The 56,374-nt window shown below is 72.5% G+C and carries 52 protein-coding genes and 2 pseudogenes (1 of these 54 cut by a window edge); 20 read left to right on the forward strand and 34 right to left on the reverse strand.

Translation table 11 applies throughout. The features are described 5' to 3' along the window. Positions 1 to 247: 247 nt before the first annotated feature. Positions 248 to 1,687, reverse strand: coding sequence for an NADP-dependent phosphogluconate dehydrogenase (gene gndA, locus AB0D59_RS00005; protein ID WP_362558753.1), 1,440 nt, complete (start codon positions 1,685 to 1,687; stop codon positions 248 to 250). A gap of 63 nt (positions 1,688 to 1,750) precedes the next feature. Further along, on the reverse strand, positions 1,751 to 2,716 hold the full coding sequence (locus AB0D59_RS00010; protein ID WP_362558756.1) for a zinc-binding alcohol dehydrogenase family protein: 966 nt from the start codon (positions 2,714 to 2,716) through the stop codon (positions 1,751 to 1,753). Between the two features lie 101 nt (positions 2,717 to 2,817). Here AB0D59_RS00010 and AB0D59_RS00015 point away from each other — a divergent pair, with 101 nt between their 5' ends. Together AB0D59_RS00015 and AB0D59_RS00020 are read left to right on the forward strand one after the other, a co-directional pair. After that, a complete protein-coding gene (locus AB0D59_RS00015) occupies positions 2,818 to 3,285 on the forward strand; it encodes a MarR family transcriptional regulator (RefSeq protein ID WP_362558759.1) in 468 nt (155 codons plus the stop codon). Between the two features lie 210 nt (positions 3,286 to 3,495). Beyond that, the gene (locus AB0D59_RS00020; RefSeq protein WP_362559801.1) at positions 3,496 to 4,413 is read left to right on the forward strand and encodes a glycosyl hydrolase; all 918 of its coding nucleotides are present in this window, start codon (positions 3,496 to 3,498) and stop codon (positions 4,411 to 4,413) included. 106 nt (positions 4,414 to 4,519) lie between these two features. On the opposite strand, the gene AB0D59_RS00025 is transcribed toward AB0D59_RS00020, so the two are convergent. The 8 genes from AB0D59_RS00025 to AB0D59_RS00060 all read right to left on the reverse strand — a co-directional run bounded on the left by AB0D59_RS00025 (position 4,520) and on the right by AB0D59_RS00060 (position 12,991). Continuing rightward, the gene (locus AB0D59_RS00025; RefSeq protein WP_362558761.1) at positions 4,520 to 5,911 is read right to left on the reverse strand and encodes a zinc ribbon domain-containing protein; all 1,392 of its coding nucleotides are present in this window, start codon (positions 5,909 to 5,911) and stop codon (positions 4,520 to 4,522) included. Further along, entirely contained in the window at positions 5,908 to 6,477 is a 570-nt protein-coding gene (locus tag AB0D59_RS00030; protein ID WP_362558764.1) for a phage tail protein, read from the reverse strand. Before AB0D59_RS00030 ends, AB0D59_RS00025 begins: the two co-directional genes overlap by 4 nt. A gap of 28 nt (positions 6,478 to 6,505) precedes the next feature. Continuing rightward, positions 6,506 to 8,467: a putative baseplate assembly protein gene (locus AB0D59_RS00035; protein WP_362558766.1), complete on the reverse strand. Its 1,962-nt coding sequence runs from the start codon at positions 8,465 to 8,467 to the stop codon at positions 6,506 to 6,508. 5 nt (positions 8,468 to 8,472) lie between these two features. Beyond that, on the reverse strand, positions 8,473 to 8,916 hold the full coding sequence (locus AB0D59_RS00040; RefSeq protein ID WP_351696176.1) for a GPW/gp25 family protein: 444 nt from the start codon (positions 8,914 to 8,916) through the stop codon (positions 8,473 to 8,475). Positions 8,917 to 8,956: 40 nt separating this feature from the next. Next, a complete protein-coding gene (locus AB0D59_RS00045; protein ID WP_362558768.1) occupies positions 8,957 to 10,867 on the reverse strand; it encodes a VgrG-related protein in 1,911 nt (636 codons plus the stop codon). Next, positions 10,867 to 11,589, reverse strand: a complete 723-nt coding sequence (locus AB0D59_RS00050) for a LysM peptidoglycan-binding domain-containing protein (protein WP_351696172.1) — start codon at positions 11,587 to 11,589, stop codon at positions 10,867 to 10,869. Before AB0D59_RS00050 ends, AB0D59_RS00045 begins: the two co-directional genes overlap by 1 nt. Before the next feature lie 70 nt (positions 11,590 to 11,659). Next, positions 11,660 to 12,082 carry a phage tail protein gene (locus AB0D59_RS00055; protein ID WP_093500599.1) on the reverse strand — a complete coding sequence of 141 codons (423 nt, stop codon included), beginning with the start codon at positions 12,080 to 12,082 and terminating at the stop codon, positions 11,660 to 11,662. 39 nt (positions 12,083 to 12,121) lie between these two features. Further along, the gene (locus tag AB0D59_RS00060) at positions 12,122 to 12,991 is read right to left on the reverse strand and encodes a hypothetical protein (RefSeq protein ID WP_362558770.1); all 870 of its coding nucleotides are present in this window, start codon (positions 12,989 to 12,991) and stop codon (positions 12,122 to 12,124) included. 1,255 nt (positions 12,992 to 14,246) lie between these two features. Between AB0D59_RS00060 and AB0D59_RS00065 the strand changes: the two genes are divergently transcribed. Further along, positions 14,247 to 15,617, forward strand: a complete 1,371-nt coding sequence (locus tag AB0D59_RS00065) for a hypothetical protein (RefSeq protein WP_362558772.1) — start codon at positions 14,247 to 14,249, stop codon at positions 15,615 to 15,617. A gap of 134 nt (positions 15,618 to 15,751) precedes the next feature. On the opposite strand, the gene AB0D59_RS00070 is transcribed toward AB0D59_RS00065, so the two are convergent. The 4 genes from AB0D59_RS00070 to AB0D59_RS00085 form a co-directional block, all read right to left on the reverse strand. Next, entirely contained in the window at positions 15,752 to 15,919 is a 168-nt protein-coding gene (locus AB0D59_RS00070; protein WP_351316879.1) for a DUF6760 family protein, read from the reverse strand. Then, positions 15,916 to 16,386, reverse strand: coding sequence for a hypothetical protein (locus AB0D59_RS00075; RefSeq protein WP_362558775.1), 471 nt, complete (start codon positions 16,384 to 16,386; stop codon positions 15,916 to 15,918). Before AB0D59_RS00075 ends, AB0D59_RS00070 begins: the two co-directional genes overlap by 4 nt. Then, entirely contained in the window at positions 16,386 to 16,829 is a 444-nt protein-coding gene (locus AB0D59_RS00080; RefSeq protein WP_189262970.1) for a phage tail protein, read from the reverse strand. Before AB0D59_RS00080 ends, AB0D59_RS00075 begins: the two co-directional genes overlap by 1 nt. A gap of 61 nt (positions 16,830 to 16,890) precedes the next feature. Continuing rightward, positions 16,891 to 18,474 (reverse strand): phage tail sheath subtilisin-like domain-containing protein, encoded by a 1,584-nt coding sequence (locus tag AB0D59_RS00085; protein ID WP_362558778.1) that lies wholly within the window; start codon positions 18,472 to 18,474, stop codon positions 16,891 to 16,893. A gap of 235 nt (positions 18,475 to 18,709) precedes the next feature. Between AB0D59_RS00085 and AB0D59_RS00090 the strand changes: the two genes are divergently transcribed. From AB0D59_RS00090 to AB0D59_RS00100, 3 genes are all read left to right on the forward strand, one after another. Beyond that, positions 18,710 to 20,863, forward strand: a complete 2,154-nt coding sequence (locus AB0D59_RS00090; RefSeq protein WP_362558781.1) for a DUF4157 domain-containing protein — start codon at positions 18,710 to 18,712, stop codon at positions 20,861 to 20,863. Between the two features lie 95 nt (positions 20,864 to 20,958). Beyond that, on the forward strand, positions 20,959 to 22,407 hold the full coding sequence (locus tag AB0D59_RS00095; protein ID WP_362558783.1) for a hydrolase: 1,449 nt from the start codon (positions 20,959 to 20,961) through the stop codon (positions 22,405 to 22,407). Further along, positions 22,404 to 23,846, forward strand: coding sequence for an RICIN domain-containing protein (locus AB0D59_RS00100; RefSeq protein WP_362558786.1), 1,443 nt, complete (start codon positions 22,404 to 22,406; stop codon positions 23,844 to 23,846). Before AB0D59_RS00095 ends, AB0D59_RS00100 begins: the two co-directional genes overlap by 4 nt. 67 nt (positions 23,847 to 23,913) lie before the next feature. On the opposite strand, the gene AB0D59_RS00105 is transcribed toward AB0D59_RS00100, so the two are convergent. The 3 genes from AB0D59_RS00105 to AB0D59_RS00115 form a co-directional block, all read right to left on the reverse strand. After that, positions 23,914 to 25,878: an ATP-binding protein gene (locus AB0D59_RS00105; RefSeq protein WP_362558789.1), complete on the reverse strand. Its 1,965-nt coding sequence runs from the start codon at positions 25,876 to 25,878 to the stop codon at positions 23,914 to 23,916. After that, positions 25,875 to 26,534 carry a DUF4255 domain-containing protein gene (locus AB0D59_RS00110; RefSeq protein ID WP_362558792.1) on the reverse strand — a complete coding sequence of 220 codons (660 nt, stop codon included), beginning with the start codon at positions 26,532 to 26,534 and terminating at the stop codon, positions 25,875 to 25,877. The genes AB0D59_RS00105 and AB0D59_RS00110 overlap by 4 nt, the downstream gene beginning before the upstream one ends. 125 nt (positions 26,535 to 26,659) lie before the next feature. After that, a complete protein-coding gene (locus AB0D59_RS00115; protein ID WP_362558795.1) occupies positions 26,660 to 27,310 on the reverse strand; it encodes a response regulator transcription factor in 651 nt (216 codons plus the stop codon). Between the two features lie 450 nt (positions 27,311 to 27,760). On the opposite strand from AB0D59_RS00115, the gene AB0D59_RS00120 reads away from it, so the two are divergent. Then, entirely contained in the window at positions 27,761 to 30,493 is a 2,733-nt protein-coding gene (locus tag AB0D59_RS00120) for a LuxR C-terminal-related transcriptional regulator (protein WP_362558798.1), read from the forward strand. Positions 30,494 to 30,518: 25 nt separating this feature from the next. On the opposite strand, the gene AB0D59_RS00125 is transcribed toward AB0D59_RS00120, so the two are convergent. Continuing rightward, on the reverse strand, positions 30,519 to 31,790 hold the full coding sequence (locus tag AB0D59_RS00125; protein WP_362558800.1) for an amidohydrolase: 1,272 nt from the start codon (positions 31,788 to 31,790) through the stop codon (positions 30,519 to 30,521). 169 nt (positions 31,791 to 31,959) lie between these two features. On the opposite strand from AB0D59_RS00125, the gene AB0D59_RS00130 reads away from it, so the two are divergent. Then, positions 31,960 to 32,184, forward strand: coding sequence for an antitoxin (locus tag AB0D59_RS00130; protein ID WP_362558803.1), 225 nt, complete (start codon positions 31,960 to 31,962; stop codon positions 32,182 to 32,184). A 118-nt stretch (positions 32,185 to 32,302) separates the two neighbouring features. Here the strand turns inward: AB0D59_RS00130 and AB0D59_RS00135 are convergent, their stop codons facing one another. The 5 genes and pseudogenes from AB0D59_RS00135 to AB0D59_RS00155 form a co-directional block, all read right to left on the reverse strand. After that, a complete protein-coding gene (locus AB0D59_RS00135; RefSeq protein ID WP_362558806.1) occupies positions 32,303 to 33,241 on the reverse strand; it encodes an MIP/aquaporin family protein in 939 nt (312 codons plus the stop codon). A 135-nt stretch (positions 33,242 to 33,376) separates the two neighbouring features. Beyond that, complete coding sequence (locus AB0D59_RS00140; RefSeq protein WP_362558809.1) at positions 33,377 to 34,042, reverse strand: SDR family NAD(P)-dependent oxidoreductase; 666 nt, start codon at positions 34,040 to 34,042, stop codon at positions 33,377 to 33,379. A gap of 230 nt (positions 34,043 to 34,272) precedes the next feature. Continuing rightward, positions 34,273 to 34,944, reverse strand: a complete 672-nt coding sequence (locus AB0D59_RS00145; RefSeq protein WP_362558812.1) for a DUF4328 domain-containing protein — start codon at positions 34,942 to 34,944, stop codon at positions 34,273 to 34,275. 260 nt (positions 34,945 to 35,204) lie between these two features. Then, positions 35,205 to 35,785: pseudogene (locus AB0D59_RS00150) on the reverse strand (MMPL family transporter); the annotation flags it as partial. A gap of 157 nt (positions 35,786 to 35,942) precedes the next feature. Beyond that, entirely contained in the window at positions 35,943 to 36,215 is a 273-nt protein-coding gene (locus AB0D59_RS00155; RefSeq protein WP_362559804.1) for a hypothetical protein, read from the reverse strand. A 214-nt stretch (positions 36,216 to 36,429) separates the two neighbouring features. Between AB0D59_RS00155 and AB0D59_RS00160 the strand changes: the two genes are divergently transcribed. From AB0D59_RS00160 to AB0D59_RS00175, 4 genes are all read left to right on the forward strand, one after another. Next, positions 36,430 to 36,972, forward strand: coding sequence for a UTRA domain-containing protein (locus AB0D59_RS00160; protein WP_362558815.1), 543 nt, complete (start codon positions 36,430 to 36,432; stop codon positions 36,970 to 36,972). Next, positions 36,969 to 37,748, forward strand: coding sequence for a GntR family transcriptional regulator (locus AB0D59_RS00165; protein WP_362558818.1), 780 nt, complete (start codon positions 36,969 to 36,971; stop codon positions 37,746 to 37,748). The genes AB0D59_RS00160 and AB0D59_RS00165 overlap by 4 nt, the downstream gene beginning before the upstream one ends. Positions 37,749 to 37,828: 80 nt before the next feature. After that, positions 37,829 to 38,101 carry a hypothetical protein gene (locus AB0D59_RS00170; protein ID WP_362558821.1) on the forward strand — a complete coding sequence of 91 codons (273 nt, stop codon included), beginning with the start codon at positions 37,829 to 37,831 and terminating at the stop codon, positions 38,099 to 38,101. Positions 38,102 to 38,271: 170 nt separating this feature from the next. Then, positions 38,272 to 39,675, forward strand: a complete 1,404-nt coding sequence (locus AB0D59_RS00175; RefSeq protein ID WP_362558824.1) for a hypothetical protein — start codon at positions 38,272 to 38,274, stop codon at positions 39,673 to 39,675. Between the two features lie 43 nt (positions 39,676 to 39,718). Here the strand turns inward: AB0D59_RS00175 and AB0D59_RS00180 are convergent, their stop codons facing one another. Further along, positions 39,719 to 40,030: a DUF6234 family protein gene (locus tag AB0D59_RS00180; RefSeq protein ID WP_362558827.1), complete on the reverse strand. Its 312-nt coding sequence runs from the start codon at positions 40,028 to 40,030 to the stop codon at positions 39,719 to 39,721. A gap of 307 nt (positions 40,031 to 40,337) precedes the next feature. Here AB0D59_RS00180 and AB0D59_RS00185 point away from each other — a divergent pair, with 307 nt between their 5' ends. Together AB0D59_RS00185 and AB0D59_RS00190 are read left to right on the forward strand one after the other, a co-directional pair. Next, positions 40,338 to 40,955: a TOPRIM nucleotidyl transferase/hydrolase domain-containing protein gene (locus AB0D59_RS00185; RefSeq protein WP_362558830.1), complete on the forward strand. Its 618-nt coding sequence runs from the start codon at positions 40,338 to 40,340 to the stop codon at positions 40,953 to 40,955. A gap of 130 nt (positions 40,956 to 41,085) precedes the next feature. After that, the gene (locus tag AB0D59_RS00190) at positions 41,086 to 41,808 is read left to right on the forward strand and encodes a VOC family protein (protein ID WP_362558833.1); all 723 of its coding nucleotides are present in this window, start codon (positions 41,086 to 41,088) and stop codon (positions 41,806 to 41,808) included. A 184-nt stretch (positions 41,809 to 41,992) separates the two neighbouring features. Here AB0D59_RS00190 and AB0D59_RS00195 read toward each other — a convergent pair whose 3' ends face one another. Continuing rightward, entirely contained in the window at positions 41,993 to 42,667 is a 675-nt protein-coding gene (locus AB0D59_RS00195) for a hypothetical protein (protein WP_362558836.1), read from the reverse strand. Between the two features lie 67 nt (positions 42,668 to 42,734). On the opposite strand from AB0D59_RS00195, the pseudogene AB0D59_RS00200 reads away from it, so the two are divergent. Continuing rightward, positions 42,735 to 42,947, forward strand: a pseudogene (locus tag AB0D59_RS00200) (SUMF1/EgtB/PvdO family nonheme iron enzyme); the annotation flags it as partial. 10 nt (positions 42,948 to 42,957) lie between these two features. Here the strand turns inward: AB0D59_RS00200 and AB0D59_RS00205 are convergent. From AB0D59_RS00205 to AB0D59_RS00215, 3 genes are all read right to left on the reverse strand, one after another. Beyond that, complete coding sequence (locus tag AB0D59_RS00205) at positions 42,958 to 43,377, reverse strand: hypothetical protein (RefSeq protein WP_362558839.1); 420 nt, start codon at positions 43,375 to 43,377, stop codon at positions 42,958 to 42,960. 132 nt (positions 43,378 to 43,509) lie between these two features. After that, positions 43,510 to 44,241 carry a DUF4232 domain-containing protein gene (locus tag AB0D59_RS00210; RefSeq protein WP_362558842.1) on the reverse strand — a complete coding sequence of 244 codons (732 nt, stop codon included), beginning with the start codon at positions 44,239 to 44,241 and terminating at the stop codon, positions 43,510 to 43,512. A 138-nt stretch (positions 44,242 to 44,379) separates the two neighbouring features. Beyond that, positions 44,380 to 45,132, reverse strand: a complete 753-nt coding sequence (locus tag AB0D59_RS00215) for a DUF6445 family protein (protein ID WP_362558845.1) — start codon at positions 45,130 to 45,132, stop codon at positions 44,380 to 44,382. A 250-nt stretch (positions 45,133 to 45,382) separates the two neighbouring features. On the opposite strand from AB0D59_RS00215, the gene AB0D59_RS00220 reads away from it, so the two are divergent. Continuing rightward, positions 45,383 to 46,171: a DUF4142 domain-containing protein gene (locus tag AB0D59_RS00220; protein ID WP_362558848.1), complete on the forward strand. Its 789-nt coding sequence runs from the start codon at positions 45,383 to 45,385 to the stop codon at positions 46,169 to 46,171. Between the two features lie 6 nt (positions 46,172 to 46,177). Here AB0D59_RS00220 and AB0D59_RS00225 read toward each other — a convergent pair whose 3' ends face one another. Continuing rightward, complete coding sequence (locus tag AB0D59_RS00225; RefSeq protein WP_362558851.1) at positions 46,178 to 47,824, reverse strand: glycoside hydrolase family 13 protein; 1,647 nt, start codon at positions 47,822 to 47,824, stop codon at positions 46,178 to 46,180. A 287-nt stretch (positions 47,825 to 48,111) separates the two neighbouring features. On the opposite strand from AB0D59_RS00225, the gene AB0D59_RS00230 reads away from it, so the two are divergent. Further along, a complete protein-coding gene (locus AB0D59_RS00230; protein ID WP_362558852.1) occupies positions 48,112 to 49,050 on the forward strand; it encodes an LAETG motif-containing sortase-dependent surface protein in 939 nt (312 codons plus the stop codon). Between the two features lie 205 nt (positions 49,051 to 49,255). On the opposite strand, the gene AB0D59_RS00235 is transcribed toward AB0D59_RS00230, so the two are convergent. Continuing rightward, complete coding sequence (locus AB0D59_RS00235) at positions 49,256 to 50,221, reverse strand: nucleoside hydrolase (RefSeq protein WP_362558855.1); 966 nt, start codon at positions 50,219 to 50,221, stop codon at positions 49,256 to 49,258. A 174-nt stretch (positions 50,222 to 50,395) separates the two neighbouring features. Then, on the reverse strand, positions 50,396 to 51,283 hold the full coding sequence (locus AB0D59_RS00240; protein WP_362558858.1) for an SDR family oxidoreductase: 888 nt from the start codon (positions 51,281 to 51,283) through the stop codon (positions 50,396 to 50,398). 95 nt (positions 51,284 to 51,378) lie between these two features. Between AB0D59_RS00240 and AB0D59_RS00245 the strand changes: the two genes are divergently transcribed. Beyond that, positions 51,379 to 51,951, forward strand: a complete 573-nt coding sequence (locus AB0D59_RS00245; protein ID WP_362558861.1) for a helix-turn-helix domain-containing protein — start codon at positions 51,379 to 51,381, stop codon at positions 51,949 to 51,951. A gap of 62 nt (positions 51,952 to 52,013) precedes the next feature. Here AB0D59_RS00245 and thrS read toward each other — a convergent pair whose 3' ends face one another. Beyond that, positions 52,014 to 53,231, reverse strand: coding sequence for a threonine--tRNA ligase (thrS, locus tag AB0D59_RS00250; protein WP_362558864.1), 1,218 nt, complete (start codon positions 53,229 to 53,231; stop codon positions 52,014 to 52,016). Between the two features lie 290 nt (positions 53,232 to 53,521). On the opposite strand from thrS, the gene AB0D59_RS00255 reads away from it, so the two are divergent. Further along, positions 53,522 to 54,166, forward strand: coding sequence for a protein kinase (locus AB0D59_RS00255; protein WP_362558866.1), 645 nt, complete (start codon positions 53,522 to 53,524; stop codon positions 54,164 to 54,166). A 53-nt stretch (positions 54,167 to 54,219) separates the two neighbouring features. Further along, positions 54,220 to 55,005 (forward strand): hypothetical protein, encoded by a 786-nt coding sequence (locus tag AB0D59_RS00260; protein WP_362558869.1) that lies wholly within the window; start codon positions 54,220 to 54,222, stop codon positions 55,003 to 55,005. A gap of 16 nt (positions 55,006 to 55,021) precedes the next feature. On the opposite strand, the gene AB0D59_RS00265 is transcribed toward AB0D59_RS00260, so the two are convergent. Both AB0D59_RS00265 and AB0D59_RS00270 read right to left on the reverse strand, forming a co-directional pair. Beyond that, the gene (locus tag AB0D59_RS00265) at positions 55,022 to 55,816 is read right to left on the reverse strand and encodes an SDR family oxidoreductase (RefSeq protein ID WP_362558872.1); all 795 of its coding nucleotides are present in this window, start codon (positions 55,814 to 55,816) and stop codon (positions 55,022 to 55,024) included. A gap of 122 nt (positions 55,817 to 55,938) precedes the next feature. Further along, positions 55,939 to 56,374, reverse strand: partial view of a TIGR03943 family protein gene (locus AB0D59_RS00270; protein ID WP_362559806.1) — the 3' portion only. Its footprint extends 329 nt past the window's final position; the window shows 436 of its 765 coding nt (coding positions 330-765); its start codon lies off the right edge, out of view — the gene reads right to left on this strand; it ends in the stop codon at positions 55,939 to 55,941.

The raw sequence follows: 56,374 nt of genomic DNA on the forward strand, positions 1-56,374 counted from the left end.
AGCTCGTGCTCGTCCGCACCACGGCCTGCTGAATCATCCACCAGCCGAACCCCCAGGCCAGCACGCCCCAACATCAATCGCGGGGCAGCCCGTTAGGGGCGCGGGGAACTGCGCGATCAGCCACGGACGGCCGAGAGTGGCGCGACATGCCGTCAGCGGTCCGCGGCTTCGTCGTGGCTTGTCGCGCCCACGCGGCGGTAGCCGCAAATCAAATACAGCCCCGCGCCCCTAAAAGACGGGGCGCTGCTCAGCCCTGGGTTTCAGGGCGCCCCTCTGTCGCCCAGTGGGTGTGGAACGCCCCCTCCCGGTCCACCCTGCCGTACGTGTGCGCGCCGAAGTAGTCCCGCTGGCCTTGGAGAAGGGCCGCGGGGAGTCGGTCGGCCCGCAGCGTGTCGTAGTGGGACAGGGCCGCCGAGAACGCCGGGACGGGGATGCCCCGGCGGGCCGCCGAGGCCACCGTCTCCCGCCACGGCACCTGCGCGTCGGCGATCTCCTTCGCGAACTCCCGCTCGGCCAGCAGGCTGACGAGGTCCGGGTCGGCCCGGTAGGCCGCGCGGATCCGGTCCAGGAAGGACGCGCGGATGATGCAGCCGCCCCGCCAGATCCGGGCCACCGCGCCCAGGTCGATCTTCCAGCCGTACTCGGCGGCCGCGTCCTGGATCATCGTCCAGCCCTGGTCGTAGGCGATGACCTTCGACGCGTACAGGGCGTGTTCGACGCGGGAGGCGAAGCGGTCGGCCTCGGTGGCGCTCAGCGGGGGCGTGGTGCCGCCGGGCAACCCGGCGTACGCGGACCGCAGTTCGCGGCGGCCGGACGCGGCCCGGGCGAAGGTCGCCTGGGCGATCGCGGTGACCGGCGAGGCCAGGTCCAGCGCGGTCTGGACGGTCCAGCGCCCGGTGCCCTTCTGTCCGGCCGCGTCGGCGACGACGTCGACGAAGGGCGCGCCGGTGGCGGCGTCCACGTGGGCGAGCACGTCGGCGGTGATCTCGATGAGATACGACCCGAGCCGGCCGTCGTTCCACTCCCGGAAGATGTCCGCGATCTCGGCCGGCGCGTACCCGCCGACCTGGCGGAGCAGGTCGTAGGCCTCGGCGATGAGCTGCATGTCGGCGTACTCGATGCCGTTGTGCACCATCTTCACGAAGTGCCCGGCGCCGTCCGCGCCGACGTGCGTGGCGCACGGCTCGCCGCCGACCTTCGCGCTGATGTCCTCGAACATCGGCCCGAGGACGGCGTACGACTCCGCGGAGCCGCCCGGCATGACGGACGGCCCGTTGAGCGCGCCCTCCTCGCCGCCGGACACCCCGACCCCGACGAAGTGCAGCCCCCGCTCGCGCAGGGCGGCCTCGCGGCGGCGGGTGTCGGCGAAGTGGGCGTTGCCGCCGTCGATGACGATGTCACCGGGTTCGAGGAGCGGCGCGAACTCGTCGATGACGGCGTCGGTGGCGGCCCCCGCCTGCACCATGATCATGAGCCGCCGGGGGCGTTCGAGGGCGGCGACGAAGTCCGCGGCGGTCTCGGCGCCGACGAACGTGCCCTCGTGTCCGTACTCCTCGACCAGGGCGCGGGTGCGGGCGGGTGTGCGGTTGTGGACGGCGACCGGGTAGCCGTGCCGGGCGAAGTTCCGGGCCAGGTTGCGGCCCATCACTCCGAGGCCGGTCACGCCGATGGCTGCGGATGCGTGCACGGGGGACTCCGATCTGCGGACGAACGCTGTCCCCGCAAGTACGGGCGGACGAGGGCCGGGCGTTCAGTCTCCGGACGGGGTGAAGACGATCCGCCGGCCGGGCTCGACGGGCGCGGTCCAGGCCTCCTCGACCTGGGACAGCGGTACCGGCAGGGCGTCGGCGGTGATGGTGCCCCGGGTGAGTTCGGCCATCAGGGAGGGCAGTTCGGCGACGATCCCGCGGGCGGTGACGGAGCCCTGACCGCTGCCCATGAGCCGCAGGTTGGCGGCGCGCAGCACGGCGGACGGCAGGGTGATCTCCGGTCCGGCCAGGGAGCCGATCTGGATCCAGTCCAGCGGGGCGCTGCGGTCGGTGCGCCGGGTCAGCACGGCCGGGACGGCCCGCTCGGTGGGTGCGCCCCAGGTGTAGTCGATGACGACGTCGACGTCCGCGGCGGCTTCGCCGAGCCGGGCGAAGTCCTTGTCCGGGTCCCCGGCCAGCGAGACCACGTCCGTGGCGCCGAGGCCGGAGAGCAGTTCCAGGCGCCGCGGGTCGCGGCCGGCGGCGACGATCCGGTCGGCGCCGAGGTGCCGGGCGATCTGTACGGCCATCCGGCCCGCGTTGCCGGTGGCGCCGAGGACCAGGACGCGCTGCCCGGGCTGGAAGGTGATCCGGCGGCGCAGTGCCACCCAGGAGGACATGGCGGGGTTCATGGCGGCGGCGATGGTCACCGGGTCGGCGTCGTCGGGGAGCGGGACGGAGCGGCGCGGGTCGACGAGGGCCTGCTCGGCCATGGTGCCCGGGTCCTCGTCGCCGGCGACGAAGTAGACGAGGCGCCCGTCGGGCAGCCGGCCCACGCCGTCGATGCCGGGGATCAGGGGGAGCCGGCCGTCGCTGGTGTAGTGCGTGCCGTCGGCACCGGAGCGGACCCGGGGGTGCAGGCCGGCGGCGACCATCTCCACCAGCGGCTTGTCCTCGGCGGGCACGGGGGCGGCGAACTCCTCGAAGCGAGGCGGGCGGTCGAACGAACGGACGACGGCAGCGTGCATGACGACTCCTCGTTTAGTACGTGACACCAATTAAATTAGTTGGCACCACGTACCAAGTCAAGTGGTTGGCGGCACGTACTAACCCTCGTAGGATGGCGCCCATGTCGGACGAACCGGAATCCAAGGACGCGGGGCACCCGACCGCCGAAGTGGCGGACCTGGGGATCGTGGACGGCCTCGCCCAGCTGTCGTTCCTGGTGCAGGCCGCGCTCGGGAAGGTCGCGGCGGAACACGGTCTGTCGGTCGTCCAGCTGCGGCTGCTCGGCGTGGTGCGCGACCGCACGCCCGGTATGCAGGAACTCGCCCGTCACCTGGGCCTGGACAAGTCGAGCATGACCGGCCTGGTCGACCGCGCCGAACGCCGGGACCTGGTCCGCCGGTCCCCCTCGCCGCACGACAAGCGGAGCCTCCTGGTGTCGATCACCCCCGAGGGGCAGAACCTGGCCCGGCGCTGCGCGGCCGAGGCCGAGCAGCAGATCCGCGACCTCACCGCGCACCTCACCGACGACCAGCGCAGCCGGCTCTCCCTGCTCGCGAGCGCCCTGGTCAGCCGCCACACCCCGATCTGAGCGCCGGACCCGAACGGGCGAAAGTCACGGCACCCGGCGTGTGGGGCCGCCCCGGGCCGGGGGCGTTCGTCCGGGGATCCGATCGTGCCGGGGCGTCGGCGGCCAGCGTCCTCGCACAGCAGTCCAAGATGCCCGCAACGGGCAACTCGCCCTCCTGGAACGGCCAGACTGCACCCCATGGCACGTCTGAGGTTCCTCCTGGTCGCCACGATGGTCGCCCTGTTCCTCCTCCCCGTCTCCCGCCCGGAGACCGCGCGGCCCGCCGCCCCCGGCCCCTTCGGGGCGTACGTCGGTTACGGCGCCGAAGGCGTGCGCCGGGTGAGCGCGCTCGGCAGCTGGCTGGGGGACGACGAACCCCGGGTCGGGCACACCTACCTCCCCGGTGACGTGTGGCGGAACATCGAGGGCGCCCCCGACTTCGTACGGCTGTGGGCGAACTGGCGGCGGGCCGAGCCCGACCGGCTCCTCGTGCTCAACGTGCCCATGCTGGAGGAGACGGAGGCGCATCTGCCCGACGCCGAGGTGCGCCGACAACTCCGGTTCGGGGCACAGGGGCGGTACGACGGGCACTTCCGGGCGCTGGCCCGGCGGCTGGTGGCGGTCGGCGCACCGGACACCGTCGTGGTGCTCGGCTGGGAGATGAACGGGGTGACGTACACCCACCGCTGCGGACCGGACCCGGCCGCCTGGAAGGCGTACTGGGTGCGGATCGTCACCGCGATGCGGTCGGTGCCGGGCCAGCGGTTCCGGTTCGACTTCACGCCCAACCGGGGGCGGGACGCGATCCCCTGGACCCGGTGCTATCCGGGGGACCGGTTCGTGGACATCATCGGCATGGACGCCTACGACTCCCCACGCGGGATGTCCTTCGCGGAACAGGTCATGGAGCCGTACGGGCTGCGGGCCCAGGTCACCTTCGCCCGCGCGCACGGGAAGCCCGTCTCCTATCCCGAGTGGGGGCTGTACGAGAACGGCGACGACCCGGCGTACGTAAAGGGCATGGTGAAGTGGTTCGCGGACAACCGCGCGCTCTACCAGAGCATCACCGACTACTGCCCGCACGGGGTGTGGGGCTGCCGGGGCAACCCCAGGTCCACGGCCGTCTACCGGTCCCTGATGAGGAAATAGGGCCTTCAGCTCTCCGGGCCCGGCCGGCTCCTGCGCGCGGTGCGGCTCTCCCCCGCGTCCTTCTCGGCCATGGCCGGGTTCTCGCATCACCGAGAACCCGGCTTTCTCAGGACGAGTTCGCGCTCGACGGGCCGAAGAACTCTATTTCGGCGATGGCCACCTGGGTGCTCCCCGAGGCCTGGTACGACGACTCGATCGTGAAGCGGACCGAGATGACGTTCTTCGCGCGGAAGTCGCGGGTCTGGCCGCCGGCCGTCTGGTCGAGGGTGATCTCCCGGGTCTCGGTCTTGCCGTCGGACGTCTTGATGGTCGCCTTCATCCGGTGCGGCAGGGCCGACTTCTTCAGCTGGTCGAAGCGTTTCGACTCGCCGGAGGAGATGACGACGTTCAGCAGGGGGGTCGGTTCGTCGAAGCGCGCCTCGATCCACTCGCCCACGCCGCCCTGGACCACGCCGGGGCCCCACCAGGTGTTGTTCAGCTTGTCGAAGACGAGGTCCGGCTTGTGCCCGGCGTACGAGCGGGACGCGCTGACCTTGTCCGGGGAGACCTGGGCGCGCTTGGCGAAGTGGTCACGGGTGGCGCTCACCGCGTTCGGGATGTTGAACGCCAGGACCGCGACGAGCGCGATGACGACGACCGCGCCGATCCAGGTCAGCACGCGGTCGAAGGCACGGCGCAGGCGGGGGCGGTCGCCGGCCCAGGGGGTCTCCCGGTTGCGGAAGTCGAAGATGCGGCGCCACCAGGGGCGGGGGGCCGAAGGCGCGGTGTGGCCGTGGCCTGCCATGGGCATCGCGCAGCGGGTGCAGAAGTGGCGGTCGGGGCGGTTGGGGGTGGCGCACCAGGGGCAGGGGGTGCCGCCGTGGGCGCCGAGGTCCTCGCCGGGGGCGCGGACGGACTGGGGGCGTTGGGGGGTGGGACGGCCGGGGAGGACGGGGGTGACGGAAGAGGGCGCCGGGGTGGGGGGGTTGGGGTCCGTCACGGGGATGAGCAGGCGGCGGGCCCGGTCGTGGTCGCCTTCGGCGGGTCCCTGCGAGGGCTGGGCGACGGTGTCGGCGGCTTGTGGAGCGGGAGCGCGGCTGGGGGCGGGAGCGGGGATAGGAGTGGGTGCGGGGACGGGAGTGGGTGCGGGGAGGGGGGTGGTCTCGGCCGTGGGGGTGGTGACGGGGGGCGAGGGCTGGTCGCGCTCACGCGACGGTAGCCGCACATCCGATTCGGCCCCGCGCCCCTGAAGGGGCGCTGTCGTTGCCGTTCCCTGGAGGTCCCGCTGAGGGGTGGCCAAGCCCGTACCGCCGTCTCTGCGGGTGAAGGCGTCCCAGCCCGGGGCGCCCGGAGCCGGGGCGCCCGGAGCCGGGGCCGGTGCCGGCTCGGGGGCGGGCGCCTGCTGGGGGGCCTCGCCCCCGTTGGCCGCCCAGCTCAGTACCGAGCCGCAGGCGTCGCAGAAGGACTGGCCCGGTTCGGCGACCGTGCCGCACTCCGTGCAGTTCCGGTTGGTCGTCATCGCTGCGGGGTCCTTTCGGCGGACGAAGAAGAAGCGGTCACCTGGACCGTGTAGGGCATGTGAGCGGGGCGGGCGGCCGCCACGAGGTGTTCCAGGCGGACCTCGTCGGCCGGGGTGGGGGAGGGCAGCGCGAGGTGGACGTGCAGGCGGGGGCGGGGTTCGCCGGGGAAGGGGCCCAGCGGGCGGGCGTTCCAGTCGGCGCCGCCGCTCTCCGTGATCTCCGGTGTCACGCCGAAGGCCAGCCGGACCGCCTCGGACAGGCCGAGGCGGGTGCCCCGGATGCGGTGCAGATAGGCGGCTGCCGCCACGGCCGCCCGGAGCAGGGGTTCCGCTTCCGTGCCGTCGGTCTCCGCGCCGACCCAGGTGCCGAGCCATTCCGCGAAGTCCAGCGGGGCCAGGGCCGGGTCGAAGTAACTGGGCAGACAGTCGAGGGTGTTCGGGATCGGGGCGATCACGTCGTCCAGGCCGGCGACGAAGCGCAGCGCCAGGTCGTCGTCGGCGAAGACCGCCGGGAGCATCGCGCCGATGGGCGCGGAGGAGCCGAGGCCGTCGATGGACCCTCTCAACGGACGCCTCCTGTCGAGTCGTTGACGGTCATTCGCCGATCACCCGGACCCGGTGGTCGTAGGAGAAGACCAGGGACGGGGCGTCCAGGTCGATGCGGTCGGTCGGGTCACCGCGCTTGCCGGTCAGCGGATCGGCGGGGTGCAGCACCACCTCGTCGACCAGTTCGACGCCGGGGACGCGTTGCAGCACCGCGAAGACCTCGCCCGACTGCACCGGGCGCCCGAACGGCCAGCCCTTGCCGTCCGCGCCGCCGGTCAGCGGGTCCAGGTGCCGGTAGAGCGCGTCGTGGGCCTGGCGGCGGACCCGGTCGACGTCCACGCCACGGAAGGCGTGGACGGTGGCGACGACCGTGACGCCCTGGTAGAAGGGCGGCCCGACCGCCAACCGGGTCCCGATCAGCCGGCGTTCGTCCAGGTAGCGGGTGATGCGGTCCAACAGGGCGTCGCCGGGGACGAGTTGCTCGAAGCGCAGTCGGCCGCCCGGGTCGGGCACGGCCTGCGGCACCACCAGCACCCGTACCGCGTACGACCCGTGTTCGCCCTCCTCGCCCTCCAGGCAGGTGATGCGGGCCGTCTCGGGGGCGGCGCGGCGGGCCAGCTCCTCGTAGTCGCGCAGGGTCACCGCCCGCTCCTGGGCACGGAGCGTGATCGGGGCGCGGACCTTCGCCTCGGCGACCGTCTCGCCGTCCACTCCGCCGCGCGCGGCCTCCCGGTTGACGACCTCCGCGACGTACGGGATGGAGGAGCGCAGGATCTGTACGGCCCCCCGGGCCACGTTGCCGTCCCGGCCGCCGCCCGTGCGGTAGCGGCGGGCCCGGATGACCGCGCCCTTCGGGGCCACCGTGCCGTACTGGCGCAGCGAGCCGTCCGGTTCGCGGACCGCGGGGCCGAAGGCGATCTCGCCGGTGGTCGCGTCGAGGGTGAGGTGCCGGTCGTAGGGTCCCGAGGCCGCGAAGTGCGGGACGACCTGCCAGTCCACCCAGCCGCCCTCGCCGTCGTGCTCGGCGGTCTGCAGGAGCAGCGGCGGGGTGTCCCCGACGACGGGGGCGTGGGCGAGCCGCAGGCGCTGGCCGGGCAGGCCCGTCGACTCGCCGAGCGCCTCGTCCTCCACGGTCTCCGCGTGCACGGCGCCGGTCGTGCCGCCCACGGTGCAGGCCTCGACGAACCGGACCGTCGGGGAGGTGGTGTAGAAGGGCTGGTCGGCACGCGGCTCGGTGACCCGGCAGCGCAGCCAGCTCGCCTCCAGGCCGCCGTTGCGGGACAGGACGTGACCGCCGGGGACGTGCAGCACGACCTCGCCGGGGCGGTTGAGGCCGCCCGTGCCGTCCCGGTCGACCTCGCACTCCCGCCAGCCGTCCTCCGTCCACGCCTCCCACACCAGCGGGGGCTGGCGCGGGTCCACACCGACACCGTCGACCCGGCTGTCCAGATCGAGGGCGACCGCGCAGTGCGGGACGGCGGCGGAGAGGCCGAGCAGCATGCAGTCACCGGGGTTCGGGGACTCCGTGAAGCACAACAGGTCCTTGCCCTCGGCGAGTTCGTGGGTGAGGTCGACGACGGCCGAACCCTGCTGCTGCCGCAGCAGGTGCCGCAACTCGCTCGGGACGATGGTCAGTTCGCGCTCGGTCGCGAAGACCACCGCCTCCTGCGTCTCGGTACGGCGGGTCGCCACCTCCGTGCCGACCGGCACCGGCACCGGCTCCTCCTGGGCCGCCGACAGCCAGAACGTCACGTCCGTACGGGCGGCTGACGGCGGGAACAGCGTGATGCCGACCAGGTCCAGGAAGGCCAGATGGTTCTTCTCCGGGACCCGGTTGAGGCGGTACACGATCTGGTCGGCCATGTGCGCGACCGTCTCCACCAGCGTGATGCCGGGGTCGGAGACGTTGTGGTCGGTCCACTCCGGGGCGCGCTGCTGGATGTAACGCTTGGCGTCGTCGACGAACTGCTGGAAGCGGCGGTCGTCGAGGTTCGGGGAGGGCAGGGCCATCGGGATCAGCGGTCGCTTTCGGAGGAGTCCGAGGAGGCGGGAGGCAGGTCCGGCTCGTCGTGGGAGGGGATGACGTAGAAGGGGAACACCAGGCTGCGCGGGTTGTTGGTGCCGCGGATCGAGTACCGGACGTCGATCATCAGCACGCTCGGGTCGGCGCCGGTGGTCACCTCGACGTCCTCGACCTCGATCCGGGGCTCCCAGCGGTCGAGGCTGGCGTACACCTCGTGCTGGATACGGCCGGCGGTCTGCTCGTTGACCGGGGCGAAGACGAGGTCGTGGATGGCGCAGCCGAACTCCGGCCGCATCGGGCGTTCGCCCGGGGCGGTGGAGAGGATGAGGCGGATGGCCTCCTCCACCTCCTTCTCGCCGCTGACCAGGGCGATGCCGCCAGTGGGTCCGATCCGCAACGGGAACGACCAGCCGGAGCCGACGAACTGCTCTGCCATCAGCCCCGCACCCGCCCCTCGGGGAAGACCTCGCGCCCGCTCATGCCGGGATCACCATCACGGTCAGTCCGCCCATCATCAGGTTGCCCAGGACCGGCACCTCCGGGGCCTGGATCCCCACGGTGGTGAAGGAGCTGATCGCGACGGCGGCGTTGCCGCGCAGCGACAGGGCGGCGTTCGCCATCAGGTTCACGGCGGCGGCGTTCACGGAGACCGCGCCCGCGGGGGACTTGATGTCGACGAGTTCCGCGCTCTGGATGGACAGCGGTCCCCCGCTCCGGAGGCTGAGCGCGCCGCCCGCCTTCAGGGACAGGTTGGCGCCGGCCTCGACCGACACCGACCTGCTGCCCTTGATGGAGACGCTGCCCTTGCTGTCCACGGTGATCTCGGTCTGCTGCCGGTCCAGGAAGACGGTGAGTTTGCCGTCGCCGCTGGCCAGCCGGACGCCCTGTTTACGGCCCCGCTGGTCGAGCAGGTCCATCCGGTTGCCGACCCGGTCGGAGACGGTGTGCCGGGTGGCCCGGCCGCGCATGCCGTCGTGCAGCGGTACGTCCTTGACCCTGGTCGGCTTGTCCTTGCCGTTGTAGAGGCCACCGATGACGTACGCGTGGTCGAGGGCGCCCCGGTCGAAGGCGACGAGCACCTCGTCACCGACGTCCATCGGGAAGACCCCGCCGCCGCGCACCCCGCCCCACTGCACGGTCCGGGTCCAGTCGCTGACGTAGGTGTCGTCCAGCCACGGGAACTTGATCTTCACCCGCCCCTGCTGCAACGGATCCTGTACGTCGGTGACCAGGGCCTGCGCCACGCTGGGCTGCCGGTCGGCAGCGGCGTCCGAGGCGCCGCCCGAGGCCACGCCGTACAGGGACCGCCACTGGCGGCCGCTGACCGTCACCCAGGTCTCGTAGTGCTTGGCGTCGCCGAAGACGTGCCGTACCGAGGTGACCGTGTACTTGCCCTCGAAGGGGTCCCCGACGTCCGCGAGCGCCACCGGAACCCCCGGCCGCAGCTTCGGGTTGCCCCGCACGACCACCTCCACCTCGGCGAACGTCGAGGTGACGTCGTCGGAGAGGGCGTCGGCCGCGTACTTCACCTCGGACTGCTTGTCGTACGGCGTACGCGTCTCGACCAGCTTCGACGTCTTGAACTCGCCGGCCGCGGCGCCCGGGGTGGTGCCGATGCTGTAGCCGGTGTTACTGGCGGGCGTGACGGTCGCCGTGAGCGTCTTCTTGGTCCGCACGTCCCAGCCGCGTGACTCGACCTTGTTCACCTGGTCGGAGGCGGTGACCGCGGTGCGCAGCCGCAGGATGTCGTGGCCGGCCTCCAGCACGAACGGGCTCTTGTCGCCGTCGGTCTGGGGCGAGGGCGCTCCCGAGGCGCTCTTCTGCTTCACGAACTGGAACTTGCCGTCCGCGTCCACCGACATGACCATCTCGTTCTCGTCGGCGAGCCGGGCCAGGAAGTCCCAGTCGCTGACATTCGACTGGCTGATGAACTCGTAGACGGTCCTGGTGGCCTGGATCCGCCCGATCGGCACGCCGTCCTGCGCGGCCAGCTTGCGGGCGATGTCGGAGGCCGTCTGGTTGCGGTAGGCGACGACGCGGCGCTGCCGCATCAGCCGGAACCCGTAGTCGTAGCCCCGGACCACCGCATAGCTGCCGGTGCCGTCGTACTCGGCCTCCATCCCCGTGACCTCACCGGTGAGCAGCGGGTCTCCGGTGCCCTGCCCGTCGGAGACCGGCGTGATCACCACCGGGGTGCCGAACTGGACGCCCAGCTTGCCCAGCAGCTTGCGCGACGGATCGCGGAAGGTCAGCTGGAAGGCGGCCGGCACCCCGACGCCCTGGTCCACGTGGGCGTCGACGAGATACCGCCCGTACTCCGAGGTGGCGGTCAGTTCCTTGCCGCCGATGACGACCTTGACGACGTTCGAGAAAGCGTGCTTCACCATCAGGACCGCACCTCCTCGGCGGCCGGCAACACCAGTTCCGTCCCCGCGGGCAGCCACCCCGGGTCGTCGATCCCGTTCGCGTCCGCGATCGCCCGCCAGGCGGCCGCGTTCCCGTACTCCCGCCAGGCCAGCGACTGCAACGAGTCCCCGGCCACGACCCGGTGCACGCGCTGCGCGGTGAGCGCGCCGGACGTCGGGTTCTGTCCCGCGGTCTTGCTCGGGATCTCGTGCAGCTGGAGCCGGCAGCTGGCCCGGATCGGCATCCCGCTCGTCCCGAACAGGGAGTAGGAGACGTCGACGGAGGCGACGTACGCCGTGAAGTGGGCCGTCGAGAACGAGCCCCACTGGAACACCACCCAGGGCGGCGACGGCTGCTTGGCCGCGATGCTCTTGCTGGTCACCTCGCAACAGGCCAGCAACGACTCCACCTTCTTCATCACGTCGTTGCTGTCCGGGTCGTCGGACCGGTCCAGGAAGATCTCCACGCTCATCTCGCGCGGGTGGGTGCCGAGGAACTCCGGCAGCGCGCCGTCCCGTTCGATCGGCGCCGCCGACGACTTCCAGTCCGCCCGGCGGGCGATCGACAGCTCCGCCGGGTTGAACTCGAAGCCGAACGTCTTGATGATGCCGCCCGGGCTGGTGCTGGTGCCCACGGGCGGTTCGTGTATCGCGAGGGTGGCCCGCACGAGGCTCTTGCCGGCGCCCCGGCTGCTCCTGGCCATGATCTGATCTGCCTCTCAGTCCGCTCTGCTCGCTCTGCCCACGCTGTTCGCTCTGTGCCGCTCTGCTCGCTCAGTCGGTGAAGCCGTGGTGAGCGATCTCCAGGACCTCCGTGGCCACGGACGGATTGCCCGCGTCCAGGGAGGGCCCCTGCCAGCTCACCGGGAGCACGTCCAGCAGCCCCCACCGGGCCACCTCCGAACCGTCCGCGCGCAGCGCCGTGATCTGCCCGGTGGGCCGCTCGATCCCCGTCTGCACGGACGAGATCCACTTCGCGACCTTCGAGGTGTCCGGGGTGAGCGGGCGGGTCAGCCGGATGTGGGAGAAGGTGACACGGGTCGGCAGCTGCCACACGAACCCGTTGTTGCCGCCCTCCTGCCGCTGCTCGATCTCCACCTGCGACGACAGCCCCTCGCACCCGTTGAAGTAGCCGAGGTCCTCGCCGTCGATGGAGAGGCTGAACCAGACTGTGGTTCCCGGGTCCTGGCGATCCATCGGGGGGCCTTTCTGTGGGTCGTTGCGCGGTCGTCGTGGTCAGGAGCGGAAGTCGCGGAGCTTTCCCACGCGTTCGCGGTCGCGGCGGAGTTCGGTGCGGACGTGACGGGTGATCCGGTCGATGATCCGGTGGACCAGGGCGTCCACCTGGAACTCGGTGAGCGCGCGGGGGTCGAAGCCGCCCTCCTCGACCGCCTTGTATCCGGGGGGCGGGTCGTCGGAGGACGAGCCGGAACCAGAACCGGAACCAGAGCCGGAGCCGGCGGCGGAGCCCGAGTACGAGGGTGGCGGGTCGTTGGGAGGCGGCGACTGCCTCTCGGCCCGGGGCACGGAGGCCTCGGGGCGGGTGCCGGCGGTCGGCGTCTCCTTCACGGTGCTCGTGGGGAGAGCGTCGCGCTGCACGGTGGGGCGGTTGAGGGGCGCCACGGGAAGCGGGGTGGCGGCGGAGATCGGGGTGGTGGGGCGCAGGGGGACGGGCTGAGCGGGCGTGGCGGAGGTGCTCGGTTCGACGGGCAGGGCGGCGGGAGTTGCCGCTCGCTGGACGAAGGGGGGCCGGGGCGCCGCCGCCGGACCGGTGGGGGACGGGGTGGCGGCCGCGGGCAGGGGAGGCTGCGACCGGTGCCGGCCGGCTGCCGGGTGGCCGCCGAGGCCGGAAGCGGCGGCACGCTGGACGAAGGGGGGAAGCGGCGAAGGGCCCGTCGCGGCGGGGAGGGAAGGGGCTGCTGGAAGCGTCGTCGCAGGGGTGGCGGGGGCCGGGGCGGGCCGGGCGCGCTCGGCCGACGGCGTCGGCAGGTCCGGTGCGGCAGCTCGCCGTCCCTGCGGGGGTGTTTCCAGCGCCGGGCGGGAGACGGCGGCCGGCCGACGGTCCGCCGAACCGCTCGACGCCTGCCGCCGCTGCACGGCCGGCACAGCCGCCCCGCGACCGGCGCGCCTCGCGGGAGCCGCGCCGGCGGCCGGGCCGGTCATGGGCGCGCCGAGACCGAGGCGGTGTGCGCCGGGTGCGGTCGTCGCGGCACGCTGCACGGGAGGGGAAGCGGGAACCCGCGGCGGCGCCGACGCGGGCCGGGCCGTCGTGGCCGGGCCGGTGGACGGGGCGTCTGCCCGCTCACGCGGACGCGGCGGTGTCTGTACGTCGGGGGAGGAGGGGGCCGAGGACCTCTCCGTCGTCCGCCGCCGCACAGCCGCCTCGCCGGCGGTACCCGTAAGGGGGGCGCCGAGGCCCGGGCGAGGGGAGCCGGGGGCCGGCTCTGCGGGCCGGGTCGCTGCCGAAGTACCTTCCGGGGCGGCCTCGTTGGGCTCACGCGCGGGCATCGGCACGGCAGCCGGTACGGCGTCGGTGGCGGCCGCGCCCTCCGTGACCCGCCGCTGCACGGGCGCCTCGCGGCCACCGCTCGCGGCCGGGGAGGCCGACGCCCGCCCACTCTGCGGCACGGCAGGGAGCACGGTTGCGGCGGTGGGCGAAGCGGCGGCGGCTTCGGTGGTGGCGCCGGTCGTGGGCCGCGGTGCCGAACTCTCCGCCGTACGACCGCTTTCCGCGACGGGGGTACGCGGGGCGGCCGAGCCGGTGGCCGTACGGCGCTGTACGGGGGGCGTCGCGGGGCCTCCGCCCGGGGCACCGCTCACCGTCTGCCGCTGCACCGGGGTCTGCGTCCCGGCGCCGGACCCGCCGGAAGGCCCGCCGCGGTCCGGGGAAACGGTGGACGGCGCGGGCGGCGGGGACACCGGGGGTGCCACGGGGGGCGTGGAAGGGGTACGCGGAGGTGTCGTACGTCCCGTGGTCCCGGGAGACACGGGAGCCGCCGCCGTGCCAAGGCCACCGGACGCGGACCGCTGTACGACGGCGGGTGCCGGTGCCGGTACGGACGGAGCGACCCCGGGGGCGGGCACGGCGGTATCGGGGGAGGTACGGCCACCATGGCGCGGAGGCGAAGACCAGCCGCCGCTCACCGGCACCGCGTCCCCGGCCTCGACCGCACGCTGTACGCCCCCGTCCGCCGCCGTTCCGCCCCCGGCTCGGTCACCCTCACCCGCCGCCTGCACCGCGCTCTGGCTCGCCGGCGTCCTGGGCGCCGACGGCAACGTCCGCCGCTGCACGGCCGTCACCGACGTGCCCACCGGCGCATGCGTCAGCGCACTGCGGCGACGCGGGACGGGAGGTGCGGCCGTGACCCGCGGACCGGTGGCCGGAGCCGGAGCGACCGGAGCCGACTGCGGCGCCCAGGCCACCGGCACCGCAGCCGGAACGACGGCCACCGAGGGGACCGCCCGCTGCACAGCAGGCGCCGCCCGCCGCCCGTCCCCAGAGGTCCCCTTGCCGGAGGAGGCCGGGGAAAGCGATGAGGTCGAGGACATCGCGGGCGCCGGTCCAGCCGGGGAAACGGACGCGGCCGGGGAAACGGACGGGGTCGAGGAAGCCGACGGAGTCGAAGAAGCCGACGGGATGGGCGAAATCGGCGGGATCGGCGCGGCTGAGGAGGCCGACGAGGTCGAGGACGCCGATGGGGTGGACGAGGTCGAGGAAGCCGACGAGGTGGACGAGGCCGAGGAGACCGACGGAGTCGCGGAGGTCGAAGGGGCCGAGGACATCGGCGAAGTGGACGAAGTCGGGGAGACCGACGGGGTCGGGGAGACCGAGAGAGTCGAGGACATCGGCGAAGTGGGCGAGGTCGAGGAGGCCGACGGGGTCGAGGACGACGGAGTGGACGGGTTGGAGGAGGCCGACGGGGGCGCCGGCATCGGCGCACTCCCTCCGCTCAGTACGGCTCCCGCTCCTGCCCCCGGCGTCGGCGCGGTCGCACCGCCGCCGCGCCGCCCCGCCGACGGCACCCGCTGCACCACCGGCGCACGCTGCACCACCGGCCCTGCCGAACCCACCGATCCAGTGGACCCGGTAGACCCGGCCGACCTCACGAAACCAGCCGCACCCGCAACCCCAGCCGAACCGGCACCGGAACCCCCGGCCCCAGCCCCAGCCCCAGCCCCAGCCCCAGCCCCAGCCGAACGCGTAGCCCCAGTCCCAACCCCAACCCCAGCCGAACGCATAACCCCAGCCGTTCCCACAGGCGCAGCCGACCCCGTAACCGCAGCCGACCCCATAGCCGAAGCCGACCCACCACTCCCGACCGACCTACCACTCCCGGCCGACCCACCACTCCCGACCGACCCACCACCCCCGGCCGAGCCACCACCCCCGCCCGCCGGTGCCGAAGACCCTGCTCGTACCGCCCGCAGCGGCACCACCGGAACCGTCGAGCGCCGGCCACCGGGCGAACCCGTCAGCCCCGCCGCTGCCGTCGGGCCGGCCGAATCAACCGGCCCCGACAACGGCAGCCTCTGCACCGGGCGTTCCATGCCGGACACGGCCCCCGTGCCCGTCGTCCCGGTGCGGCCGCCGCCGGACAGGGCCGCGCTCGACTCGCCGTCCAGGACCGCGTGTGAGCGCGTGCCCATGAACGACGGGTTCTGCCAGGTCGGCAGCCGGCCGCCGAACCCCGGGTCCGCGACCGGCCCGCCCGCCGTCCCCAGCGCACGGTGAATCGGCGGCAGCCCGGACCAGGCCGCCGCCACCACGGGCCGCGGTGCCTCGACAGGACGCGGCGCCTCGACAGCGGCCTCGGCCTCGGTCGCTGCCGCCCCGCGCCCCCGTATCCGATCCCACAACCCCACCGGTCAGCCCTCCGCCCCTGCGGAGGCCGCCCGGGTCACCAGGGACGCGATCTCCGCCGTGTAGCGGCGGCGGTCGGCGTGCTCCAGGTCCAGGATGTCCTCCAGGCTCCAGTGGAAGTGGTAGGCGACGTACGCGATCTCCTCGTGCAGCCGGTCGGTCGCGTACGTCACGATTCCCCCAGGCGGCTCCCGCCGAGTTCCACCTCGAAGGGCTCCGAGCAGTGCGGGCAGTTGACCGCGGCCCGGGTGTGGCCCTCCGCGTTGATCTGGCGGTAGAAGTCCTGCAGGAACGCCAGGTCGGAGGCGAACATGTTCTCCACGATCCCGTCGTGGACGAAGGCGAGCGTGCCCAGCCGGGTGATGACCCGGCCCAGCAGCACCACCGACAGGAACGCGGGGTTCTCCTGGACGCGTACGTCCCGCAGCGGGATCAGTTCGTCCCGCGCCGTCGACAGCCGCATCACGCCGTCGCGGTGGACGGTGCCCTGCTCGTCGACGTACCCGCGGGGCAGCTGGAACGGGAACTCCGTGCGCAGCACCTCGACGGGCGTCTCCGGTTGCTGAGGGGCCTGGGGCGCCGGCTCCTCCGGTGCGAGCGGCGCACCCACTCCCCCGGCCCTGACAGCCGAACGCCTCATTACTCGATGACCAGTTCTTCGAACGTGATGGTCACGGTCTCGGTCAGCGCGGCCGCCTCGCCCGCCTTCACGGTGCTGGTGTCGATCTTGCTGCACCAGGCGTTGCGCAGGTTGTAGCGCTTCACCGGGTTGTTCTCGAAGTCCATCATGATGATGGAGGCGTTCTTGCGGGCCGTGGCCATCTGGCCGTTGATCGACTCGTTGATCCACTGGGTGAACGACGAGGACTGGGTCATACCGCGTACGACCGTGCAGGTGCCGTTCTTCTTCACGCCCGGCAGGTTGCGGACGTGGTTCTTCCCGTCCGGCGTGTTCTGCTGGTAGGTGATGACGTCCTGTTCCATCGTCATGCCGCTGACCTCGGCGAGGTACTCGACCATCACGCCGTCGATCTGCAGGCCGAAATTGTGCGATGTGAGGGCGTCACCCGGCTGGAGACTCATGTGTTACTGCCCGTTCTTCTCAAGATGCCTGGGAAACAAGGGGGTTGGGACCCGGGGCCCGCTACTCCTGGAGCTCGCCGCTGCCGCTGGAGAACTGGGCCAGCCGGAAGATCACGAACTCGGCGGGCTTGACCGGCGCGATGCCGATCTCGCAGATCACGCGGCCGACGTCGACCGACTCCGGCGGGTTGGTCTCCTCGTCGCACTTGACGTAGTACGCCTCCTCGGGCCGCTGCCCGAACAGGGCGCCACTGCGCCACTCGTTGACCAGGAACGCGGAGATGTTGCGCCGGATGCGGGCCCAGAGGTTGTGGTCGTTGGGCTCGAAGACCACCCACTGGGTGCCGATCAGGATCGACTCCTCCAGGTAGTTGAAGTACCGGCGGATGTTCAGGTAGCGCCAGGCCGGGTCGGAGGACAGCGTGCGCGCGCCCCAGATGCGGATGCCCCGGCCCGGGAAGGCGCGGATGCAGTTGACGCCGATGGGGTTCAGCAGGTCCTGCTCGCCACGCGTGATCTGGAGCTCCAGGTCCACGGCGCCCCGGATGACCTCGTTCGCGGGGGCCTTGTGGACACCGCGCTCGGCGTCGTTGCGGGCCCAGACGCCGGCCACGTGGCCGGACGGCGGGATCAGCCGGGACTGGCCGGAGGCCGGGTCGAAGGTCTTGATCCAGGGGTAGTACAGGGCCGCGTACTTGGAGTCGTAGCCGGCCGTCTCCTGGCGCCAGACCCGGATCTGGCGGGCGTTGAGGCCGGGCGGCGGGTCGATGACCGCGACCCGGTCGCCCATCAGCTCGCAGTGCGCGATCAGGCCGAGCTGGACGGCCTTGACGGCCTCCAGGTCGATCGCGCCGCGCTGGTAGGCGGCCATCAGGTCGGGCACGGCCACCATGGACACCTCGTCGACGGCCTCCAGGCCGCCGAAGCCGGTGCGGTCCGCCGAGTCGCCGAGGTACTCGGCGGGGCCGGGGTGAGAGCCGGCGTCCGCGACGGGGGACGCGGACGCCGGGGCAGGGGTCGGGGCCACGAGGGCCACCGTCTGGTTCTCCGGACGGGCCAGCTGCGCGGCGGGCGCGGCCTCGGTCACGGTGATGAGCTTGGAGCGCTCCTTGACCTGCGTGACGACGTAGTTGCGGCCGCCCTTCTTCGCGGTCACGTCGAAGGTCTCGACGGCCTTGCCGCCGTCCTTGACGACCAGCTTGAAGCGCTCGGCGGGGCCCTCGCCCTCCGGGTCGGCGACCTCGACGCTCAGGTCACCCGAGGCCAGCGCGCTCACGGTGAAGGTGCCGAGCTGCTTGGCCTCGCCGGGCGGCAGCGCGGCCGGCGCGGCCGAACTCCCGACGGCGGCGGGCGCGTTGGCGGCGTTCTCGGCGCCTTCCCGGGTGCCGCCGACACGGACGACGTAGGCCGCCGAGCCGCCGTTGTTGAAGAAGCCGTAGACGGAGTGCGCGAGGTAGTACCCGTCGGTGAACTCACCGAAGGACGCGACGTACTGCGTCCAGTTGGTCACCAGCGTCGGCTCGTTCAGCGGACCGGTCGGGGCCAGGCCCACGAAGGCCGCCACCGACGTGCCCACCCCCTCGATGGGGCGCGAGCCGCTGGCCACCTCCTCGACGTAGACGCCGGGCGACAGGTAGGACGGCATGCTCTGCTCTCCTCGGGGTACGAGACAGGAACATTCCCACCCTCACGCGCGAAGCGCGCATCCCGGAACGTCCTCCGGTGCCTGCTCGCGGGCAACCTCTTTGCCCCCAAGGGCAGGTGACCCGCCCCCTCTGCCCCACGGCAGGGCTGCTCTGCCCCCGGGTCTGCCCCCACGGCCCTCCCGGCCCCGGGCTCGGGCGGTTAAGGCTGGGGACGCCCATCGTGAGGGGAGCAGCGTGCGCGCACAGGAGTCCCAGGACCGGCAGGACCCGAAACAGCGGCAGAACCGGGGTGCCTCGGCGCCTGTCGACACCACCGCGCGGCGGATGCTCGCACTCCAGCGCCGGGTGGGCAACGCGGCCCTGGCCCGGGCCTTCGAAGAGGAGCGGCACGAGCACGACGCCGGCTGCGGGCACGGCGGGAAGGACGCCTCCGTGCAGCGTTCGTCGGTGCTCGGGGTGCTGGCCACGCCCGGCCGCCCGGTCGACCCGGTGATCCGCGGCAAGGCGGAGCGGGGCCTGAACACCAACCTCAGCGATGTCGTCATGCACACCGGCCCCGAGGCGGAGCGCTCGGCGGCCGAGTTCGGGGCCCGCGCGTACACCTCCGGCCGGCACATCGTCGTCGGCGCGGGCGGCGCGGACGAACACACCATGCTGCACGAGCTGGCGCACACCTGGCAGCAGCAGCGCGGCCCGGTGGAGGGCACCAGCAGCGGTGGGGTGCATCTCTCCGACCCCAGCGACCGGCACGAGCAGGAGGCCGAGTCCATCGCCCACCGGATCAGGAACGGCGGCAGCGTGCCGGCCGCACCGCCGCAGGCCGCGGCGGCCGCCGCGCCCGCGGGCGCCGTTCCGGTGGCCCGGATGCCCAGGGGGAGCGGCAGGAGCCGTCCCCCGGCCAGCCGGATGCACCCGGCGGACGCGGGGCAGCTCTTCGAGTTCTACCTCGACGGCAATCGCGAGGTCGGCCGTTATGTCCGGGCCCGGTCGAACGGCGACGAGGTCTTCGACACCGAGCGCTTCGGCCGGGTCGACGTCGCCCCGGCGGACATCCTCGGCCCGCGCGCCCGGGTGGGCGGTATCCATCCGCCGGGCCGGGCCCGTCCGGCCGAGGAGCGGTTGGAGGGCCGGAGCACGGTCTACCTGTCCGAGGCCGACGCCTCGGCGGCCCGTGCGCGGCTGCGCAGGGACCCCGGCAGGGCGGACGAGATCGGCATCACGACGTTCGAGGAACACCCCGAGGACGAGTACCAGGAGTACCAGCGCAACAGCGAGGACCTGCGCCGGCTCGGGGTGCCGATCCTGACCAACATGGACCTGAGCCGGCCGGACGCGGCGGAGCGGCTGCGGCATGTCGACGAGGGCGCCAACCTGCACTTCCAGATGCCGCGCACGGGCCGTATGAAGGGCTACTCCACCCAGAAACTGGTCGGCGACACCAACCGGCTGCCCCGGCGGATGAACCGTGACGACGTCTCGGTGAGCATCACGGCTCCGGACCCGCGCCAGTACAAGAGCCGGAGCACGCACGACAGCTTCTACGGCCTGGAGAACCGCAAGGCCGTGCCCCCCGGGATGCGGGTCAGGTCGGGCCCCGACCCCGAAGCGGACCTGGAGGAGTACGGCTACTCGCACCGGATCTCCGGCAAGGACAAGAGCGCCGCGGTGGCCAGCCGCCGCAAGACGTACTACGTGGAGGCCGACCGGCGCAGCGACAGTCCCGAGGAGCGCGGCGGCCCGTCGAACTACCGCGAGCGCGAGGACGACCGCGAGGCGCGCAGCCGCAGGCGCTCCCGGAGCCGCCGACGGGCAGCGAGCAGGGGCCCGAGCCTGGCTCCGAGCCGGGCCGACACCGAGTACTACGACGATCAGCCGCGCGGCCGGCAGCTGAACCGGGGGAGCCTGTACGAGGAGGACATGGCCGCCGGGGTGGCCGAACCCGCCCGCAGCCGGAGCCGGCGCAGCCGCAGCCGGCGGCGCCCGGTCGAGGTCGACCCGTACCTCGACGACGACCTGTACGCCCCGCCGACACCCCGGCAGCGCAGCCGCAGCCGGCGGCGGGTCGAGCGCAGCCAGAGCCGGGGGCCTGCCACGCTGACCCAGGCCGACCTCGACGCCTATGTCGAGTACGGCGGCGGTGCCGACTACCTGGCGGAGGAGTCCCGGCCCTCGCGCAGTTCCCGCCACGCCCGCAGCCGGAGCCGTGCCTCACGCCACCGCAGCCGGGCGGCCTCGCAGCACCGCAACTACGCGGCCCCGCCCGTCGACTACGACGAGCCGGTGAGCAGCCAGCAGGTGTACGAGGACGAGTACGACGCCCCCCGGATGCCGTCGCGGTACCGGAGCCGGCGCCGGAACGTGATCTACGACTCCGACGACGACATCTGACGGTGACCCCCCGGGCAACACGGGCGCGGGCCGGGGCAACCCGGCCTGCCCCGTGGTCCGCTGACCGGTCGCCGTGCTTCGCCTAGCGTTGCCGCGTGAGCCTGTGGACCTCTCTCGAACCCGCCTCCGCGACCGTCGACCCGGGCAGCAGCACCCGCGTACGACTGCGGCTGCGCAACACCGGTGACGTCGTCGACGAGTACCGCTTCGAACCGGTGGGCCCCATCGCGCCCTGGACGACCGTCGAGCCTCCCACGCTCCGGCTCTATCCAGGCACCACGGGCACGGTCGAGCTGACCTTCGCCCCGCCCCGGACGCCCGACGCGACAGCGGGCCCCAACCCGTACGCGGTCCGCATCACGCCCACCGAGCATCCCGAGGCCGTCACCGTCCCCGAGGGCAACCTCACCATCACCCCCTTCACCGAGCTGCGTGCCGAGCTGGTCCCGCCGACGGTCAAGGGCCGCTTCCGGGGCCGCCCCAAGCTGGCCGTCGACAACCTCGGCAACACCAAGCTCACCGCCTCGATCGGCGGCAACGACAACGGCGACCAGCTCGCCTACGACATCCACCCCAGCAACGTCCAGATCGAACCCGGCCGCGCCGCCTTCATCAAGGCCACCCTCAAACCCCGCCGGATCATCTGGTTCGGACCGAAGGAACAGCGGCCGTACCGGCTCACCGTCCAGCGCTCGGGGCTCACGCCGGAGCCCGTCGACGGGACGTACATCCAGCGCGGCTTCCTGCCCCGCTGGCTGGCTACCCTCTTCGGCACCCTGCTGGCCCTCGCCATCACCTTCGCCCTGATCTGGTTCAACTACAAGCCGCAGGTCAAGAGCCTCGCCGAGGAGCAGATCCAGGAGGCCGGGGTGAGTTCGCTCGCGCCCAGCCCCTCGGCCACCCCGACCCCGCCGCCGGCGCCCAGTGTCACGGCCTCCACCGCGCCCGTCACTCCGGACGCCGGGGACGGCGGCAACGGAGGCGGAGGCGGCGGGGGAGGCGGTGGCGGTGCGACGGCCACCGTGACCGCCAAGCCCAAGCAGGACACCGCGGCGACCGCCGTGAACCGCCTCGCCGCCGCCGACCCGTCCGGGCGGCACATCTGCTACCGCGCCTACATCCAGGGCACCGGCTGGCAGAAGCCCGTCTGCGACGGCACCATGGCGGGCACGGTCGGCAAGAACACCCCGATCAAGGCGATCAACCTCGCGGTGTACGGCGTCCAGGGCTCCGCCGCCAACGCCTTCGTCTACAACCCCCAGTCCACGGACGGCAGGGGCAAGTGGAACCCGAACTGGACGGCGATCATGCCCGACGGCAAGGACAACTACATCGGCAGCACGAAGGCGGCCGACCCCTACATCGAGGGCTTCGCCTTCAACGTCGGCAGCGGACATGGCTGCAACTACGCCAAGGTCCGCGACCACGACTGGGGCGGCCAGTGGTGCCAGGGTTCCCGCAGCGACAACAACGCACTCGATTTCGTCGGCACCCTCGACAACACGCTCTGGCTGGAAGCCTTCAAGCTGACGGTGACCCCATGACCCTCTGGACCTCCCTGGAACCCGCCTCCGCGACCGTCGACCCGGGCGCCTCGACCCGGGTACGACTGCGGCTGCGGAACACGGGTGACGTAGTCGACGAGTACCGCTTCGAACCGGTGGGCCCCATCGCCCCCTGGACCACCGTCGAGCCCCAGACCCTCCGCCTCTACCCGGGCACCACCGGGACGGTCGAGCTGACCTTCGCCCCGCCCCGGACGCCCGACGCGACGGCGGGCCCCAACCCGTACGCGGTCCGCATCACGCCGACCGAGCACCCCGAGGCCGTCACCGTCCCCGAGGGCAACCTCACCATCACCCCCTTCACCGAGGTACGGGCCGAGCTGGTCCCGCCGACGGTCAAGGGCCGCTTCCGGGGCCGCCCCAAGCTGGCCGTCGACAACCTCGGCAACACCAAACTCACCGCCTCCATCGGCGGCAACGACAACGGCGACCAGCTCGCCTACGACATCCACCCCAGCAACGTCCAGATCGAACCCGGCCGCGCCGCCTTCATCAAGGCCACCCTCAAACCCCGCCGGATCATCTGGTTCGGACCGAAAGAGCAGCGACCCTACGCCCTCACCGTCCAGCGGGCGGGCGTCAATCCACAGCCTGTGGACGGGACCTACGTCCAGCGCGGCTTCCTGCCCCGCTGGATCGCCACCCTCTTCGGCACCCTGCTGGCCCTCGCCATCACCTTCGCCCTGATCTGGTTCGCCTACAAACCCCACGTCGGAAGCCTCGCCCAGGAACAGCCCCAGGAAGCCGGGGTGAGCAGCATCGCGCCCAGCCCCTCGGCCAGCGCACCCCTCGCCGCGGCACCGGCGCCCTCCCCGTCCCAGGTGGAGCAGCAGCCGGACGACGGCAACGGCTCGTCCGACACCCAGGCGGGCGGGGGCGGCGGCCAGGCCCAGCCGGCCCCGAAGGCGTCGAAGAAGAAGGTCCCGAAGCCCGTCGTACCGGCGTACAACGTCCTGCTGCGCAACACGACGACCAAGAAGTGCGCGGACATCCCCGGCTACGACAAGGGGACCAGCAACGGCCCGGTGCGGGAGTACACCTGCAACGAGACCACCGCGGACAACCAGCTGTGGAACCTTGAGGTGCACTACTCGAAGGACGGCCCGGGCTCGGCCGCGCTCTTCCAGATCCGCAACGTCAAGGACCAGCTCTGCATGGACCTGCCCAGCTACGGGTCGGCCAAGCTGTCCTCACCGATCACCGAGTACAAGTGCGACGGCACCAAGGCCGACAACCAGCTCTGGTGGATCGACAAGCGTCCCAGCGGCGCCTACTGGATCCGCAACTTCGCCAGCAACAACCTCTGCCTGGACGTGGCCGGTTACAGCACCGGCGCCAACGACACCAACCTGACCCTGTACTACTGCTCGGACACCGACGACCAGGAATGGCGGATCGTCCCCCCGTCGGGCGACTAGTGCCGCACCAGGCAACGGGAGCCCACCCGCCGAACCGGGCCGCCCTGATGGCTCCGCGACCTGCCGGTCACCAGGTGCCCGGTACCAACCTCCCCGCCTTGCGGTACTCGCGGCGGGCGCCTTCCAGCAGGTTCGCCGCGGTGACCGGCTCTCCGCAGCCGGCTGCGAAGTAGGCGGCGGTGACCACCGCGCTGCGGATGGCACCCCCGGACAGCTCGAAGTCGCGGGCCAGTGGGCCGAGTTCGATGTCCCGCTCGCTCGGTACGTGCACCAGCCCGTGCCGCCACAGTGCCAGCCGCTGCTCCTCGTCCGGGAACGGGAAGTCGATCACCAGGTCGAGGCGGCGGGTGAAGGCCTCGTCGATGTTGGCGCGCAGGTTGGTGGTGAGCAGCGCGATGCCGTCGAAGGCCTCCAGCCGCTGGAGCAGATAGGCCGACTCCAGGTTGGCGTACCGGTCGTGCGCGTCCTTGACCTCGGAGCGCTTGCCGAAGACGGCGTCGGCCTCGTCGAAGAGCAGCACGGCGTCGGTGCGGTCGGCCTCGGTGAAGATGCGCTCCAGGTTCTTCTCGGTCTCGCCGACGTACTTGTCGACGACCGAGGAGAGCTGGACGACATAGAGGTCCAGGCCGAGTTCGGCGGCCACCACCTCCGCCGACAGGGTCTTGCCGGTGCCCGACTCGCCGGCGAACAGGCCGAGGACTCCGCGGCCCCGGCCGCCGCCCGCGCTCAGCCGCCAGTCACCGAGCACCCGGTCGCGATGGCGGGCCCGCAGGGCCAGTTCGCGCAGTTCGGTGAGCGGGCGTTCGGGCAGCACCAGGTCCCGCCAGTCGACGGCGGGCCGGATCCGGCGGGCATGCTGTTCCAGCCCGGACGCCGACTGCTGGCGGGCGGCCAGCCGCAGATGGGCGGCGGCCAGCGGGGTGCCGTCGAAGTCCGCCAGCGCCTGCGCCGCCCGGGCCGCGCGGGCGAGCCCGTCGCCGCCCAGGTGGTACGGGGCGACGGTGGCCGCGAGGTCGAAGCCGGGGGTGTCGGGCAGTACGGCCGCCCAGGCGTCCACGGGCGCGGCGCGCCGGGACGGCACCTCCAGGACGAGGGGATCGCGGTGGTCGCACCACTGCGGGTCGTAGGGACGGGAGCTGGTGATCAGCGCGGTGACGTCGCCGCAACCGCTCAGCTCCCGGGCGAACTCCCGGGGTTGGGCCGCGTCGACGAGGACCGCCCGGCCGCCCAGCCGGGCCTCCCGGAGCAGCTCCGGGACGTGCTCCTCGGGGCCGGTGTAGTGCAGGACCTCCACCCCGGCCAGCCGCAACGCGGCCCTCGCACAGCCGAGGCCCTCGCCCTCCCGGCGCTCCCGCAGATACCCGAAGAGCGGCCCGGCGGCGATCCGCCCGGCCAGCCGCCGCACGAACCCCTCGTCCCCCTCGGCACCGGATTCGCTGTCGTACGACGGTGCGCGCAGGTGTCCCGCCAGGGCCGGGTCCGGGGTGTCGTCGCCGAGGAGGTGGGACAGGACCCGGTCGGGGACCCGCAACGAGCGGCTGAGGAAGGGGCGTTCGGGCTCCTCGACGGTGAGCAGGCCGAGCGCGGTGAGCGGGGCGGCGGGGTGGAAGCGGGCGCGGGCCTGGGCGAGGTGGGCGGGCACGCCGTACAGGTCGAGGGCGAGGGCGATGGTGGCACGGCGCCGGCCGACGTCGTCGTTGAGGTAGCCGTACAGCGGCTCGAAGGTGCGGTCCAGGTCCGGGGCGAGCGCGATGAGCAGGATCGTGGTGTCGAGGGCGGTGAGGCGGAGGCGGCCGGCCAGTTCGGCCAGCCCGTCGGTGAAGCCCTCTTCCAGGGAGGGCAGTTCGGCGGGCGTCTCCGGGCGCAAAAAGTGCCTGACCGCCTCCTCGGAGAGGTAGAGGCCGCGCAGCGGGTCGGTGGCCGTCGGGTCGCCGGCCGAGCGGTGGGCGACGAGGGCGGCGGCCCGGTCACGCAGCCCGGACAGCCGGGCGAGGAGCGGGGCGACCGGCGTCAGGGAGACGTCGAGGGTCACGCCCGGGTCCTCCGGGCGGCCTTGGCCTGGGCGACCTGGCCGGGCCGGTGGGCCCGCTCCTCGAGGACCGGCGCGCTCTCCTCCAGTCCCTCGCGGACACGGACGGCGGCGCCCTCGGTGACCGGCGGACCGGCGTCGTACTCGGGGTAGGCCGGGAAGGGTGCCGTGATGACGACGTCCAGGGAGGGCTTGAGCTCGCCGCCGAGCGCGGACCAGATCTCGGCCAGGGAACGGGCCTCGGTCTGGATACCGGCCACCGAGAGGGCCACGGTCAGCCCCAGTTCGCGCAGGGAGTCCGGTAGTTCGCCCGGATGGATCAGCTCCCTCGGGATCAGGGTCGCCAGCACGGCGCTGATCAGCCGGTGTTCGTCCTCGGGCCGCTTGGCCCACGCCGTCACCAGGTACGACAGCCGGAACCAGCGGGGCGGCTGCCGGCGCCTGACCACGATGTCCCGGTCGTCCCGGACGTCGACGTGGCCACGCTGACGCCGCTTCACATCCTCCCGGATGTCGTACAGGTAGCTGTTGACCACCGGGCCGTTGCGGCGGGCCGCCCAGTCCCGGGTCGGGGCGTCGAAGGAGACGTCGATGCCGGCACCCTCCAGCGCACCGCCGGTCAGCAGGTCCCGCAGCACCTGGTCCACCTCGTGGATCACGCCGTACTCACCACCCCATGGACCTGTCCGCACTCGTGTCCATCCTGCCCTTCGCCCCCGCCGCACCCGCAGGAACGGCCGGGCAGACCGCGTTGCCCGGGAACCGGTGGGCACTGCCCGTTCGGTCAGATGTAGCCTTCCCGGAGGGCATGGGCCACGGCGTGTGCCCGGTTGCGCAGGTGCAGCCGGGTCGTCAGCCCGTGCATGACGTTCTTGACGGTGCGCTCGGAGTAGGACAGCTTGCTGGCGATCTCACCGGTGTCGAGTCCCTCGGCGACCAGCCGCAGTACGTCCACCTCGCGGGCGGACAACCCGGAGGCCGGGGCGCCCGGGCGGCCGGCGGCGCTGCGGTGCAGGGTGCCGACCTGGTTGATCAGCCGGCCGAGCAGGTCGGCGGGCAGGTCGCCGTCGCCCCGGGCGGCCGCCAGCACGGCCTGCACGATCCGCAGTTCGGTGGCCTCGTGCCGCCAGACGATGGCGCCGACCCCGCACTCGATCACATCGAGCAACTCGGTCTCGCGCAGCGCCCCCACCACGAGCACGGCCCGCGCGCCCTCGCTGCGCACGACGCGGCGCAGCCGGGTCAGCTCCGGTTCGTCGAGGCTGTCGCTGATGAGCAGGGCGACCGTGCCGGGGCCGGTCTCGGACTCCTCGCGCAACTCGATCTCCGGGTGCCGGCGCAACTGGCTGAGCGCGCCTTCACGGGAGATCGGGTCCGGCGCGTGCACCGCGACGGGCGTGCGGGTGACCGACGCTAATGAGCTGTTGCTGACCAACCGCTTCCCCTATGTCCACGTGCCCGTCACCCCTGAGGGAACGGTGACGGGCGGGAGTACCCAGCCTGCTGGGACCAAAGGGGCAACGACAATCGTGGACGACCACGACAAGGACCACGAGATGTGGGGGACGCGTCGGTCCGTGGGACCCTGCGGGTGCGTCGTGGCTGATCGCGCCCGCGCGGCGGCAGCCGCATGCCGAACACAGCCTCGCGCCCCTTTTACACGTGGGACCAGCGGCACCACCATCTTGGGGGCGCGGGGAACCGCGCGAACAGCCCCCAGCGGCCCGCGGTCGCCCACGGCCCCACGCACCCCCGGCTCCACAACCCCGTGCCGAATGTGCCAACCCGGCAACAAACGCCCAGCCCACCCCGCCTCCCCACAACCTCTCCCAGCCGCGCCCCCTCTAACCCCCGGAACCCACCAGCGCACCGCGAGGAGCCAGGAATGACGCATTCGTGCCCTGAACTCGTCGACGTCATGCACCTGTTGGCGGAGGAAGCCGAGCGCACGCGGTCCGGGACCGGCCGCCTCGTGCTGCTGCGGGGCGCCACCGGAACCGGCCGTACCAGCGTCCTGGAGGCCGCGGCCGAGCAGGCGGCCGGCCTCGGTCTGAGAACGCTCCGCGCGCGCTGTTCACCCGCCGACACCGCCATCTCCTTCGCCACCGTCCTGCAACTCCTCGGGCCGGTGCCGGAGTTCGCCGACCTCGCGGTGGACGGCGACGAGCGGGCGACCGCCGCCGGTCTGTGGCGCGTGCTGCGCGCCTACGCCGAAGACTCGCCGCTGCTCGTCGCCGTGGACGACGTGCACCTCGCCGACGCCCCCTCGCACCGCTGGCTCGTGGAGTCCGCCCGCCACATAGACCGCTTACCGATCCTCCTGATCGTCGGCGAACGCAGCCAGTACGACGTCGATCCGCCCACTCCCGGCTTCGCCCACACCCTCCCCCCGATGCTCGTCCGGACCCACACCCTCGCCCCCTTCACCCCGGAGGCCGCGGCCGGCCGGGTACGCGACGCCTTCCCGGACGCGGACCGGACCTGGGTGGACGACTGTGTGCGGGCCGCCGCCGGCAGTCCGCTGCTCCTGAGCGCCCTGCTCGACGACCTCCGCGAGGCCCGGCACCCGGCGGTGCCCACCACCACCGCCGCCCTGTACCCGGGCGCGTACCCGGCCGCCGTCCGCTGGTGGCTGGACAGTGCGGGACCGGCCACCACCGAGGTCGCCCGCGCCCTCGCCGTACTGGAGGAGAGCACCGGCGCCGCACTGCCGGAGATCGACTTCACGCCCCTGCTCGCCGAGCTGGTCGGCGCCGACCCGACGCGGGTGGCCGGCTGGCTCACCGCCATGACCAACCTCGGCTTCCTCACCCCCGGCACCGACGGCCGCCCCCGCTACCCGCACCCCCTGCTGCGCGACGCGGTCCTCGCCGGTGTGCCCGCGGCCCGCCGCCGGGCCGCGCACCGGGCGATCGCCGAGGCCATGCTCCGCCAGGACGCGCCCGCCGAGGCCGTGGCCCGCCAGCTGCTGTCGACCGGCCCGGTACACGCCCCCTGGGCGGTGTCCCTGCTCAAGGACGCGACCGCGCTCGCCCTCTGCGACGGCCGGGCCGCGGACGCGGTCGGCTATCTGCGCCGGGCCCTGGAGGAACCCCTCCCCGACGACCGGCGGCAGCGGCTGCTGACCGAGCTGGGCTCGCTGGAGTACGCGGCGCCCCGCTCCTCCGCGGCGATCCCCCGGCTCGCCGAGGCGGTCCGGCTGCCCGCCGCCCCGCAGGACCGGGTGCGCGCGGCCGTCGCCCTCGGCACCGCGCTGACCGGCCGGGGCCGCACCCGCAAGGCCGTCGAGCTGCTGCGGTCCGTGGACGGCGAACTGAACGACCACCCCGACCTGGTGCGCACCCTGCACACCGCCACCGTCCTCCTCTCCGACCAGGACCAGGAGATACGGCAGGAGGTCTACCGCCGGCTGTCCGAGACCGCCGAGCACTCCCCGGAGCTGGTCGGCACGGCCGGGCAGGCCCTGCTGGTGCGGCACGCCGCCACCGCGGGCCTCACCTCGGCCCGGGACGCCATGCGGCGGCTGCGCACCCTGCTCGCCGAACCCACCGACCCGTTCACCGAGCCGTTCCTGGTCGGTACCGCGGCCTCGGTCGCCCAGTGGGCCGACGAACTCGACGAGGCCGACCGGCTGGTGGCCCGCGGGCTGGCCGGACAGCGTCCCGACCTGCTGCACCCCATGCACCAGGCCCTGATCAACAGCCGTTCGGACATCGCGGCGGCCCGCGCCGACCACACGCGCCCGGCGGCCGTGCCCGAGTCGGTCACGCCCGGCAACGCCCATGCGCACACCCTGATCGCGCTGGTGGAGACCGGCCGTACCGCACAGGCCGAGAGCCTGGTCACCGGGCTGGACCTGCGGGAGGCGGCGGATTCCTGGGAGCTGAACCGGTTCCTCTACGCGCGGGGAGTGGTGCGGGCCGCCGCCGGTGATCCGGCGGCGGCGCTGCACGACTTCCTGGAGTGCGGCCGCCGCCAGTCCGCCCGTGAGGTGATCAGCCCGGTGGTCACCCCCTGGCGTACGGCCGCCGCCGAGTGCCGGCTGGCCCTCGGCCGCCCGCTCGAAGCCATCGCCCTGGCCGAGGAGGAGCTGCGGCTGGCCCGGGTCTGGGACACCCCGCGCACGGTGGGCCGGGCCCTGCGCGTTCTCGGTACGGCGACCGGCGGCCGCCGGGGTCTGGAGCTCACCGAGGAGGCCGTGGCGCTCCTGCGGGGCGGCGGGCCCGCCGGTACCGAGCCGGCGCTGGCCCTGCTCGCCCTGGGCCGTCAGCTGACCGCCGCCGGCGAGGGCACCCGGGCCCGCGACTGTCTGCGGGAAGCCGTGGAGCACGCCGAACGGCTCGGTGCCGTACGGCTGGTGGAGCTGGCCGAGGGGGTGCTGCGGAAGGGCGGCGCCCGCTCCCCCGGACGCCGTACGGGCACCGCCTCCCTGACCGGCAGCGAGCGCCGGATCGCCGAGCTCGCCGCCGAGGGCCGCACGAACACGGAGATCGCGGCCCTGCTCCATCTGGCCCGCCGTACCGTGGAGACCCATCTCACCCACACGTACAGGAAGCTGGGCATCCGCCGGCGGGCCGATCTGCGCCCGGCCCTGGATCAGGGCGCCCCACGCCAGTAGGGGTCCCGCCGAGGGTCGCCGAGGGTCAGGGAGCCAGCCAGTGGCCCGCCGCCGCGAGCAGCGCCCGTACGCCCGTCTCGATCGTGGGCTCCGGGACGGGGGCGAAGCGCGGGGAGTGGTTGGAGGGGATCTGCGGCGGTATGCCGTCGCGGACCAGGGCCTCCAGGTCGACGTCCACGAAGAGCCGGTGGTCGGCGCCGCCGACGAACCAGAACACCGAGGGCGCCCCCAGGGCCGTACCGAAGGCGCCGAAGTCCTCGCTGTTGGGGACCGGCGAGGTCAACTCGAAGGTGAGGCTCGGGAATTCGGCGGCCAGCGCGGCCTGCACGGCCTCGGTGGCGGCCGGGTCGTTGTGGGTGACCGGGAAGGACTCGATGGGGACGATCTCCGGTTCCCTCGGCGCGGCGGAGGCGGCCGCCTCGGCCCGGACGATCCGCTCGACCGCCGCCAGCACCCGCTCCCGTACGGCCGCCGTGGTGGACCGCACGTTGATCTTCAGCTCGACGGTGTCCGGGATGATGTTCTCCTTGGTGCCGCCGTGGATCGAACCGACCGTGACCACGGCCTGCTGGCCCGCGCCCACCTCCCGGGAGACGACGGTCTGCAGCCGCATCACCACGGCGGCGGCCAGCACCACCGGGTCGACGGTCGCCTCCGGCGTGGACCCGTGCCCGCCCCGCCCGAACAGCGTGACCCGCATGCTGTCCGCACCCGCCATCAGCGCACCCGCCCGGGTCCCGACGAGGCCGGCCGGCGCGGCCGCCACATGCTGGGCCAGGCAGACGTCCGGCCGCGGGAACCGCTCGGCGAACCCGTCCGCGAGCATCTTCGGCGCCCCGCCCACCTCCTCGGCCGGCTGGAACACCGCCACCACCGTGCCCCGCCAGCCGTCCCGCGCGGCCGCCAACTGCCCGGTGGCGCCCAGCAGCCAGGTGACATGCATGTCATGCCCGCACGCGTGCATCACCCCGTCGTTCTTCGAGGCGTACGGCAGCCCGGTCTCCTCCCGCACCGGCAGCGCGTCCATGTCGGCACGCAGCAGGACGACGGGGCCGTCCCCGTCGGACCCGTTGCCGCCGTTGGCCCCGTTGCCCCCGTTGGCCAGCACCCCGACCACCCCGGTGCCGCCGACCCGCTCGGTGACCTCCCAGCCCTGCTCCCGCAGCCGCTCCGCGACCACGGCCGCGGTCCGTTCCTCCTCGAAGGACAGCTCCGGACAGGTGTGCAGGTCCTCGTAGAGCGCCCGTAGTTCAGGGAGCTTCCCGGTCAGGCCGGTCAGGAGGGGGCTGATGCTCATGGCGTCGTCTCCAGGAGTGGGTGACGTTCTTGCCCGTCGAGTCTCCACCGTCACCCGCCGCGGGGAACGCCCGGCCGCTCCTTTCACGCCCTGCCGAACGCCTCACGCCCTGCCGAACGCCCCGGGTGCCGTCTTGCCGGGGCCGACTCCCGCCGGGGACGATTCCCGCATGTTCGATGGACTGAAGAACCTGACGGACAAGGCGAAGGACAAGGCCGAGGACCTCGCCGAGGAACACGGTGACGTCATCGAGACCGGTCTGGAGAAGGCCGGCGACCTGGCCGACGGACGTACCGAGGGCAAGTACACCGAGCAGATCGACACCGGTGTCTCGAAGGCCCAGCAACTGGTACGGCGGCTGGGCGAGCAGGGCGCGGAGAAACCCGAGACCTGACCACCGCCCGCCACCGCTCCGAGGACCGGTCCGGCCACCGTTCCGAGGACCGGTCCCGCCACCGCTCCGAGGACCGGTCCGGCCACCACTCCGGCCACGGCTCCGGGGACCGGTCCGGCTACGACTCGTCCGTTGTCGGGCGGGTCCGGCCCGGCTCCGGCAGTTCGCCCCGCTTGAGCCGGGCGTGCAGGACGTCGCCGATGAACAGGTCGTAGATCAGCACCCCGACCACCCCGCCGATCAGCGGGCCGACGATCGGGATCCACCAATAGCCGGTGAACCAGGCCCCGTTGCCCGGGAACGCGTAACTCTTCCACCCGGCGAGCCAGGTGAGCACCCGAGGCCCGAAGTCGCGGGCCGGGTTGATGGCGTAGCCGGCGTTCGCGCCGTAGGACATGCCGATGGCGGCGACGGCGAGGCCGATGACGAACGGGCCGAGGTTGGACCCCACGGCCGTGTTGCGCAGGTCGATGACCGCGACGACGAACATGACGAGGAAGGCCGTACCGACGATCTGGTCGATCAGCGGCCCCCAGATCCCGCCGTGGAAGTACGGCGCCGGGAAGGTGGCGAAGATGGAGAAGGTGGCCTCGGTGTGCCCGCCCACCTTCGGCGGCTTCGACGCGGCGTCGAACGCGTTGATCGCGTCGTGGTAGACGAGGAAGACCAACGCGGCCCCGGCGAAGGCGCCCAGCACCTGCGACACCCAGTAGGGCACCACCTTCGCCCACGGGAACTTACGGCGCACGGCGAACGCGAGCGTCACCGCCGGGTTCAGATGGGCGCCGCTGACACCGCCGGCCACGTAGATGGCGAAGGTCACGGCCAGGCCCCAGCCCCAGGCGATCAGGAGCCAGTCACCGGCGGCCAGGAAAACCGTCGTCGCGGTCTCCGCACGCCCCGACCCGGGCAGCGCCGCGACGGCCATCGCCACGACACCGGCTCCGAACGAGAGGATCACGAAGGTCCCGAGAAACTCTGCCAGGCACTCACCGAGCAGGCCTCCACGGCTTCTGAGCCGGGAGGGCTTGAGGAGAGGAGGTATTTCGACAGCCATCGCTGGCCCCCTTTAGCCATCGCTGGCTCCCTGAGGGGAGCAATCGGGCCGAACACCATATTGACCCACAAATGATGTTCGCGCAGATCGGCCCATCGCGCCCGGCGGGGGCTACCGTTCGTCCCTCGCTACGGACTATCCCTCGAGGTCGTCGGCGTAGTGCCGGAATCCGTGCCGGTCGCGGTGGATCGCCCAGAGCATGTCGGCGAGCACGGCGGGGTCCTTGCGCGCGTGCCCCGCGACGATGGCCCCGGGAATGACCAGTTGCGCCACATGGATCCCCTCCCCGGCGAGCCGGTCGTGCAGGAGGTGCCCATAGGCACTCTCGGCGGCGAAGGCGATGGACGTCCCGGCGCGGTCCGGATGCGGGATGACGGCCGTACCGCCGTTGACGAGGAGGATGGTTCCCCGGCCCAGCTCCCGCATCCCCGGCAGCACCTGCTGCACCGCGGCGACGGGCCCGTACACCGAGAACTCGACCGGCCCGAGCAGGTCCGCATGGGTGGTCTCCAGCACGGGCCGCATGAAGTCCCGCTGCGGGACGGGGCTGTACTGCAGGATCTCGACGGTCCCGAGCTCCTCGGCGGCCCGCTCCAGGGCGCCGGCGAGGGCGAGCGGATCCCGTACGTCGGCGGAGTACCCGCGGGCCTCGACGCCGAGGCCGGCGAGTTCCCCCGCGATCCCGTCGAGCCGCTCCCGGTCCCGGGCGAGCAGCGCGACGCCGTACCCTTCCCGCCCGAACCGCCGGGCGACGGCGGCCCCCAGCCCCGGACCGGCGCCCACGATGGCGACACTGCTCACGATGTGACTCCTGACGACTGAGGCGGCGAGGTCGTACCTAGTGCCGTGGCAGGCAACGTTTGCCCGTGAAGGAGCGGCGCCCGGTGCGTGCTCTCGGCGTGCCGGACGGAGGCCCTCGTACTGGACGTACTTGGGTCTTCGGCTGGTGCGGCGAGAGTGCGTGCCGGGCGTCGCGACGGGGCGAACGTTGCCTGTCACGGCACTAGCTCCGTACCGCGCCGCCCCCCACTTCACACGTGCGAGCCGGCCGGCACGATCCCCTCGTCCTTCGGCCCCGCCTGCGCCCGGGTGACGGCCCGCACGACGACCGCGCCCGCGACGGCGGCCGCGACGAGCGCGAGGTCGGAGAGCACGAGCGGCCAGACGTCGTCGTAGGCGCGGGCGATGAGTTCGTCGGCGGAGTCGCTGCTCATCAGCCCGGCTCCGCTCACCAGACCGACCAGCCAGAACCCCCACCACACATTGACGATCCAGGGCAACCGCCGTTCGGGTGCACTGTCCCGGAACACCTCGGCGACGATCCCGCGCGGAATCCAGAGATTCCCGATGGGGATGACCCACCCCACGAGAACCCAGATCCCGCTGTACCGGGGCGCCCGCCCCGACAGGACCCGCGCGTTGTCGCGCACCCGCCCCAGCCACATCAGAAAGGCGACGGCGCAGACGACGGTCAGTACACCGCCGGCGGAACTGACGAGGTGATACCCGTTCTCCAACGAGGTCAGCGGCCGATGCCGCCCGTCCCCCTGGTCCGGCACCCCGCCCGCGGGTTCCCCCGCCCCGGCCAACCGCAGCTCCCAGACCGCCCGTACGGCCCAGGCACCACCGGCGAGCAGCAGCCCGGAGGAGGCGACGACCCCGATGGTCCGGACGGGGCTCAGGGAGACCATGTCTTCACTCACCGGGTCATCGTGACCTGTCTCCGGCACCGGGAGCCATGGCCGTTACCACCCTGGGACAGGTGAGGCACAGTTGATATGCCCAGGCAGTGCCGGTACGGCGCGGACGCCACCCGTACCGCCGGCGCCTCAGCGGCACCGGCTCCGTCACCGTCGTATCGACCCCGTACTCGGACTGGTCCACGACCCGCGTCGGCGCGGGCACCTTCCGGCTCAGCCGCTCCCCCCTCCACGTCGATGTCGGGCAACACCCGGTCCAGTCAACGTGGCAGGTACCACGCCTTGTCCCCGAGCAGCGACAGCACCGCCGGCACGATGGCCATCCGCACCACGAACGCGTCGAAGAGAACGGCGATGGCGAGCCCGGACCCGATCACCTTGATCATCGACTCGCCGGCCCCGATGAACCCGGAGAACACCGCCATCATGATCAGCGCGGCGGCCACGACCACGCGTGTGCTGTGCCGGAACCCGGAGACCACCGCCTGCTCGGCACTCGCCCCATGGACGTACGACTCCCGCATCCGCGAGACGAGGAACACCTCGTAGTCCATGGCCAGCCCGAACACGATGCCCATCAGGAATATCGGCATCATGCTCATGATCGGCCTGGTGGTCTCCACGCCCAACAGGTCCGCGCCTGCTCCTGCTGGAAGACCAGGACGACCGCGCCGAGGGCGGCGAGCACCGAGAGCAGGAAGCCGCCCGCCGCGTTCAGCGGCACCAGCAGCGACCGGAAGACCAGCAGCAGAAGCACGATCGCGAGCCCGACCACGACCACCAGATACGGCACCAGGGCCGACTGCACCTTCTCGGCGACGTCGATGTTCAGCGCGGTCGTCCCGAGGGAGCACTCTCCCGAGTAGGTGTAGCGGACTACACCCCTCCCTTCTCGGCACCGAGCCACACCGCCGTTGCCCGTGTGACAGCTGCAACGGCACCAGTGCTGCAAGAGAGTGCCGCGGGCCGCGCACTCGATACCCGGGCAGGGATACGAGCGGTCACGGCAGCGGCTCCCGCTCGCCACCAGGAGCGGCTGCCTGGCGCCTCCGGCTCTCAGCGACTCGGAGGACGTCGCGAAGGGCTTCGGTCAGGCACCCGGCGAGGAAGCGGACTTCCCCGCCCGGGGCGTTCGGGAGCATGTCGTCCGCGTGCGCCAGGAGTTGAGCGGCCATGTCGAGCTGGACGCCTTCCACGGTGTCGGCCAGGCGCGACACGGGTCCGCCGCGACCGTCCGTGATCAGGTAGCAGGGCTTGGCATCGGGACCGGCCAGAGGCGGGAGACGTACCTCCCCGCACCGGTGCGCGAGCTTCGGGTCCGGCGCGTCACCCTCAGGGGGAGTCGTGTCGTCAGTCACAGCTCCCACCTTAATGCTATTCGCGAAAAGCAGCAAGGTGGCGATCGGGGCGATGACCGAGCACCGACCAAGTCGCCTACCGTGTAAAGCAGCAAGGTGGGTGGCGTCGGTCGTATGGGAGGGAGACACCGTGAGCGCGAACAGGTGGGTCAGCACCTCGATGCCGTATCTGACGCCGCGTGAGCAGGGGCAGGGGGACGCCTGGAGTATCGATGCGGCAGCCCGGGGCCGTCGCGGGACTCAGCGCATCGTCCACGCCGGAGAGGTGCCGGCGCCCGCCGAGGTGGCGCCGCTGCTCGGGCTCCCAGACGACGAACCCGTCGTCGTACGCCGTCGTCTGATCCTCCTCGACGACGAGCCGAACGAGTTGACCGACACCTACTACCCCACCGCGATCGCCCGCGGCACCGCCCTCGCAGCCACGGCCAAGATCCCCGGCGGAGCCGTCACCCTGCTCGCGCAGCTGGGATATGCCGGAGCCCTGGTCCGTGAGGACGTGAGGGCGGATCTCCCCGACGAAGCGCAGCAGCAGGCCCTTCGGATCGCGCCGACCGACCCGGTCCTGCTCCTCACCCGGCTGACCCTGGACCGCGACGACCGGCCGATCCAGGTCGACCGTATGGTGATGCCCGCGCGACGGCAGCAGCTGCGCTACGAGATCAGGATCGGATGACCGTGCCCAAGGCAGAACAGGACGCCCACGACCACCGTTCCTTGCACGAACGGATCGCCGCCGACCTGCGCGACGACATCATGAGCGGCCAGCTTCCACCAGGCTTCAACCTGCCCTCCACCGCCCAACTCAGAACCCGTTTCGGCGCTTCCAACGCCACCGTCCAGAAGGCGCTCCAACTCCTCAAGGACGAGGGCCTGGTGATCGGCCGGGCGGGCGCGGCCGTGTCGGTGCGCGAACACCGCCAACGTACGATCCGCCCGGCCGGGTCCCTGTCACCGGCCGCGGCCGGGCAGACGTACCCCTGGCTCACCGAGGCGGCCAAGCACGGCGCGACCGCGCACATCACCCTCCTGGGGGTGACGGAGACCCGTCCGCCCGCCGATGTCCGCGCGGCCTTCGGGCTGTCGGACGAGGCCTCCGTCCTCCTCCGAAGCCAGCTGGTCCTGATCGACGACGAGCCAGCCGAACTGGTCAAGTCCTACTACCCGTTGGAGATCGCTCGGGGCACACCGCTGGCCGACCGCCGCCGCATCAGGGGCGGCATGCCCGCACTCCTCACGGAACTCGGTCATCGGCCCCACCGGAGCGTCGATCGGGTCTCGGCCCGCGTCCCCACCCAGGAACAGTTCCAGACCCTCCGGCTCCCCGGCAGCCTCCCGGTCCTGTGCACCCTCCGGGTCGTGTACACGGAGGCAGGCCGCCCCGTCGAGGCGACAGCCATGGCAAAGGCGGGACACCTCTACGAGCTGCAGTACGAGTTCACACCGGAATGACCTGCTCGCGGATCAACCGCAGGCGCCGTTGATCGGGAGGGGGCCCGGGACGGCACAGCAGGACACGTCACACTGCCGTCATGCGGATGGTGATCGCGTTCATGACGCTGGTCTTCGTGCTCGGGCTGTGCTCCGCCGTCGTCAAGGCCCGTAAAGGGCAGTGGTGGGAGGCCGGTTCGGTCTTTCTGCCCATCCTCGGCATCGGCCTGTCGATGCTCGGTGATGTGAGGTGGAGGAACCTGCCACTGTTCTGGGCGGGGTTCGCGCTGGCCCTCGCCGGCTTCGGTGCGCAGGGCTACTCCTACTGGCGGACTCGGGCAGCGAAGCGGGCGCAGGAGCAGGCGAGCCGGTGACGGGGGCTGCTTCACCCGTACGGCCTTCATGCGCTCGTGCGCGCGGACGCGCCGGGTGAGGCTGGCAGTGGCCGCGTCCGCTGTGGCGGCTCCGACGTTCGGCCCGCCCGTGCCCAGCCTCCGTCCGACGCCGGGCGCGCGGCCCGGTCGTCGGCGAGGAGGAGGCACGGATGGAGGACGGCGACGCACACACGGACGGCGACGCGGTACGGCCGGACGCGGAACGGCCGGACGCCGAAGGGCCGGACGCGGAACGGCCGGTCGCGAAGGGGCCCGAGGCAGGGCGGTCCGACGCGGAGCGGACCGAGTTGGAGGAGTTGCGGGGGCGGCTGACGGCGCTGGAGAACGAGCGGGCGCGGCGGTCTCCCCGGCACCACGGCAGGTCCCTCCTCGCCGCCGTGTTCGTCGTCCTCGGCTGTCTCCTCGCCCCGCTCTCCGTCGTCGCCGCGTGGGCCGCCGACGTGGTGGGCGACACCGACCGCTACGTCGCCACCGTCGCCCCGCTCGCCTCGAACCCCGCCGTGCAGGACGCCGTCGCGAACCGAGCCACCGACGCGCTGATGACCCGGCTCGACCTGCCCGCCCTGCTCGCCGACGTGACCCCCGCGGACCGACCCCGGCTGCAGCAGGCGCTCGGCGGCAAGCTGGGCGGAGCGCTCGAAGGGGCCGTACGCAGCTTCGTCCACGACCAGGCCCAGAAGGTCGCCGCGTCGGACGCCTTCAGGACCGTCTGGACCGACGCCAACCGCCGGATCCACAGCACCCTCGACAAGGCCCTCACCGGCAGCGGCGGCGGCGCGGTCCAGCTGAAGAACGACACCGTCACCCTCGACCTCGGCCCCCTCGTGGACCAGGTCAAACAGCGACTCGTCGACGCCGGCCTGACCCCCGCCGAGCACATCCCCGCCGTGCACGCCGATTTCACCCTGGCGAGGTCCGACCAGATCGACAAGGTCAAGACCTACGTACGGCTGCTCCAACTCGCCGGGAACTGGCTGCCGGTGCTGGCCGTCCTGCTGGTCGCCGTCGGCGTGCTGCTGTCGGTCCGGCGCCGCCGGGCCCTGGTCGCGGGCTGCATCGGCGTCGCCGTCGCCACCGGGATCCTCGGCGTCGGGCTGAGCGTGTTCCGGGCGATCTATCTGGACCGGCTGCCCGCCGGTGTCTCCACGGACGCGGCCGCCGCCGTCTACGACGCGCTGGTCCACTTCCTCCGGACCACCGTACGCATGGTCGTGGCCCTGGCCGTGGTGGTCGCCCTGGGCGCCTGGCTCACCGGGCCGGGCCGGTACGCCGGGCTGGTACGGCGGCTGTGGACCTCCGGGATCGGCGCGGTGCGCGGTACCGCCGACCACGCCGGCCTGCGCACCGGCCCGGTCGGCCCCTTCGTACGCCGTTACCGCACCTGGATCAACTGGCTCCTGGTCGCCGTGGCCCTGCTGGTCTACCTGCTGTGGTCGTACCCCACCGGCTGGGTGGTGATCGGCATCGCCCTGTGCCTGCTCTTCGCACTGGCGGTGGTGGAGTTCCTGGCGGCACGGAAGGCCGGGGCCGGGCAGCTCACGCGTCCGGCATAGGCGGACGGGCGAGCGCTCCGGAGGTGAGGTTGGCTGATGTGCGCTATTCAGGAGCGGCGAGGGAGGCGAGCAGCCCAGCCGCCACTCCCAGGACGACCAGCTGAACGGTGCCAGGAATACGCCATCGCAGCGCGAGGAGACCACCACCTGTGACGACTGCGCCGCCGACCAGGAGCCACATTCCCCGCAATGCTTCCTTGGGCGCACTGGGCGGATTGCCGGGGTCGTAGCTGTCGGCCCAGCCTGACATCCCGTAACGGAGCCACAGATAAGCGATGACGAGCAGGTCGATGACGAGCAGCGCCGCGGTGACTCCGATCTGCTGGCCGGTCGACGGCTGACTCCCCTGCCTCATACCGACCACCGTTCCGCTCTCGGGTGACATTCCGTTGATCGCATGTCACTCAGAATGCTGTCGTGGCAGGCACCGCACATGAGCACGGCTACTCAGATGCGTCGCTCTTGTCGGAGCCGCAGGGGTGCCATCGAGTTCTCACCGGCCGACTCGATGTCGAGCGGCCCGAGCCGAAAGTCTCGGAGAGTGGAGAGAGCCGAGCGGAATGCGTCCTGGGGCGGTGCTGACCGGGCCTGAGGACGTCGAGCCTCCTGGGGCCGTCGGATAATCCCGTGCCGTGCCGCCGGTGGACGTGCAGACTCGCCCCATGGCGGACATGAGGGGGTTCCAGGACGCGGTCGCCAGGTGGGCGGCGGGCGGTCCCGACGGGCCGGCGCGCGATCTGGCGGAAAGCCTGGGGGCACGGACCGCGGTGCTCCTGGAAGGGCTGAGCGATCTCGCGGCCGTCGAGGCGCTGGCCGCCCGGCGCGGGCGGGACCTGGCCGCCGAGGGGGTGTGTGTCGTGCCGATGGGCGGGGCGATGAGCGTCGGCCGCTATGCCGGCCTCCTCGGCCCTTCCGGCCTCGGTCTGCGCCTGACAGGGCTGTGCGACGAGGGCGAACAGGGCTTCTACGAACGCGGCCTGACGCGGGCCCAGGCATCGCTCCGGGACATCTACGTATGCACCGCGGATCTGGAGGACGAACTCATCCGCGCGCTCGGCACGGCAGGAGTCGAGGAGATCTTCCGTGCCGAGGGCGAATTCCGCGCCTGGCAGACCTTCCAGCGCCAGCCCGCACAGCATGGCCGGCCCCGGCATCAACAGGTGCGACGCTTTCTCGGCACGAAGAAGGGCCGCAAGATCCGCTACGGCCGTCTCCTCGTGGAGGCCCTCGCACCCGACCGGACACCGCCCCCGCTCGACGGCCTCCTCGCGAGCCTGTGAGGTCGTGGACGGACCCCCGTCTCGAGCGTGCTCGACAGCAGACGAGCGCGGGGCTCAATCAGTTGACCGGGTGGCGACGGCTGGGCAGGCTCCAGCACGACCCGCCTGGCCCTTACCGGGAGACCTACGGATGACTTCTCACCTGCACGCGCTCTGCTTCGACGCGAACGACCCGCTCCGTCTCGCGCGCTTCTGGGCGGACTTTCTCCGCTGGGAGACGTCCGACGACACCTCCGACGGCATCACACTGCTTCCCAGCGACGACACCGGGTTCCGGCTCCGCTTCCTCCCGACCCGGGAGCGGAAGACCGGCCGGAACCACATGCACTTCGACCTGACGAGCACGTCCCTCGACGACCAGAAGCAGGTGGTGGAGAGGGCGCTCCGACTCGGTGCCGGGCACATCGACGTCGGCCAACGCCCGGAGGAGGGGCATGTGGTGCTCGCCGACCCCGAGGGCAATGAATTCTGTGTCATCGAGCCGGGCAACAGTTTCCTCGCCGAGTGCGGATTCATCGGCGCGCTGGCAGGCGATGGTTCGCAGGAGACCGGGTACTTCTGGGGCCGGGCGCTGGGCTGGCCACTGGTCTGGGACCAGGACCAGGAGACCGCGATCCGCTCACCGCACGGTGGTCCGAAGGTCACGTGGGGTGGTCCGCCCCTGATGCCGAAGACGGGGAAGGAACGGCTGCACTTCGACCTCGCCCCACCGGTCGGCAGTGACCAGCAGACCGAGGTCGACCGGCTCGTCTCCCTCGGGGCGACGCGCGTCGACATAGGCCAAGGGGACGTCGACCGGGTGGTGATGGCCGACCCCGACGGCCACGAGTTCTGTGTGCTGTCTCCCCGATGAACCCCGGAGCGGGGCTCGCGACCCTGCGGGCCGGAGACCCGGCATGCCGAGGTTGATCGGCGCGATGCGTCCGCGGTGTCGCGCTTTCATCGGCTTGTAGTGACGCAGATGTAGTGCGCCGAACTCCTCGACTGAGCGAACTGGGGAGCTGCCCAGCCGGCCTGCCCCCGCACGCGGGCAGGTGTCATTCCTCCGGTGGCTGGGCCTCGATCAGGCGTTCCGCGATGTCGTCCGACCAGGTCTGGGCCCACTGGCGGAGGGCCGTGATCGCCTGGTCGTCGAGGCCGTACGCGGTGAACTCCCTGTCGTCCATCCAGTCGGTGCCGGTGAGGCGGGACTGGAGATCGGTGAGGTCGAAGGTGTCGCGGGCGTGGCGGCGGCCGAGGTCTTCGAGGTCGGGAAGGCTCCAGCGGTCCGCCGCCGCGTGCACGACGAGGAGGTCGCGGGGCAGGCCGCGGTCGGTCAGCGCCCAGACCCGCATGCCGACCGTGTCCTCGAGGGAGAGGGTCAGGCCGAGTTCCGTCCGGACCGGCGGGTGCCACAGAGCCTCCTTGAGGAGGTCCACCTCGCCGGCCTCCTCCGACACGGCGTCGGTGACGATGAGTTGGGCGGAGAGCGGGTCCGTCTCGCGCCTGCTCACGCGCCAGCCGCGGTCGCGCAGGACCGCGGCGACCGTCTCGGCGATCGTCCGCATCGGCGCCGGGTGCTGGGTGGCGGCCTCCAGGGTGCGGCCGGGGCGGTCGAACAGCCCGTGGGCCTGGGCCGCGTAGTCGCCGGTCAGGGCGAGAGGGTAGGCGGCGCCGGCCGACAGCAGGTCGGGCAGCAGACGGCGGTGCAACGCGCTGAGGTCGAGGTTCACGTGGCGGCCGGTGTCCTGCGGGGGAGTTCGGCGGCAGCGGGGGGTGCCATGAGGGGATTATCGCTGGCAGGGAGGCAGCACGGGTGCCGCGACTCCTCGTACGGTGCCACGATCCCTCCGCACCGACAGCGAGCACGGCGGCGCCCGGGTCATCCGGGGCGGCTCCCACCTGTGCCACGCCTCCTACTGCAACCGCTACCGGGTCGCCGCCCGCACCGCCAACACCCCCGACAGCTCCACCGGCCACACCGGCTTCCGCTGCGTCCGCGACGCGGGGTGACCGCGAGAGGTCAGGCGTGCTCCGGCCTGTACACCGCCAGCGCCCAGATCACGAAGAAGTCGATGCCGATCATGACGAGGGCCCAGAGCGGGGCGTAGGGCAGGAACAGGAACTGGGCGAGCATGCTCAGCGCGGCCAGGAAGATACCGACACCGCGGGCCCAGCCGGGGGCGCCCTTGAGGAGGGCGGCGCCCGCGAGGACGCCGAGCACGCCGAGGATCACCAGGATCCAGCCCCAGCCGGTGAGGTTGATCTTGTAGACGTAGTTGTGGATGCGGGTGTACACGTCGTCGGTGGCGATGGCGGAGATGCCCTGCAGGATGGCGAAGACGCCGTTGATCAGCAGGAGGACCCCCGCGAAGACGACTCCGCCGCTGGTCCAGCCGCTGCTCGGCGTCGGCGCCGGTGCCGGATGCGTCTGCTGTGTCATGGGTACGACGATCCGGCCGCCCTCGGCCCTTCACCACGGGGGTTGCTCCGCACGGGTGAAACCGGGCTCCACGACCCCGGGCCCCACGACCCGGGCCCCGCGTCCCCAGCCGTCACTTGCCCTCGCTCGCCGTCACTCGCCGACCGGGCCGACGTACGTCCCCGGGTGGGTCGCACCGTCCTGGAGCACCACGGCACCGCCGTGCCAGGGCAGGTCGTAGGACGTGCGCTGGTTCGGCGCGGTGATGACGACCGTGGTCGGTGTGAAGGTGGTGGAGTCGCCCTGCGCCGGCACCAGGAAGGTGATCGTGAAGTTGGCGGAGGCGCCGTTCGCCAGAGTGACCCGCTTCGGGGTGGCGTTGGTGCGCTGCAACGACCACTGCTGACCGCTGTTGACCAGGTCCACGCCCGGGAAGCCGTACACCGTGCAGGTGTGGCCGCTCTTGTTGGTGAGGGCGACGACCGCGTGCTTCTGCTGGCCGGTGCCGCTGCCGGAGTCGGCCCAGGAGTAACCGAGCTGGGAGGCCTGGCAGGCGGCCACCGAGCCGGTGGAGGAGGAACCGCCGGACGCGGAACCCCCGGAGGAGCTGCCGCCGGAGGAGCTGCCGCCGGAGGTGGACGAGCCCGAGGTGCTCCCGCTGCCCCCGGTGCTCCCGGTGCCGGAGGAGCCGTTGCCGGAGCCGCCCGTGGAGGCGTCGGCCGTCGTGGAGTCGCCGGCGGCCGGGGCCGCCGTACCGCCGTCGGCGCTGACGGAGCCGGTCGCGGTGCCGTTGCACGCGGTCAGCAGCGCCAGCAGTGCGGCGGCACCGGTCACGGCGACAGCGGTCTTGCGGACGTTCGTGCGACGGTTGCGAAGCTTCGACATGGGGTCCCCCAGCGGTGGCGATCTCCCCGGCTCTCTGCCGGACACCTCTTTCGATGCGGGCCCCGGACGGGAAGTTCGGAGATCGCCGTCACGGGCCCGTCGTGGTCGTGTCACGCCCGCCGTTACAAACGCGCCCGCTCACGCCATCCAGAAGAACACCGCCGTCATCCGCTTCTCCTCCAGCGTCTTGCCGGCGTAACCGGTGGCGCTGTGCACGAGGTTGGCGTTGTAGAGGAGCAGCCGGTTGTACTTGTGCGGGACGCGGACGTCCTCCTCGAAGTGGTCGCCAGGGACGAACCGGGTCCCCAGCGCCTCGACCAGGTTGTTGTGCGGGGCCTGGACGATGTTGCCGCCGAGCCGGCCGCCGGGCAGCGACTGGCGGTAGAAGGCGGTGCCGCAGTCCTTGGCGACACCGGGGTTGAGATACAGCACCGCCGCGTACCGGCACAGCGCCCGTGAGTCCGTGTGCGGCCGCGGCTCGCTCTCGCCCTCGCCGACGACCTGGACGCAGTTGTGGTTGAGGGTGCCGCCGCCGGGCGCCTGCTGCACCCACAGTCTCCCGGCGCCGGTCGCCTGCTTCACCAGCCCTTCCACGACGGCGAGTTCGGCGGGTTCGAGGCCGGGCATGGTGCGCAGTCCGGGCCAGGTCTCCGAGGTGTACGGGTATCCCTGGACCCAGTCGTCCTTGGCCAGGCAGCGCTCGCGTACGGCGTCCACGTCCGGCAGGACGTCGTCGAACACCCAGTAGTCGCGGCCCCTGGTGGGCTTGCGGTACGGCAGTACGGGCAGCGCGGCGGGGCCACGGCCGGGGCCACGGCCGGGACCACGGCCGGGCCCCTGGCTGGGAGCGGCGCCGCGGGGAGCGCGCGGGAACGGTGGCTGTGGGGGCATGCGGCGAAGCTAGCCCGCGACTTTGTCATGGCCACACTGACCAGGGGAAGTCATCACCCTCCCATGGGCAAGACATGGGGAGGCGGCGCCCCCGGCAGAGCAAGGCCTCACAAGTTCTTTGCCAAACCAAAAGGTTTCCGGCGCTTCCCCCGTCCGTATTCATGGGCGACCGACCCCGCCCCTGCGCGGGACCCTTGACCGGCAGGAGGCACCAGTGCGCTTTTCGCGGAACGCGACGGGAACTCTCTTTGTGGGCGGAGCCCTCAGCCTGACTCTCGCGGCACTGGCCTACCCGAGCATGCTGGGTGTGAACACCGTGTCCAGCGACACGACCCGCGTCATCGCCAACACCCAGTGGGGACCCCTGACCGAAGGCGACCGTGACTTCGTGGTGAAGGTGCGCGCGGCCGGGCTGTGGGAGTACCCCGTGGGCCAGCTCGGCCTGAAGAAGGGCCAGAGCGCGGGGGTCATCACCGCGAGCAAGCACCTGATCGACGGCCACGCGGCACTGGACGCCAGCTGCCGCAAGATCGCGCCCATGCTCAACATCACCATCCCGAACCTGCCCTCTCCGCAGCAGCAGGGGTTCATCAACACCCTGACCGCGGACAGCGGCAAGAAGTTCGACACGGACTTCGCCAACATCCTGCGGGTCACGCACGGTTCGATCTTCAACACGATCGCCAAGATCCGCTCCACGACCCAGAACACCCTGGTGCGGGTCCTGGCCGACCAGGCCAACGCCACGGTCCTGGACCACATCACGGTGATGGAGCAGACCGGTCTGGTCGACTTCCCGTCGGTCCTCTTCCAGGAGACGACCCCGCCGAAGCTGCCCGCCACCGACCTGACCCCGCCGCCTCCGGACGCGGGCCAGCCGCAGGTCGTCCTCACCCCGCCGGTCAACAGCACCACCAGCCCGCCGGCGCTGCCGGGCGAGAACGGCAGCGGGACGGGCACCGGGACCGGGACGGGCACCGGGACCGGCACCACCACGGGGGTGAACGTGACGCCGGGTGCCAGCCCCACCTCCGGCTGAGCCGCGTCAGGCGCCCAGCCACACCGTGGTGTCGGGCGGCAGCGTGCCGTCCAGCGGCAACGGCACGCTGGCCAGCAGCACTTCGCCCGGCGGCAGTGGCACCGGCGCGTCCGACACGTTCGTGACGCACCGCCAGCCCTCCGACCGGGCGAAGTGCAGCACCCCCCGCGGCGCCTCGGCCCAGGTCAGCGCCTCGCCCTCGATCAGCTTGCGGCGCAGCCGCAGCGCGGTGCGGTACAGCTCCAGGGTGGAGCCCGCCGTACCGGCCTGCGTCTCGACGGCGTACGACGCGAACCACTGCGGCTGCGGCAGCCAGGCACCGCCGGACCCGAAGCCGTACGACGGTCCGCTCGCCGTCCACGGCAGCGGCACCCGGCAGCCGTCGCGGCCCTTGCGGGCATGGCCGGTCTGTTCCCAGACCGGGTCCTGGAGGACGGCCGCGGGCAGGCCGGCGGCCTCGGGCAGACCGAGTTCCTCACCCTGGTAGACATACGACGATCCGGGCAGCGCCAGCATCAACAGGGTGGCGGCGCGGGCCCGGCGGAGACCATGAGAAGCATCGATCTCCGGCGCCCGGCCGCCGGACAGCAGCCAGGCGTTCTCGTCGGTACCGGGCGGCAGCATCAGCCGGGAGGCGTGCCGTACGACGTCGTGGTTGGAGAGCACCCAGGTGGCGGAGGCGCCGGCCGCGCGGGCGGTGGCGAGGGAGCCGGTGACGACCTCGCGGAGGGCGTCCGCGTCCCACGGGGTCTGGAGGTACTCGAAGTTGAAGGCCTGGCCGAGCTCGTCCGGGCGGGCGTACAGGGCGCGCCGGGCGCCGGGCACCCAGGCTTCGGCGACGGCCATGCGCGGCGGGTTGTAGGCGTCGAGGATCTTGCGCCAGTCCCGGAAGATCTCGTGCACCTCGTCACGGTCCCAGTAGGGATGCGTGCCGGGCGGAACCCGCTCCAGCGCCTCCTCGCCGGTCGCGCCGAACTCGGCGACATCCCGCAGCGGCTCGGCGAGGTCCTTCACCAGGGCGTGTGCCACGTCGATGCGGAAGCCGTCGACGCCCCGGTCGGACCAGAAGCGCAGGGTGGTGCGGAAGTCGGCGCGGACCTCCTCGTGCGCCCAGTTCAGGTCGGGCTGCTCGGGGGCGAAGAGATGCAGGTACCACTCGCCGTCCGGGACCCGGCGCCAGGCGCTGCCGCCGAACACCGACTGCCAGTCGGAGGGCGGGAGTTCGCCGTGCTCGCCGCGGCCGGCCCGGAAGACGTAGCGGTCGCGGGCCGCCGAGCCGGGGCCCGCGAGCAGGGCCTCCTGGAACCAGGGGTGCAGATGCGAGGTGTGGTTCGGGACGATGTCGACGATCACCTTCAGGCCCAGCCGGTGCGCCTCGGCGACCATCGCGTCGAAGTCGTCCAGGGTGCCCAGACGCGGGTCGACGTCCCGGTAGTCGGCGACGTCGTAGCCGCCGTCGGCGAGTTCGGACGGGTAGAACGGGCTGAGCCACAGGGCGTCCACGCCGAGCGCGCCCAGATGGGACAGCCGCTCGGTGACGCCTCGGATGTCACCGAGGCCGTCGCCGTCCGCGTCGGCGAAGCTGCGCGGATACACCTGGTAGATCACGGCCTGGCGCCACCAGTCGGGGTTGCGGGAGGAGAGGTCGACCACGCGCGTTCCTTTCGGGCGGGACAGAATTCGAGCGGGGGGAAACCGAGAACAAGTCTGTCCATATTGCCGAGAAAGCGAACCTTCACACCGCCCGGAGCGGATCATTCCCTGTGTGAGGGAGTTGTAATGAGCCCCGAACGACTCTTGATTCAGGGCAGGTTGACAGGCTTCGGCACGTCACACGACCATGGGCGCACACCGTGGCGCATGTGACCAATGAGCCTGGTGTCTTCTTCGCCTTCCGCAGCCTCCGCTGCTCTTCTCGCGAGATCCACGATGGGATATCCATGTCCATAACCAGACATGTCACCGCGCACCGCCTGCTGGGGACGGGCCTCGCGTCGTTCGCCCTGTGTGCCGCCTCCGTCGCCGGGGCGTCCGGCGCCTTCGCGCACGGTGCCCCGGGCGGTGACGGCTGGAAGTCCGGCGGCCACTACAGCCCCGGCACCGGAGCCGGCACGGAGACCGGCACCGACAAGTGCCAGTTCTCGGTCGACGGCGCGAACTTCTTCGACTCGGTGAAGGTCGACGACCAGAACCTGAAGGTCACCGACGACGGCAAGGTCCACATCAAGGTCCGCGCCGCCGCCGACGCCGCGAGCTGCACCGCCTCGATCGCCTCCTACCTGGCCCACGGCGCCACCTTCGCCACCTCGGGCGAGCAGATCTTCGTCGACTTCGACTCGGTGACGGTCAAGCAGGGCCAGACCGACTCCCTCGACATCGCGGTCCCGGACGCCGGCTGCTTCGCGCAGATCGACCTGTACCGGGGCGCGGTCAAGTTCGACGGCGAGAAGGACGCGAACGACGGCTTCGAGCACGGCGACCTGCCGGCCGGCCCGGACCACGCGGTCATCAAGGACAAGCTGATCGCGTCCTGGAACGGCGGCACGAAGGACTGCGCGACCGGCGCGTCCTCCTCCCCGTCCCCGTCGCCCTCCACCTCGGAGTCGACCCCGGCCGAGGAGACCACCCCGCCGCCCGCCGAGACCCCGTCGCCTTCGGCGAGCGAGTCGACCGGCACGGCCACCCCGTCGGCCTCCGTCTCCGAGTCGACGACCGCCCCCGCGTCGGCCCCGAGCACCAACTCCGGCGGTGGCGGCGACCTCGCCCACACCGGCGCCAGCTCCACCACCCCGCTCATCGCGGGCGGCGCGGCCGTGCTGCTGGCCGGCGGCGGGGCGATCGTCATCGCCACGCGACGCCGTAAGGCGACCCGCGCCTGACCCGAGGCCCCGTACACCCCGTACCCAGGTACGCCCCAGCCGTCTTGAGCGGCTGGGGCGTACCTGTTCCGGCCTGCGGCCGAGACCTGGACCGTCACCGGGACGGTGACCTTGCGGCGGCCCGGAGCGTGGCCGGTGCCGGAGCGTGGCCGGTGAGGCCGACAAGGGTGGTTTCAGCTGCCTTCGCGGTTCGGCTGCCTTCGGCCTAGTCGGTGCCGACCGTCTCCAGATACAGCTTCACGTACCGTGCCACGTCCACGTCCAGGGCCACGTCCACCATGGGCTGTTCCCGGCCGCCGCCGTGGATCTCGGCCTCGCCGGGGCGGGGCCGGCGGTCGACGACGGTCTGACCCCGGGTCGGGCCCGGGGCCAGGGAGACCTCGACGGGGAGCCGGCGGGTGGTCAGGCCGGCCGGGTCGGCGACGGCGCAGACCGCGCCGGCGTCGCCGAGGCCGCCGGACGGGTCGTCGCCGTCCGGGTCCGGGGCGGCGGGCCGGTGCGCGAGCAGGTCACCGGCGAGCCGGGCGCCGGGTTCCGCACTCGCCCGCAGCCTCCGCACCTCCGCGCCCGGCACCACGACCCGCTGGAAGACGTCCAGGCCGTACATGGTGATCGGCACTCCGGCGGTGAGCAGGATCGCGGCGGCCTCGGGGTCGTGCCAGACGTTGAACTCGGCGACCGGCGTGGCGTTCCCGGTGGCGACCGCGCCGCCCATGAAGACGATCCGCTCGATGTTGCGGATGACCTCGGGGTGGGTGCGCAGCAGCAGGGCGATGTTGGTGAGCGGCGCGGTCGGGACGAGGGTGACCGGGCGGGGCGAGGCGAGGATCTCGCGACGGAGCAGGGTGACGGCATCGACGTCGGCGGGGCGGCGGGCGGGCGCGGGCAGCCCCAGGTCCCCCATGCCGTCCGTGCCGTGCACATGGCGGGCCGACCGGGCCGCCTCGATGAGCGGCCGCTCGGCCCCCCGCGCCACGGGAACGTCACCGGCCCCGGCCCGCTCCAGCACGGTCAGCGTGTTCCGGACCACCCCGTCCACGTCCGTGTTCCCGGCGACACAGGTCACCGCCCGCAGGTCGATCCCCGGATGCCGAACGGCGAACAACAGGGCGAGGGCGTCATCGACACCGGTGTCGCAGTCGATGATCACGGGGATGGGCTGAGCGGCCACGGGGGGCTCCTTCCGTCAGCCCCGACCCTACGGCGCGGACGGAACGTTCCAGCAGGCGGCACGGCACCCCGCCCAAGGAGCGCGGGGCAGTGTCGCCGTGCGGCTCCGCCGCGCGGGCGCGACCAGCCGCGACGGACCCGCACCGAACCACCGGCGGCCGCCCCTCGCCCCGGCTCATGCGTCCTTGAAGTAGTGCCCCTCCTCGAGGTCGGCCACAAGCCCCGCCTCCCTCGGCTCCCACCCCAGCAGCTCCCGCGTCCGCTCACTGTTCAACGGCATGTCGTAGGTGATCAGCGCACCGAAGAACCCGAAGTGTTCGGCGGCCCGCTCACCCGGGATGCTCTCGGCCGGAACCCCCAGCCGCGCCCCGATCACCTCGGCGATCTCCCGCACCGTGACGCCCTGCTCGGCCGCGGCGTGCAGTCGCGCTCCCGCGGGCGCCTGCTCCAGCGCCAGCCGGTAGAGCCGGGCGAGGTCCAGCGTGTGCACGGCGGACCACCGGTTCCCTCCCTCCCCGGCATAGCCGGAGACCCCCGTGGCCCGGGCGATCCGGATCAGTGTCGGCAGGAACCCGCTCCGGTCCAGGGTGCTGTGCACGACCGGCGGTATCCCGACAAGCACGGTACGCACGCCCTGTTCGGTGAGTTCGCCGATCAGGCGCCCGGTGGCGGACCGGGGGTTGGCGCCGAGGGCCTGTTCGACGTGCTCGTTGCCGTCGCGCCCCATGCCGATCCCGACGAGGGCCTTGCCGGTACCGGCGAGCGCCTCGCCGAACGCCCGCGTCACCTTCAGGTCGGTGGCCGCGGCACCGGCCATGTCCCCGGCGGCCATGGCCGCGTGGTCGAAGGCGAGATGGACGACGGCGTCGGCGTCCCGCGCGGCCGCCCGCAGCCCGTCCAGGTCCGCGAGGTCACCGCGGCGGACCTCGGCGCCCAGTGCCGTGACGGCCGCGGCGGAGTCGTCGGACCGGGCGAGGCCGACGACCTCGTGCCCGGCCCGGAGCAGTTCGGGGATGACGGCGGAGGCGATGTGACCGCTGGCGCCGGTGACGAAGACACGCATGACAGCTCTCCCGAGAACGAGAAGAAGGTGATGTGACTTGGTACCGTCACCGTAGCACCGTGACGGTACCGAGTCACATCACCTAAGCTGTGCCCATGGCTCGATGGGAACCGAACGCACGACAGCGACTCGTGCAGGCCGCGATCGACCTGTTCGGCGAGCAGGGATACGACAGCACCACCGTCGCCCAGATCGCCGAGCGGGCCGGACTGACCAAGACGACCTTCTTCCGGCACTTCCCGGACAAGCGCGAGGTGCTGTTCGCGGGGCAGGAGGTGCACGGCCGCCTCCTCACGGAGGGCGCCGAGGCAGCACCGGCCGCCGCGACCCCGCTGGAGGCGGTCGCCGCCGCCCTGGACGCCCTGACCGCGTCCTTCACCCCCGAGCAGCGCGCGTTCGGCCCCCGCCTCAGCGCGGTCATCACCGGCCACACCGAACTGCGGGAGCGCCTGGCCTTCAAGGAGCTCAACCTCGCGGCGACCCTGACCGACGCCCTGCGCCGCCGCGGCGTCCCCGACCCCACCGCGGGCCTCGCCGCCGACCTGGGCGTCCGCGCCTTCGCCACGGCCTTCGCCCGGTGGATCACCCCGGAGAACGACCAGCCCTTCCCCGCCCTGGCCCGCGACGCCCTCACCGAACTCCGCAGGGCGGCAGCCGCGCTCACCTGACGGCCGCGCCCCCGCCGGTCACCCCGTCAGCCGGCCCGCCACTCCGCCCGTCACCCGGCCCGTCAGTCGTCCCACAGTCCGGTCCCCCGCCCCGCCACCCGCTCCCCGATCCGCCGCACCAGCTCCGCCACCGGCAGAGCACCCACCCGGCGCCCGTCCCGCAGCCGTAGGGCCGCCAGCCCCGCCTCGGCCTCGCGTTCGCCGATCACCGCCTGGTACGGCACGAGCCTGCCGCCGCGCACCCGCGCGCCCAGGCTGCCCTGCTCGGGGCCGGCGACCTCGGCCCGCAGCCCGTCCGCGACCGCCGCCGCGACCAGCGCCTCGGCCTGCGCCCACTGCGCCTCGGCGACCGGCAGGACGAGCAGCTGCACCGGCGCCAGCCAGGCCGGGAAGGCCCCGCCGTGCACCTCGAGAAGATGCGCGACGGCCCGCTCCACACTCCCGATGACGCTCCGGTGCACCATCACCGGCCGGTGCCTGCCGCCGTCCGCCCCGACGTACCGCAGATCGAACCGCTCCGGCTGGTGGAAGTCGATCTGCACGGTGGACAGGGTCGACTCCCGCCCCGCCGGATCCGCGATCTGCACGTCGATCTTCGGGCCGTAGAACGCGGCCTCCCCCTCGGCCTCCTCGTACGCCACGCCCGCCCCGTCCAGCACCTCCCGCAGCAGCACGGTGGCCCGCTGCCACAGCTCCGGGTCGGCGACGTACTTTCCGCCCGCACCGGGCAGCGAGAGCCGGTGCCGTACGGCGCTGATGCCGAGGTCGGCATAGGCGCGGGCGATCAGCTCCAGGGCGGCGCGGGCCTCCTCGACGGCCTGGTCGAGGGTGCAGAAGATGTGGGCGTCGTTGAGCTGGATGGCCCGCACCCGGGTGAGTCCGCCGAGCACACCGGACAGCTCGGCGCGGTACATGGCCCCCAACTCGGCGATCCGAAGCGGCAGTTCCCGGTAACTGCGGGCCCGGGACCGATAGATCAGCGCGTGATGCGGACACAGACTCGGCCGCAGCACGACCTCCTCCGCCCCCACCCGCATGGCCGGGTACATGTCCTCGCGGTAGTGCGACCAGTGCCCGGAGATCTCGTACAGCTCGCGTTTGCCGAGGACGGGCGAGTACACATGCCGGTACCCGGCCCGCCGCTCCGCGTCCCGGACGTACTCCTCCAAGGTGTGCCGTACGACCGCCCCGTCGGGCAGCCAGTAGGGCAGGCCCGCGCCCATCAGCGGGTCGGTGTCGAACAGGGCGAGTTCACGGCCGAGTCGGCGGTGGTCCTGCATGGCGGATCTCCTTCGTCAAAGAGGCGAACGACCCGCGACACGACAAAGCCCCGGGACGTTCCCCCGGGGCTTCGGACAGATCGGATGTCAGCGCGCCGGGACGGTCTCCGGCGTCGTCGTACGGAACGGACACGGCAGGGCGCGCTTCATGCCGAGGACGGTAACAAGCCGGGCGGGCGGCAGACGAAGGGTTTTCCAGCCTGCTCCCTCAGCCCGCACGGGCCCCCTTCGACACCGGCCCCCGGGACAGAAGGGTTTCGGCCTACGGCCTCGGGCACATCTCACCCACCTTGCTGTGGGATGTGGAAGCCGAAGACTGGTTGGTCCTGGGCTTCGAAGTAGTCGACGGTCGGTCGTCCGACTTCGCGCCGGACTCGCCTGACCTGCCCCTGGTGGTCGACTCGATCGGTGAGATCGGTCGGCTGTCCCTCCCGCGCATCGCCCAGGACTGGACCGAGACGCGGTGGGACCGGTTCGTCTCGGACGGCGCGGAGGCCGAGCTGTTCCGGGGTGACTCGCTTCTCTGCACGGACCTCAATCCGAGCAACTTCCTCATGGTGAAGCGGAGGGTATGGGCCGTGGACTGGGCGTGGCCGACCCGGGGCGCGAGGTTCATCGATCCTGCTCTGCTGGTGCTCCAACTCATTGCAGCCGGGCACACGCCGGACAGTGCCGAGAAGTGGGCGGAGCAGTTGACCGCATGGCGTGAAGCGGCCCCGCAAGCGGTCGATGCCTTCGCCGCCGCGAACCTCCGGATGTACCGGGCCGCTGTCGACCGGAAACCCGAAGCGGACTGGCTCAAGGCCATGGTCGACGCATGCCAGGCGTGGACCGAATACAGAGGGGTGGCCCCGGACTGGCTGATGTCGGGCAGTCGGCGAACAGGTGAGCCCTCACCCGGACGGACCGGAGCGGTGGTAGGCCGGCGCCAGTGATGATGGCGTGATCTCACGCGTCCACCGCTCCTGTTCCCGGAGAGGCCCCCGCCATGAGAGTCATCGCCTCCGGTCTTGCCGTGGCCGGCCTGCTCGCCGCCTCCGCCTGTACGGCCGGCCGGGCGCCGGAAGCGTCCGCCGCGGAAGCCTCCCCGGCCGCGAACGCGACCGCCGCCGAGCGCCCCGCCCCGGCCCCCGCCAGCCCGACCGCCGCGCCCGGCACCCCGGCGCTCACCCCCGGGCAGGCCCAGTCGGCGCTCATCGGCGAGGCCGACCTCGGGGTGCCGTGGACGGCCGGCGACTCCACCGCCACCTGGCACGACGGCCTGCTCAAGGCCGTCACCGGGCAGCCCGACTGCCAGCGCCTCCTCGACGCCCTGTACGCCGACGAGTTGCTGGAACCGGCCGGCCCGCACGCCGTCACCGTCCTCGACGACGGCGACGACGACGCCCAGCTCCGCTACCAGGTCTACGCGAGCCGCGCCGCCGACGTGGACCGGACCCTGGCCTGGCTGCGGGCGGTGCCCGGCGTCTGCGGGCAGTTCGCCGCGCAGACCACCTCGGCCGGGACCGAGGCCGTCCAGGTCGCCGACTCCCGGCTGCCGGAGATCGGCGAGGCCCGGCAGGGGCTGCGGGTCACCCTCACCGCGCAGCCCTCGCCGGGCGACGATCCCACCACCCTCACCGTCGACGTCGCCGTCGTCCGCGTCGGCGACGACGCGATCGTCCTCACCGCCGGCGCCCTCGGCACCCTCCCGACGAACACCGCCGAACAGACCCTCGACATCGGCGTCCGGCGCCTCGCCGAGGTACGGGAACAGGGCCGGGCGCAGGCGTAGCACCCGGCCCCGACGGTCAGGGGAGGATCGCGTCGACGTAACCGCCGTCCACCCGCAGGGCGCCCCCGGTCGTCGCCGACGCCTGCTGGGAACTGAGGTAGACGACCATGTGGGCGATCTCCTCCGGCTCGATCAGCCGTTGCAACAGGGACTGCGGCCGGTACTCCCGCATGAACTTGCGCTGCGCCTCGTCCCACGGCAGATCCCGGTCCACGAGTCCGTACACGAAGTCCTCGACGCCGCCGGTGTGCGTGGGGCCCGCGATGACCGAATTCACCGTCACGCCCGTGCCGGCCGCCTTCTTGGCGAATCCGCGGCTCACCGCCAGCAGCGCGGTCTTCGACATCCCGTAATGGATCATCTCGGCCGGGATGGCCACCGCCGAGTCGCTGGCGATGTACTGCACGCGCCCCCAGCCGCGTTCGGTCATGCCCGGCAGGTACAGCCGCGTCAGTCGTACGGCGGCGAGCACGTTGACCTCGAAGTAACGCCGCCATTCGTCGTCGCTGATCTCCAACGGGTCGGCGGCCCCGAAGACACCCAGGTTGTTGACGAGGATGTCCACCCGGGGCAGCAGCTCCGTCGCCCGGGCCGCGCCCTCGTCGGTGGAGACGTCGGCGGCCACCGGCACCAGGTCGGCGCCGGCGGCCTGCTCGGCCAGCGCACGCACGCTGTCGGCCACCCGACGTTCGTCACGGCCGTTGACGCCGACGCGGGCTCCGGCCCGGGCGAGCCCCACGGCGATGGCCGCACCGATCCCCTGCGTGGAGCCGGTGACCAGTGCGCTGCGTCCTGTCAGATCGATACGCATGGGCGGGTGGGTTCCCTTCGTACGCCGGTGAATGCCAGGGTTCGTGTGCAGGTGCCTACGCATGCCACCGTCCGTCATGTCGGGCGACACGACCTACCCGCCTGACCCGAACGGGGTACGGGCTACGGCTTCTCGTACGGGTCCGCCGGCTGCTTCACCGTCGTCGCCGACTTCGCGTCCAGCACCGGCGGCCAGGCCGCGTCCGAGCCCAGCCTGCCCTTGGGGTGCCAGGTGCCGGTGACGGTGACCCAGGTGTCGGTGAGCGGCGCGTCCTCGCCCCTGATCTCCACCTTGCTGACGGTGGCGTCGGCGGCGCAGCAGGTGACCATCAGTCGGGTGAGATACCAGGTGCCACCGTCGGAGCCGGACGTGACGAAGCCCGTCATGCGGACGGTACGGCCCGTCAACGAGCGCCCGCTGTCGTAGAGCGCCCGTGAGCTGAACTCGGCGGGCGTCAGCGACACCGGGTGCCCGGCGGGCAGCGCGGGGAAGGCCCCGACCCCCTGCGCCGCCCGCTGCGCCGCCTCGCGCTCCGCGCTGTACGAGCCGAGCGCGGGC

Origin of the sequence: Streptomyces sp. NPDC048417 (assembly GCF_040651615.1) — a bacterium.
Taxonomy (GTDB): domain Bacteria; phylum Actinomycetota; class Actinomycetes; order Streptomycetales; family Streptomycetaceae; genus Streptomyces.

Coding starts and splice junctions, on each gene's coding strand:
- AB0D59_RS00010 (WP_362558756.1), bottom strand. CDS start 2,716: ATGCACGCTGCCGTCGTCCGTTCGTTCGACCGCCCGCCTCGCTTCGAG.
- AB0D59_RS00015 (WP_362558759.1), top strand. CDS start 2,818: ATGTCGGACGAACCGGAATCCAAGGACGCGGGGCACCCGACCGCCGAA.
- AB0D59_RS00020 (WP_362559801.1), top strand. CDS start 3,496: ATGGTCGCCCTGTTCCTCCTCCCCGTCTCCCGCCCGGAGACCGCGCGG.
- AB0D59_RS00025 (WP_362558761.1), bottom strand. CDS start 5,911: ATGACGACCAACCGGAACTGCACGGAGTGCGGCACGGTCGCCGAACCG.
- AB0D59_RS00035 (WP_362558766.1), bottom strand. CDS start 8,467: ATGGCCCTGCCCTCCCCGAACCTCGACGACCGCCGCTTCCAGCAGTTC.
- AB0D59_RS00040 (WP_351696176.1), bottom strand. CDS start 8,916: ATGGCAGAGCAGTTCGTCGGCTCCGGCTGGTCGTTCCCGTTGCGGATC.
- AB0D59_RS00045 (WP_362558768.1), bottom strand. CDS start 10,867: ATGGTGAAGCACGCTTTCTCGAACGTCGTCAAGGTCGTCATCGGCGGC.
- AB0D59_RS00050 (WP_351696172.1), bottom strand. CDS start 11,589: ATGGCCAGGAGCAGCCGGGGCGCCGGCAAGAGCCTCGTGCGGGCCACC.
- AB0D59_RS00055 (WP_093500599.1), bottom strand. CDS start 12,082: ATGGATCGCCAGGACCCGGGAACCACAGTCTGGTTCAGCCTCTCCATC.
- AB0D59_RS00075 (WP_362558775.1), bottom strand. CDS start 16,386: ATGAGGCGTTCGGCTGTCAGGGCCGGGGGAGTGGGTGCGCCGCTCGCA.
- AB0D59_RS00080 (WP_189262970.1), bottom strand. CDS start 16,829: ATGAGTCTCCAGCCGGGTGACGCCCTCACATCGCACAATTTCGGCCTG.
- AB0D59_RS00085 (WP_362558778.1), bottom strand. CDS start 18,474: ATGCCGTCCTACCTGTCGCCCGGCGTCTACGTCGAGGAGGTGGCCAGC.
- AB0D59_RS00100 (WP_362558786.1), top strand. CDS start 22,404: ATGACCCTCTGGACCTCCCTGGAACCCGCCTCCGCGACCGTCGACCCG.
- AB0D59_RS00120 (WP_362558798.1), top strand. CDS start 27,761: ATGACGCATTCGTGCCCTGAACTCGTCGACGTCATGCACCTGTTGGCG.
- AB0D59_RS00125 (WP_362558800.1), bottom strand. CDS start 31,790: ATGAGCATCAGCCCCCTCCTGACCGGCCTGACCGGGAAGCTCCCTGAA.
- AB0D59_RS00130 (WP_362558803.1), top strand. CDS start 31,960: ATGTTCGATGGACTGAAGAACCTGACGGACAAGGCGAAGGACAAGGCC.
- AB0D59_RS00135 (WP_362558806.1), bottom strand. CDS start 33,241: ATGGCTGTCGAAATACCTCCTCTCCTCAAGCCCTCCCGGCTCAGAAGC.
- AB0D59_RS00165 (WP_362558818.1), top strand. CDS start 36,969: ATGACCGTGCCCAAGGCAGAACAGGACGCCCACGACCACCGTTCCTTG.
- AB0D59_RS00170 (WP_362558821.1), top strand. CDS start 37,829: ATGCGGATGGTGATCGCGTTCATGACGCTGGTCTTCGTGCTCGGGCTG.
- AB0D59_RS00175 (WP_362558824.1), top strand. CDS start 38,272: ATGGAGGACGGCGACGCACACACGGACGGCGACGCGGTACGGCCGGAC.
- AB0D59_RS00180 (WP_362558827.1), bottom strand. CDS start 40,030: ATGAGGCAGGGGAGTCAGCCGTCGACCGGCCAGCAGATCGGAGTCACC.
- AB0D59_RS00185 (WP_362558830.1), top strand. CDS start 40,338: ATGGCGGACATGAGGGGGTTCCAGGACGCGGTCGCCAGGTGGGCGGCG.
- AB0D59_RS00190 (WP_362558833.1), top strand. CDS start 41,086: ATGACTTCTCACCTGCACGCGCTCTGCTTCGACGCGAACGACCCGCTC.
- AB0D59_RS00205 (WP_362558839.1), bottom strand. CDS start 43,377: ATGACACAGCAGACGCATCCGGCACCGGCGCCGACGCCGAGCAGCGGC.
- AB0D59_RS00210 (WP_362558842.1), bottom strand. CDS start 44,241: ATGTCGAAGCTTCGCAACCGTCGCACGAACGTCCGCAAGACCGCTGTC.
- AB0D59_RS00215 (WP_362558845.1), bottom strand. CDS start 45,132: ATGCCCCCACAGCCACCGTTCCCGCGCGCTCCCCGCGGCGCCGCTCCC.
- AB0D59_RS00230 (WP_362558852.1), top strand. CDS start 48,112: ATGTCCATAACCAGACATGTCACCGCGCACCGCCTGCTGGGGACGGGC.
- AB0D59_RS00240 (WP_362558858.1), bottom strand. CDS start 51,283: ATGCGTGTCTTCGTCACCGGCGCCAGCGGTCACATCGCCTCCGCCGTC.
- AB0D59_RS00245 (WP_362558861.1), top strand. CDS start 51,379: ATGGCTCGATGGGAACCGAACGCACGACAGCGACTCGTGCAGGCCGCG.
- thrS (WP_362558864.1), bottom strand. CDS start 53,231: ATGCAGGACCACCGCCGACTCGGCCGTGAACTCGCCCTGTTCGACACC.
- AB0D59_RS00260 (WP_362558869.1), top strand. CDS start 54,220: ATGAGAGTCATCGCCTCCGGTCTTGCCGTGGCCGGCCTGCTCGCCGCC.
- AB0D59_RS00265 (WP_362558872.1), bottom strand. CDS start 55,816: ATGCGTATCGATCTGACAGGACGCAGCGCACTGGTCACCGGCTCCACG.